The 57671-nt window shown below is 45.8% G+C and carries 49 protein-coding genes, 1 tRNA gene and 1 riboswitch (2 of these 51 cut by a window edge); of the genes, 21 read left to right on the top strand and 29 right to left on the bottom strand.

The window, feature by feature from the left end; translation table 11 throughout:
• The 4 genes from galK to fumC form a co-directional block, all read right to left on the bottom strand.
• Nucleotides 1-984, bottom strand: the 5' portion of a protein-coding gene (gene galK / locus ASG33_RS13605; RefSeq protein WP_056285835.1) for a galactokinase. It extends 195 nt beyond the left edge of the window; the window shows 984 of its 1179 coding nt (coding positions 1-984); the start codon lies at nt 982-984; its stop codon lies off the left edge, out of view.
• A gap of 19 nt (nt 985-1003) precedes the next feature.
• Nucleotides 1004-1942, bottom strand: coding sequence for a D-2-hydroxyacid dehydrogenase (locus ASG33_RS13600; protein ID WP_056285832.1), 939 nt, complete (start codon nt 1940-1942; stop codon nt 1004-1006).
• Between the two features lie 63 nt (nt 1943-2005).
• Nucleotides 2006-2542, bottom strand: a complete 537-nt coding sequence (locus tag ASG33_RS13595) for a hypothetical protein (RefSeq protein ID WP_056286557.1) — start codon at nt 2540-2542, stop codon at nt 2006-2008.
• A 68-nt stretch (nt 2543-2610) separates the two neighbouring features.
• A complete protein-coding gene (gene fumC / locus ASG33_RS13590) occupies nt 2611-4011 on the bottom strand; it encodes a class II fumarate hydratase (protein WP_056285829.1) in 1401 nt (466 codons plus the stop codon).
• Nucleotides 4012-4161: 150 nt separating this feature from the next.
• Between fumC and ASG33_RS13585 the strand changes: the two genes are divergently transcribed.
• The 9 genes from ASG33_RS13585 (at nt 4162) to ASG33_RS13550 (ending at nt 14299) form a co-directional block, all read left to right on the top strand.
• Entirely contained in the window at nt 4162-4896 is a 735-nt protein-coding gene (locus ASG33_RS13585; protein WP_056285825.1) for a 6-phosphogluconolactonase, read from the top strand.
• Nucleotides 4897-5049: 153 nt separating this feature from the next.
• A riboswitch (cobalamin riboswitch) is annotated at nt 5050-5289 on the top strand.
• Nucleotides 5290-5461: 172 nt separating this feature from the next.
• A complete protein-coding gene (metE, locus tag ASG33_RS13580; protein ID WP_056285822.1) occupies nt 5462-7774 on the top strand; it encodes a 5-methyltetrahydropteroyltriglutamate--homocysteine S-methyltransferase in 2313 nt (770 codons plus the stop codon).
• 158 nt (nt 7775-7932) lie between these two features.
• Nucleotides 7933-8319 carry an acyl-CoA thioesterase gene (locus tag ASG33_RS13575; protein ID WP_056285819.1) on the top strand — a complete coding sequence of 129 codons (387 nt, stop codon included), beginning with the start codon at nt 7933-7935 and terminating at the stop codon, nt 8317-8319.
• A 47-nt stretch (nt 8320-8366) separates the two neighbouring features.
• Nucleotides 8367-9506 (top strand): acyltransferase, encoded by a 1140-nt coding sequence (locus ASG33_RS13570; RefSeq protein WP_056285815.1) that lies wholly within the window; start codon nt 8367-8369, stop codon nt 9504-9506.
• Between the two features lie 123 nt (nt 9507-9629).
• Nucleotides 9630-10670, top strand: coding sequence for a hypothetical protein (locus tag ASG33_RS13565; protein WP_082489207.1), 1041 nt, complete (start codon nt 9630-9632; stop codon nt 10668-10670).
• A gap of 37 nt (nt 10671-10707) precedes the next feature.
• Nucleotides 10708-12570, top strand: coding sequence for a carbamoyltransferase (locus ASG33_RS13560; protein WP_056285810.1), 1863 nt, complete (start codon nt 10708-10710; stop codon nt 12568-12570).
• Between the two features lie 25 nt (nt 12571-12595).
• Nucleotides 12596-13717, top strand: a complete 1122-nt coding sequence (locus ASG33_RS13555; protein ID WP_056285806.1) for an SGNH/GDSL hydrolase family protein — start codon at nt 12596-12598, stop codon at nt 13715-13717.
• Between the two features lie 53 nt (nt 13718-13770).
• Complete coding sequence (locus ASG33_RS25950) at nt 13771-13920, top strand: DUF5989 family protein (RefSeq protein WP_169739265.1); 150 nt, start codon at nt 13771-13773, stop codon at nt 13918-13920.
• 7 nt (nt 13921-13927) lie between these two features.
• The gene (locus ASG33_RS13550) at nt 13928-14299 is read left to right on the top strand and encodes an SxtJ family membrane protein (protein WP_056285801.1); all 372 of its coding nucleotides are present in this window, start codon (nt 13928-13930) and stop codon (nt 14297-14299) included.
• 33 nt (nt 14300-14332) lie between these two features.
• Here ASG33_RS13550 and ASG33_RS13545 read toward each other — a convergent pair whose 3' ends face one another.
• From ASG33_RS13545 to ASG33_RS13530, 4 genes are all read right to left on the bottom strand, one after another.
• Nucleotides 14333-15217, bottom strand: coding sequence for a Ppx/GppA phosphatase family protein (locus ASG33_RS13545; RefSeq protein ID WP_056285796.1), 885 nt, complete (start codon nt 15215-15217; stop codon nt 14333-14335).
• A 91-nt stretch (nt 15218-15308) separates the two neighbouring features.
• The gene (locus ASG33_RS13540) at nt 15309-16676 is read right to left on the bottom strand and encodes a hypothetical protein (protein ID WP_056285792.1); all 1368 of its coding nucleotides are present in this window, start codon (nt 16674-16676) and stop codon (nt 15309-15311) included.
• Nucleotides 16666-17280 carry an RNA polymerase sigma factor gene (locus ASG33_RS13535; RefSeq protein WP_056285789.1) on the bottom strand — a complete coding sequence of 205 codons (615 nt, stop codon included), beginning with the start codon at nt 17278-17280 and terminating at the stop codon, nt 16666-16668. Before ASG33_RS13535 ends, ASG33_RS13540 begins: the two co-directional genes overlap by 11 nt.
• A gap of 315 nt (nt 17281-17595) precedes the next feature.
• A complete protein-coding gene (locus ASG33_RS13530) occupies nt 17596-18072 on the bottom strand; it encodes an Lrp/AsnC family transcriptional regulator (RefSeq protein ID WP_056285785.1) in 477 nt (158 codons plus the stop codon).
• Nucleotides 18073-18261: 189 nt separating this feature from the next.
• Between ASG33_RS13530 and metH the strand changes: the two genes are divergently transcribed.
• The 4 genes from metH (at nt 18262) to ASG33_RS13510 (ending at nt 25172) form a co-directional block, all read left to right on the top strand.
• Nucleotides 18262-22086 carry a methionine synthase gene (gene metH, locus ASG33_RS13525; protein WP_056285783.1) on the top strand — a complete coding sequence of 1275 codons (3825 nt, stop codon included), beginning with the start codon at nt 18262-18264 and terminating at the stop codon, nt 22084-22086.
• A gap of 197 nt (nt 22087-22283) precedes the next feature.
• Nucleotides 22284-22832, top strand: a complete 549-nt coding sequence (locus ASG33_RS13520) for a nuclear transport factor 2 family protein (RefSeq protein ID WP_056285780.1) — start codon at nt 22284-22286, stop codon at nt 22830-22832.
• Between the two features lie 95 nt (nt 22833-22927).
• Nucleotides 22928-24166: a NupC/NupG family nucleoside CNT transporter gene (locus ASG33_RS13515; protein ID WP_056285777.1), complete on the top strand. Its 1239-nt coding sequence runs from the start codon at nt 22928-22930 to the stop codon at nt 24164-24166.
• A gap of 85 nt (nt 24167-24251) precedes the next feature.
• The gene (locus ASG33_RS13510) at nt 24252-25172 is read left to right on the top strand and encodes a YihY/virulence factor BrkB family protein (protein ID WP_056285773.1); all 921 of its coding nucleotides are present in this window, start codon (nt 24252-24254) and stop codon (nt 25170-25172) included.
• A gap of 57 nt (nt 25173-25229) precedes the next feature.
• On the opposite strand, the gene sppA is transcribed toward ASG33_RS13510, so the two are convergent.
• Nucleotides 25230-26996 carry a signal peptide peptidase SppA gene (sppA, locus tag ASG33_RS13505; protein WP_056285769.1) on the bottom strand — a complete coding sequence of 589 codons (1767 nt, stop codon included), beginning with the start codon at nt 26994-26996 and terminating at the stop codon, nt 25230-25232.
• Nucleotides 26997-27196: 200 nt separating this feature from the next.
• Here sppA and ASG33_RS13500 point away from each other — a divergent pair, with 200 nt between their 5' ends.
• Both ASG33_RS13500 and ASG33_RS13495 read left to right on the top strand, forming a co-directional pair.
• Nucleotides 27197-27703, top strand: coding sequence for a histidine phosphatase family protein (locus ASG33_RS13500; RefSeq protein WP_056286553.1), 507 nt, complete (start codon nt 27197-27199; stop codon nt 27701-27703).
• Nucleotide 27704: 1 nt separating this feature from the next.
• Nucleotides 27705-27908 (top strand): hypothetical protein, encoded by a 204-nt coding sequence (locus ASG33_RS13495; RefSeq protein WP_056285765.1) that lies wholly within the window; start codon nt 27705-27707, stop codon nt 27906-27908.
• 3 nt (nt 27909-27911) lie between these two features.
• Here ASG33_RS13495 and xerD read toward each other — a convergent pair whose 3' ends face one another.
• On the bottom strand, nt 27912-28808 hold the full coding sequence (gene xerD / locus ASG33_RS13490) for a site-specific tyrosine recombinase XerD (RefSeq protein ID WP_056285763.1): 897 nt from the start codon (nt 28806-28808) through the stop codon (nt 27912-27914).
• A 31-nt stretch (nt 28809-28839) separates the two neighbouring features.
• On the opposite strand from xerD, the gene aroQ reads away from it, so the two are divergent.
• Nucleotides 28840-29259 carry a type II 3-dehydroquinate dehydratase gene (gene aroQ / locus ASG33_RS13485; RefSeq protein ID WP_056285759.1) on the top strand — a complete coding sequence of 140 codons (420 nt, stop codon included), beginning with the start codon at nt 28840-28842 and terminating at the stop codon, nt 29257-29259.
• Nucleotides 29260-29341: 82 nt separating this feature from the next.
• Here aroQ and ASG33_RS13480 read toward each other — a convergent pair whose 3' ends face one another.
• A complete protein-coding gene (locus ASG33_RS13480) occupies nt 29342-31831 on the bottom strand; it encodes a M14 family metallopeptidase (protein ID WP_056285757.1) in 2490 nt (829 codons plus the stop codon).
• A gap of 253 nt (nt 31832-32084) precedes the next feature.
• Between ASG33_RS13480 and ASG33_RS13475 the strand changes: the two genes are divergently transcribed.
• Nucleotides 32085-32156, top strand: a tRNA-Glu gene (locus tag ASG33_RS13475).
• A gap of 393 nt (nt 32157-32549) precedes the next feature.
• Nucleotides 32550-34781 (top strand): T9SS type A sorting domain-containing protein, encoded by a 2232-nt coding sequence (locus ASG33_RS13470; protein ID WP_056285753.1) that lies wholly within the window; start codon nt 32550-32552, stop codon nt 34779-34781.
• 80 nt (nt 34782-34861) lie between these two features.
• Here ASG33_RS13470 and ASG33_RS13465 read toward each other — a convergent pair whose 3' ends face one another.
• A complete protein-coding gene (locus ASG33_RS13465; RefSeq protein ID WP_229238640.1) occupies nt 34862-35989 on the bottom strand; it encodes an MBL fold metallo-hydrolase in 1128 nt (375 codons plus the stop codon).
• Nucleotides 35990-36083: 94 nt separating this feature from the next.
• On the opposite strand from ASG33_RS13465, the gene ASG33_RS13460 reads away from it, so the two are divergent.
• Together ASG33_RS13460 and ASG33_RS13455 are read left to right on the top strand one after the other, a co-directional pair.
• Entirely contained in the window at nt 36084-37958 is a 1875-nt protein-coding gene (locus ASG33_RS13460) for a CocE/NonD family hydrolase (protein ID WP_056285750.1), read from the top strand.
• Between the two features lie 19 nt (nt 37959-37977).
• Nucleotides 37978-38745: a ThuA domain-containing protein gene (locus ASG33_RS13455; protein WP_056285747.1), complete on the top strand. Its 768-nt coding sequence runs from the start codon at nt 37978-37980 to the stop codon at nt 38743-38745.
• Nucleotide 38746: 1 nt separating this feature from the next.
• Here the strand turns inward: ASG33_RS13455 and ASG33_RS13450 are convergent, their stop codons facing one another.
• Both ASG33_RS13450 and ASG33_RS13445 read right to left on the bottom strand, forming a co-directional pair.
• Nucleotides 38747-40252, bottom strand: coding sequence for a metallophosphoesterase family protein (locus ASG33_RS13450; RefSeq protein WP_310589199.1), 1506 nt, complete (start codon nt 40250-40252; stop codon nt 38747-38749).
• 7 nt (nt 40253-40259) lie between these two features.
• Nucleotides 40260-41039, bottom strand: coding sequence for a Fic family protein (locus ASG33_RS13445; RefSeq protein ID WP_056285744.1), 780 nt, complete (start codon nt 41037-41039; stop codon nt 40260-40262).
• 107 nt (nt 41040-41146) lie between these two features.
• On the opposite strand from ASG33_RS13445, the gene ASG33_RS13440 reads away from it, so the two are divergent.
• Complete coding sequence (locus ASG33_RS13440; protein WP_056285741.1) at nt 41147-43345, top strand: radical SAM protein; 2199 nt, start codon at nt 41147-41149, stop codon at nt 43343-43345.
• A gap of 9 nt (nt 43346-43354) precedes the next feature.
• Here ASG33_RS13440 and nagA read toward each other — a convergent pair whose 3' ends face one another.
• From nagA to ASG33_RS13365, 15 genes are all read right to left on the bottom strand, one after another.
• Entirely contained in the window at nt 43355-44464 is a 1110-nt protein-coding gene (nagA, locus tag ASG33_RS13435; RefSeq protein ID WP_056285740.1) for an N-acetylglucosamine-6-phosphate deacetylase, read from the bottom strand.
• Nucleotides 44465-44523: 59 nt separating this feature from the next.
• Nucleotides 44524-45069, bottom strand: coding sequence for a pentapeptide repeat-containing protein (locus tag ASG33_RS13430; RefSeq protein WP_229238639.1), 546 nt, complete (start codon nt 45067-45069; stop codon nt 44524-44526).
• A gap of 22 nt (nt 45070-45091) precedes the next feature.
• Nucleotides 45092-45388, bottom strand: coding sequence for a thioredoxin (trxA, locus tag ASG33_RS13425; protein ID WP_056285735.1), 297 nt, complete (start codon nt 45386-45388; stop codon nt 45092-45094).
• A gap of 70 nt (nt 45389-45458) precedes the next feature.
• On the bottom strand, nt 45459-46508 hold the full coding sequence (locus tag ASG33_RS13420) for an acyltransferase (RefSeq protein WP_056285732.1): 1050 nt from the start codon (nt 46506-46508) through the stop codon (nt 45459-45461).
• Nucleotides 46509-46565: 57 nt separating this feature from the next.
• The gene (locus tag ASG33_RS13415; RefSeq protein WP_056285730.1) at nt 46566-47900 is read right to left on the bottom strand and encodes a hypothetical protein; all 1335 of its coding nucleotides are present in this window, start codon (nt 47898-47900) and stop codon (nt 46566-46568) included.
• Entirely contained in the window at nt 47897-48784 is an 888-nt protein-coding gene (locus ASG33_RS13410; RefSeq protein ID WP_056285727.1) for a glycosyltransferase family 2 protein, read from the bottom strand. Before ASG33_RS13410 ends, ASG33_RS13415 begins: the two co-directional genes overlap by 4 nt.
• Nucleotides 48785-48793: 9 nt before the next feature.
• Nucleotides 48794-49747, bottom strand: a complete 954-nt coding sequence (locus ASG33_RS13405; protein WP_056285725.1) for a hypothetical protein — start codon at nt 49745-49747, stop codon at nt 48794-48796.
• 5 nt (nt 49748-49752) lie between these two features.
• Nucleotides 49753-50511, bottom strand: a complete 759-nt coding sequence (locus tag ASG33_RS13400) for a DUF5672 family protein (protein ID WP_056285722.1) — start codon at nt 50509-50511, stop codon at nt 49753-49755.
• A complete protein-coding gene (locus ASG33_RS13395) occupies nt 50511-51494 on the bottom strand; it encodes a glycosyltransferase (RefSeq protein WP_056285720.1) in 984 nt (327 codons plus the stop codon). Before ASG33_RS13395 ends, ASG33_RS13400 begins: the two co-directional genes overlap by 1 nt.
• Nucleotides 51491-52714 carry a glycosyltransferase family 4 protein gene (locus ASG33_RS13390; protein ID WP_056285716.1) on the bottom strand — a complete coding sequence of 408 codons (1224 nt, stop codon included), beginning with the start codon at nt 52712-52714 and terminating at the stop codon, nt 51491-51493. Before ASG33_RS13390 ends, ASG33_RS13395 begins: the two co-directional genes overlap by 4 nt.
• Nucleotides 52715-52777: 63 nt before the next feature.
• Nucleotides 52778-53434: an acetyltransferase gene (locus ASG33_RS13385; RefSeq protein ID WP_056285713.1), complete on the bottom strand. Its 657-nt coding sequence runs from the start codon at nt 53432-53434 to the stop codon at nt 52778-52780.
• A 1-nt stretch (nt 53435) separates the two neighbouring features.
• Nucleotides 53436-54134 (bottom strand): WbqC family protein, encoded by a 699-nt coding sequence (locus ASG33_RS13380; protein WP_056285710.1) that lies wholly within the window; start codon nt 54132-54134, stop codon nt 53436-53438.
• A 6-nt stretch (nt 54135-54140) separates the two neighbouring features.
• Nucleotides 54141-56189: a glycosyltransferase family 39 protein gene (locus ASG33_RS13375; protein ID WP_056285707.1), complete on the bottom strand. Its 2049-nt coding sequence runs from the start codon at nt 56187-56189 to the stop codon at nt 54141-54143.
• A gap of 4 nt (nt 56190-56193) precedes the next feature.
• Nucleotides 56194-57276: a DegT/DnrJ/EryC1/StrS aminotransferase family protein gene (locus tag ASG33_RS13370; protein ID WP_056285705.1), complete on the bottom strand. Its 1083-nt coding sequence runs from the start codon at nt 57274-57276 to the stop codon at nt 56194-56196.
• Nucleotides 57269-57671 carry the end of an ABC transporter ATP-binding protein gene (locus tag ASG33_RS13365; protein WP_056285702.1) on the bottom strand. The gene runs 857 nt beyond the window's last position, so 403 of the gene's 1260 nt are visible here — the last part of the coding sequence; its start codon lies off the right edge, out of view — the gene reads right to left on this strand; it ends in the stop codon at nt 57269-57271. The genes ASG33_RS13370 and ASG33_RS13365 overlap by 8 nt, the downstream gene beginning before the upstream one ends.

Here is a 57671-nt window from a genome sequence, read left to right as displayed (position 1 = left end):
CGCTTGCAGAACCAGGAAGTCCAGTTCGGGACAGCTTACCTCATACTCGTGTTGAAGACCATCGTGGGTTGCATACATTTTTTTGCCAAAATCAACCAGATTGCCTTGTACCAGCAGATCGCAGGCATCTTGAACGCGCTGGATTTCCTCGGTAATGAATTTGCACCGGCGGTATACCACATCACCCAGCTCGTCGCGGTGTGCTTCTACGAGCGAGGGAGTTGCGTCGCGTAAACTGCGAACTGCCGGATCATATTTTTGCAAAATGGAAACTCCTTTTTCGCATTCGAGGCGGCGGGTGTTGTACTCAGAGCTTGCGAGTGAATGCTTTACGCTGGTATCGCAAAGTACCAGCAGGTAGTCGTCCATTGGGAATGGAAAATATTCGTATTCCAGTGAGCGACAGTCGAGCCGAATCACCTGTTCCTGCTTTCCGAATGCAGATGCGAACTGGTCCATAATCCCGCATTGCACGCCCACATACTCATTCTCCGCCTTTTGCGACATTTTCACTACACTGAAACGGTCCAGTCCGAGGCTGAAAATTTCATTTAACCCAAAAAGGAGACAACATTCCAGTGCAGCAGAGGAGGACAATCCCGCGCCTACCGGAACATCGCCGCCAAATGCCGCCTGAAAGCCGCCTATTTTCAAGCCTTTTTTATGGATCTGCTCAATAATACCGATCTGGTAATGCGGCCAGGAAGCTGCTGGTTTGGAAAGATCGTCGAGGGAGAAAGAGTACGTTTCATCAAGATCTGCTGCATACAGGATCACCTGTTCATCTTCACGCGGACTGATTACGAAGTACACAGCCTTATCAACACTCGCGGGCAGTACAAACCCATTGTTATAGTCGGTATGTTCCCCGATCAGGTTAATTCGTCCCGGTGACCTGAAAACTCTTACCTCATTCCCGGTACCGAATTTTTGGAAATACTTATCCTTAACTGCTTCTGATATATTTGATTCCGAATCTGTCATTGTAGGTTTTTATTAAAAATCAATAACCTCTGAAAAGGTCAACTTCATTGGCCGGGCTTCCTCCGTTTTCTATTGCAAAAATGTTATTGAGGAATAAATCTACTTTGCCCATATGCTCATTCCTGTGGCCGCCGCCGGTATGTTGTGTCAGGATCACATTCGGCATTTTCCAGAGCGGGTTATCCGAGGGAAGTGGTTCCAGCTCGGTAACATCCAGCACCGCACCGTCCAGCTGTCCTGAATTCAGCACCTCCATCAGTGCTTTTTCATCTGTGGTACTGCCTCTTCCCACGCTTGCGTACACGCTCGTCTTTTTCATTTTGGAAAAAATCTCGGCATCTGCGAAATGGGTAGCTGTGCCAGGCAATGTATTGACTACCAAATCCGCATTCGGAAGTTCTTCCAGCAGTTCTTCGCGGCTGTGCAGGTCGGCGTCGGGGGAGGTGCGCGCCATCATGTGGGTCGTACAGCCAAGTCCTTTCAATATCGCATTTACTGCCTGCCCGATCGTGCCGGCGCCGAGTATGATCGTATTTTGGTTATAAAGCAATTTCAGGTCCGTACGCAGTTTTGATCCCACCCATTCCGATTTTTGTTTGAGCAGCGTGAGTGTATCTAGTCCCCTGTACAATGCAAGTATTCCTCCCACAATAGTTTCGGCGCACGGACGCGCAAACCAGTCGCCCATATTCGCCACTTTCACACCCTCCGGAAGAGGAATAGTACTGTATTGATCAAATCCTGCCGAATCGAGCTGCCAGAATTTCAGCTTCTCCGGTTTTTGGTTAAACCATTCTCCCGGCGGGTTACCCAGGATATATTCGGCCCCAAGAAAGTAACTCATTGCCTCGTCCTGGCTCGTACTATCTGTTCGGTATCGGATCGTGTGCTCAGGCAAAGTTTCGGTCAGCTTACTCCTTAGTGAAGCGTCCAGCGTAGCGTGGCAGTAAATAGTCATTTTATTTCGTGGTTTGAAAAGCAAGGTAAAATGATTTCTCTGAATTCTGGTCGGCAGGGCAAACTAGCCCTTCCCTTTCCTGTGGTCCAGGTCGGCTAAAATCTTGGCAGCCCTCGACTTGAATGCAGCACTTTCAAATGGAAGCCGCTCTTCGATTGCGAATTTCAGCTCCGTTCTCAGCTCGGGATAAATGCGGGAAAGGCGATGCGCGATTGTAAGCGAAAAAGCCCGCACCGCAATCGCCGACTGCCTGTCCTGAATAATCCGGAACGCAGTTTCAATGAGTTCCGCATGAAATTCTTCCGGGACGGGTACACATTCCAGAATGCGCGCACTGTTCCGCAGCACTGCATTATGTACATCAGTGCGTCCGAGCTGTTGCACGAGCGTTCCTGTAAAAGGTTGTACCAGCTCAGCGTTTTTACGTGCCGCAATGCTCAAACTGTGTGCAGCCCGTTGTACAAGCAGCGGATCTTCCGACAAAAAACACGCGAACAATTCGCGAAAAGTCTCCGGCGAAGACGCAGCATATTCTGCAATAACAACTGCTTGTTGTTTGCTTAACCGCTCGCCTGCCAGTAATTCAGCTTTGATTTCCATCTTATCTGAAAAGAAAGAATGCTCCGCTTGACGGCAGAGCATTCAAAAAAGGAAAAGAAAGTGGATTTCTATTTGTTGTCGCCCACCATATCCTCAGGTTTTACCCAGGCGTCAAACTCCTCAGGGGTAAGGTAACCCAGTGCAACAGCTGTTTCTTTAAGTGTTGAGCCGTTTTTATGTGCAGTTTGTGCAATTTCTGCTGCCTTGTAATATCCGATCTTGGTATTCAATGCGGTCACCAGCATCAATGAGTTATTGACGTGTTTTTTGATGTTTTCATGCAGCGGCTCGATACCTACTGCGCAGTTGTCATTGAAAGAAACACAGGCATCGCCGATCAGTCTGGCTGAATGCAGGAAGTTGTACGCCATTAAAGGTTTGAAAACATTCAGTTCAAAATGTCCGTTTGATCCGCCGATACCGATTGCCACATCATTACCCATTACCTGCGCAGCTACCATCGTGATCGCTTCGCATTGTGTCGGGTTTACTTTGCCCGGCATGATTGAGCTTCCCGGCTCGTTATCCGGAATATGGATTTCTCCGATTCCCGAGCGCGGGCCTGACGAAAGCATGCGGATATCGTTTCCAATTTTCATCAGACTTACCGCTACTGTTTTCAATGCGCCGTGTGCTTCCACAATCGCATCGTGTGCAGCCAGGGCTTCAAACTTGTTTTCGGCAGTTATAAATGGAAGACCAGTGAGCGTGGCAATGTGACGCGCCACATTCTCTGAATATCCTTCCGGTGTATTAATTCCCGTACCTACTGCTGTTCCGCCCAAGGCAAGTTCAGAAAGGTGGGCGAGTGAATTATAGATAGCACGAAGTCCGTGGTCGAGCTGGGAAGCATATCCGGAAAACTCCTGGCCGAGTGTCAGCGGGGTTGCATCCATAAAATGCGTACGACCGATTTTAACCACATTCCTGAAAGCTTCCGCTTTTGCTTTCAATGTATCCCGCAGCTTTGTAATGCCGGGAATGGTTACGTCCACGAGTATTTTATAGGCTGCAATGTGCATTGCAGTCGGGTAGGTATCATTTGAAGACTGTGATTTATTCACATCGTCATTCGGGTGAAGGAACTTGGTTTTATCAGCCAGCTCGCCGCCCTGCAACACGTGCCCGCGGTAAGCAATTACTTCATTGCAGTTCATATTGGACTGCGTACCCGAGCCGGTTTGCCACACTACGAGCGGGAACTGGTCGTCGAGCTGCTCGGTCAGGATTTCGTCGCAAACCTGTCCGATCAGATCGCTTTTTTCCTTTGGCAGCACGCCAGCCTCGTAGTTCGTAATCGCCGCGGCCTTTTTCAGGTATGCAAATGCCTTGATAATCTCTTTCGGCATTTTGTTGATATCCTGTGCAATCGGGAAGTTCTGGATTGAGCGTTGCGTTTGAGCACCCCAGTATACATGAGCGGGTACCTGCACTTCGCCCATGGTATCTTTTTCTATACGGTATTCCATTTTATTTTTTTAGTAGGATAAAAATGAATTGGATTGAAAGGTAAAGTTAGGTTCGGGCTTTTAGTTTTTGTTGTTTTTTGAAGGATAAATGTTAAGCTCTTTGAAAAGAATGGTTAGATTGGCGGCCTTCAAAAACGAATATAAGCTGCAATGGTACCCAAGATCAGTATCTATCCCGACTACAATGCAATGAGCCAGGCGGCTGCCGACCGTGTGATCGCACTCCTGACCAGAAAGCCCGATTCAGTCATCTGTTTGCCTTCGGGGAGCACGCCGCTCGGGATGTTCCGTGCATTGGCAGCAGCCAACCAGAAAGGAGAAGTTGACTTTTCTAAATGCATTTACATTGGCCTTGATGAGTGGATCGGTCTGGGTGCAGGTGACGAGGGTAGCTGCCGGGACCTGCTCGATAGAGATTTTCTGAAACCAATTGGTTTTCGTGAAAACCAGGTTGTGTTTTTTAATGGAAAAGCAATGGACCCGGAGGCTGAATGTACCAGGGTAAACAAGATAGTGGAAAGCTTCGGCGGACTCGACCTGATTGTTCTTGGAATAGGAATGAACGGGCATCTGGCATTGAATGAGCCGGGAACACCCTGGGATACCTATGCGCATATTTCCGAGCTTGACCCGCTGACTGCCGAGGTCGGACAGAAGTATTTCAACAAACCCACTCCGCTCACGGGGGGGATCACTGTTGGTATCAGGCATATTCTGGAAGCAGAAACAGCCATTCTGATTGGCTCAGGAGGTGCAAAAGCCCAGGTTATCGCACGTGCATTAGCTTTCCCGGTAACCGCCGACTTTCCCGCTACCGTTTTGCAAAACCACATGAATGCAGAGTTTATCCTGGATGAAGAGGCAGGAAGCGGATTGAAGCGATGAGCTTCAAAAAATCACTTTTGGAGCCATTTATTTTTGGGGTAAAAAGATAAAATATCCCTTGCTCGGAAGAAATTTTCCTCGTTTCACTTAAATAGCGGCGCATTTTTCCGGCGCGGTCTTTCCTTTCTAAATTTGACCAGTTCTTTGTGAACGCCCGTCAATCGGGGTAGTGGTTTTGCTTTTGGAACCCTCAGCCAAATACAGCAAACTAAAAAGGAACCGTGTGCAAATCACGGGCAGTCGTGCTACTGTAAATATCAGTTCCGGAATACAGGAACAAGTTTTTACCCAGGTGTCCCATTGTTGTAAATGTCCATTTAAAAGGCATGTGCGACGAGAAGGGCGGTGAAAATGATATAAGCCAGGAGACTTGCCGCTACTCTCAATGTCCATTCTCTCACGGTTGGAGGCTGGTCAGGCATTGATTTACCAGACATATTTCAAAGAGGAACCTGCGAGCAGACTTGGCGCTGCGGCCGGGCAATCTCACTTGTGTTACGTACCGGTTAAGGTCGGGACGGGGGTGTTTTCAAAGGGTTTTTATTAACTCTTAAACACAAATGCTATGTTATCACACAATCTCGGCTACCCGCGCATCGGAAGTCGGCGTGAACTGAAAAGGGCCAGCGAAAAGTTCTGGGCAGGTAAAATCGACCGCGACGAATTGCAGAAAGTCGCACGTAAAATCCGTCATGAAAACTGGAATACGCAGCGCGCGGCAGGTATCGCGCTAATTCCGTCCAATGATTTTTCATTGTACGATCAGGTACTCGACACTTCGCTGATGGTAGGTGCAGTGCCCGAACGTTACCACCAGCTGATCGATGGGAAGTCTAACAAGGAACTTGAACTTTACTACGCCATGGCGCGCGGATACCAGCGCGACAATCACGATATAAAGGCAATGGAAATGACGAAGTGGTTTGATACAAACTACCATTACCTCGTGCCGGAGTTTACCAAAAATCAACAGTTCAGAAGGTATTCCGACAAAGTGCTGCTGGAATTTGAAGACGCATTGCAAAAGGGAATTTTGACAAAACCAGTTTTGCTGGGCCCGGTTACCTACCTGTTGCTGGGGAAAGAAAAGGAGGAAGGCTTCGATAAAATTGATTTGATTGAAAATCTGCTGCCGGTTTACATTTCTGTTCTGGAAGAGCTCGCCGCAAGAGGCGTGGAATGGATACAGCTCGATGAGCCTGCATTGGTACTTGACCTGTCGGCAAAGCAACAGAAAGCTTTTGAATCAGCATATTCCGAAATCAGAAAGGCAGTTCCCGGATTGAAATTGCTGGTTGCGACCTACTTTGGCGAATTAGATGATAACGTAAATACCGCTGCCGGCTTGCCGGTAAATGCATTGCACATTGATCTGACAAGAGGCGCCGGATCCTTTACAGCTTTGCTGGCTCACAAAGACTTTGTAGATTCTGCACGCCTGCTTTCGCTGGGCGTTGTTGATGGGAGAAATATCTGGAAAAATGACTACTCCAAATCGCTGGCATTCATCGATCAGGCGGCTGAGGTACTCGGGAAAGACCGCCTGCTCATTGCGCCTTCCTCATCGCTGCTCCATAGCCCGTGCGACCTCGAACTGGAACAGGATGAAACGGTTCTAATCCCGGAGATCAAAAACTGGATGTCATTTGCAAAGCAAAAGTTGTCGGAAGTGACCGAAATCGCCCGACTGGCGGAGATAAATTGGAGTACTGATCCCGCATTCATTGCTAACCAGGAGACAATTGAAAGCCGCCGCAATGCCACTTTGATCCATAAGCAGGAAGTGAAGCGCCGCCTTTCGCAGGTAAATGAAAATGATTTTAACAGGCAAAGTAGCTTTTCGGAAAGGCAGCAGATACAACTGGAAAAATTGAAGCTGCCGATGTTTCCTTCAACAACGATTGGGTCATTCCCCCAAACTGACGAAGTACGTTTGCTACGTGCTAATCTGAAAAAGAATGCATTGACTCAGGAAGAGTACGAGAGCCGCATCCGGGAAGAAATCATTAGCTCGCTGCGCTGGCAGGAGGAACTTGGAATTGACGTGCTGGTACATGGCGAGTTTGAGCGGAATGATATGGTCGAATATTTTGGTGAGAGCCTGTCGGGTTTTGTTTTTACGCAAAATGGCTGGGTACAAAGCTACGGCAGCCGCTGTGTGAAACCGCCTGTTATATATGGTGATGTGGAGCGGCCGGAAGCTATGACAGTCAAATGGTCGGCATTCGCACAGGCTAACTCTGAAAAGCTGGTCAAAGGGATGCTTACAGGCCCGGTTACGATTTTGCAATGGTCGTTTGTCCGGGACGATCAGCCCCGGAAAGACACTGCATTTAAGATCGCGCTGGCTATTCGCGACGAGGTAGTTGATCTTGAAAAAGCGGGTATCAAAGTAATACAAATCGATGAACCTGCTATTCGGGAAGGACTTCCATTGAGGAAGGCTGATTGGTCGGGTTACCTCAAATGGGCGGTTGACGCATTCAGGCTCAGTGCTTCCGGAGTCGCTGACCAGACGCAGATCCACACGCATATGTGTTATTCAGAGTTCAATGATATCATCGATTCCATTGCGGCAATGGACGCGGATGTCATTACAATTGAAACTTCGCGGTCGCAAATGGAGCTGCTGGATGCATTTGCAAACTTCAATTACCCCAATGAAATCGGCCCTGGCGTGTACGATATCCACTCACCGCGCGTACCTACTGTTGACGAGATGGTGCTTTTACTTGAAAAGGCATTGAAAGTCATTCCAGCCAGAAACCTTTGGGTTAATCCGGACTGCGGCCTGAAAACCCGAAAATGGCCTGAGACGGAGGCTGCTTTGCGAAATATGATCCTGGCAGGTAACTTGCTGCGCGAAAGATACGGGTAGTTGGATATTGTCATTTGGGTCATTAATTGTCATTGATTGTCATTCTTTGTTATCAGAGACCAAGAAGGCAATCAATGACCACAAATGACGACAAATGACAATCAATAACAATCAACGACCAAACTCAACATCCCCCACTAACTTAAAACCAAGTACAATTGAACATCCAGGAAAAAATCAAAGCTTCGGAAACGCGCGTTTTTAAAACCGTTTTCCCAAATAATACAAATCACTACGACACACTTTTCGGAGGAACTGCATTGTCGATGATGGACGAAGTTGCATTCATCGCAGCCACCCGTTTTTCCAGACTCCGGTGCGTTACCGTATCGTCTGACCGCATTGATTTTACGCACCCGATCCCCGCTGGAACGATCATCGAGCTCGTTGGCAGAGTGGAGACTGTGGGCAATACCAGTATGAAGGTTCGGGTTGATATTTTTGTTGAAAAGATGTACGAGGAAGGCCGTGAAAAGGCAGTAACAGGCATTTTTACGTTCGTAGCACTCGATGAAGATCACAAGCCGGTCAAAATATTAAGCTGAATTTTTACCAATTAATCGCGTTCTTTGGTAGTTATATTTTGGCACACATGCAAAAACAGCAGGAGTACATTTCTCAACTTGATGGGCTGAGGGCATTTGCAGTTGCCCTAGTTGTCTTGTTTCACTGGTTTCCCGAGGGTGAGGGTATCAATGTAATTGCAAACGGTCCGGTGGGAGTTACATTGTTCTTTGTTTTAAGCGGTTTTCTGATCACGCGGATCCTGCTTGCGAGCCGGAATTACCTTGCTTCTCACGGGCTTGCTGCTACTTACAAGAATTTTATGCTGCGGCGTATGCTGCGCATTTTTCCGCTCTATTATCTCACATTACTGGTAATTTGGAGCATCCGGTACATTGATTTTTTTCCAAAAATCCCGAGTCAGCTTTACTATAATCCTGCTTACTACCTGCTTTACATTTCCAACTTCCTGATCGAGAAGCTCCACGATTGGTCTGACGTGCTTTCTCCATTCTGGTCGCTGGCGGTTGAAGAACAGTTTTATATATTCTGGCCTTTTGTAGTGTTGACAGTACCTCTGCGCTACATGCGGGGAACGTTGATCGCCACGGTTGTGCTGGGTATTGCCTCCCGGGCAATTCTGGGTTCTTTCGGATACAGCGAAGGAGTGTTGATGCCAACCTGTCTTGATGCATTTGGTTTGGGAGCTATCTGGGCTTATGTCAGCTATTTCGACAAATCAGTAGTTAAGTTCCTGAAAACCCTGAATGTACTGGCTGTAATTGGGCTCGGTGTATTTCTGTTTATCTGTTTTAATAACGACGAATCCTGGCTGAAAACGTTGTTTTTCAGAACTTCCATGTCGCTTTTCTGTCTGTACCTGGTTGCCAAAGCGAGTTATGGGAAAGGTTTTCCCTCTATCATTGGAAGTATCCTCGATAATGCATTTATGAGGCACATTGGTCGGGTGAGCTACGGACTTTACGTGTACCACATGCTGGTACCGACACTTGTCGTACCTTTTATCGTGAAGGTACTTAACCGCTACCTGCACATCACGCTGACTTTCTCAGAGAACTCCCTTAAACTGGTTAGCCTGGTTGTCCTCATTTTGCTGGCGACAGCTTCCTGGTACATCTTCGAGGCGCCATTTATCAAGCTCAAAAAGTACTTCCAGCTAAGTAGGGTGAAACCTTCTGCTACAACTATCAACGCAGCGGCAGAATAGCTCGGTATCGGTTCGTAAGCACTTACTTTCCTTTTGATAGTCCAAATAGGCCGACAAATAACTTGAGTTCTAGGTAGTCTTTTTGGGCTAGTACCTTGGGTCACTCAATTTATTTAGTCATCGATGTCCCGCCTTAGGTTGTTTAGTTTTGGCTTAATTTATTTCCTAGCTCTATTTCTAGTCGCAGAAGCAGCGTTGAGGATTGGGCTGATGTTTTATGGTTACGATTTCATCAAACCTTCTGATTATATCTATAAGTGCTTTTACAGTAACATTGAATCAATAGCAGAAAAAAAAATTCGTGCAGATGACGATATCACAGATATCTTAATCCTAGGTGGATCCGTCATTAGTCCCGGTTATCTAAATCTGGAACCTAGGCTAAATGCATTGCTTAACAAGCATTATAAAGGGACAAAAAAAGTAGCCATTTATAATGTTGCAGCCCCTGCCCATACTTCACTAGATAACTTACTTAAATATGATCTCCTGAGGAATCAGCACTTTGATCTGGTGATTTACTACGAGGCTATTAACGACCTCCATGCAGGTAACATCTCAGATAAGCTTTTCAGAGCAGATTACTCACACATCAAGTGGTACAGCGATATATATATTTTGCTTGCCCATCCCGAAATCGACATCTCTGTCATCCCTTATGTAGTTGATAAGGCTTTTCGGGCTATTAAAGATAAGATACAGCATAAAACCTATCTCGGGCAATATGGGTCTGACTTAACGGTTTCTGCCTCTGCGGGATCTTATAAATCCATCAATTCATACCATCAAAACCTTTCCCGCATTATCACTATTGCACATTCAAGGAAGGAGTCATTGCTTCTGATGAGTTATGCCTCCTGCTTCCCGTTGAATGTTACGCTCACGGGCAAGCAGAGCGATATGCAATATTTCGCAGGATGCAAATTTGCTACTCCGGTAACAATGTGGGGAAAGGCTGAATACGTAAAGGCAGGTATTGCGAAGCACAACAAAATCTTAAAAAATCAAGTCAAAAAACATGATTTAGCTTTCATGGATATGGAAAATGCGCTGCCGCAGGAACCTGCGCTTTTCTGTGATGTTTGCCATTTGAGCGAGGCAGGTGCGCAGCGGTTTGCAAAAGAGCTGGCTAGCTACATCATCAGTAAAAAGATCCTTGACTGAATAATTAACCTAACTATCAGCTTATTACACACACTTGATGAAGATTTTAGGCATTTCCGCTTTTTATCACGATTCTGCTGCCGCGTTGATCGACAATGGTGACATTGTAGCCGCGGCGCAGGAAGAACGGTTTACAAGAAAAAAGCACGATCCATCTTTTCCCTCCAATGCAGTCAGGTTTTGTCTTGAATATGCAGGATTGTCTGTGGATGAGCTGGATGCAGTTGCTTTTTACGATAAACCGTTATTGAAATTTGAGCGGTTGCTTGAAACCTATTATGCTTTTGCGCCAAACGGCTTGCGGTCTTTTCTGACGGCAATGCCCGTTTGGCTCAAAGAAAAGATGTTTTTGAAGAGGTTGATCAACGAGGAACTGGTTAAGCTGGGGTACAGCAAAAAGAAGAAGCTGAAACTCCTCTTTCCTGAACATCACCTGTCACATGCAGCCAGTGCATTTTATCCGTCGCCGTTTAAAAAAGCAGCCATTCTTACGATCGATGGCGTAGGGGAGTGGGCTACCGCTTCTATCTGCAGCGGGGAAGGAAAAGGTATCTCCATTCTCAGAGAAATGCGCTTTCCGCATTCACTCGGCCTGCTTTATTCTGCATTTACCTATTTTCTAGGTTTCAGGGTTAATTCCGGTGAGTACAAATTGATGGGACTGGCACCTTATGGAAACGCGGCCTCGTCAGATATACAGAGATATGAACGGCTCATCTTAAGTGAGTTAATTGATTTGAAAGAAGACGGTTCAATCTGGCTAAATCAGGAATACTTCGATTATGCTACTGGCTTGAAAATGGTCAATGAACCAAAATGGGAATTCCTGTTTGGAGTCAAGAAAAGGGACCCCGAGGATTCCCTGGAAGCACAGCATTGCAATCTGGGTCTGGCCATTCAGAACGTAACCGAGCAGATTGTTCTTAAAATGGCAGCCGAAGCGAAGCGGCTCACCGGCGCGGAATACCTGTGTCTCGCGGGTGGAGTAGCATTGAATTGTGTGTCAAACGGAAAGCTGCAAAAGTCGGGGATATTCAAGGATATCTTCATCCAGCCTGCGGCCGGAGATGCGGGCGGTGCTCTGGGTGCTGCACAAGCTGCTTACCACATCTATTTTGGTTGTGAACGAGATATTTCGGGGACCGGTGACGCATTGCAGGGTTCTTATCTGGGTCCTACATTTTCGGACCTGGAAGTTGAACTGACGGCGAAGAAATACAAAGCGGTCTACACTCATTTTCAAAAGTTCGAGGTGCTCACTGCCCAGGTAGCTGCTATTCTGGCAGAGGGCAATGTAGTGGGCTGGGTACAAGGAAGAATGGAGTTCGGGCCGCGCGCTCTGGGCGCGCGCAGCATTCTCGGCGACCCGAGGAATGCAGAAATGCAGAAGAAGCTCAATTTGAAAATCAAATACAGGGAGTCCTTTCGCCCGTTTGCACCTTCGGTACTTGCAGATGAATGCGCTGACTTCTTTGATTTTGATGGCATATCTCCCTATATGTTGCTGGTACATTCTGTTAAAGAGCGCCTGCGAAAGCCCGTGCCGGCAAACTACGGATCAATGGATCTTCGAGAGAAGCTATATTATCAAAGATCAGAACTCCCCTCGATTACGCACATTGATTATTCCGCAAGAATTCAAACTGTACATAAAACAACCAACCCGCGTTACTACGACCTGATTCAGGCATTTAAACAATTGACTGGCTGTCCGGTACTTGTAAATACCAGCTTTAACGTACGTGGAGAGCCCATTGTTTGTACTCCAAATGATGCTTACAGATGCTTTATGCGCACTGAGATGGACTATTTGGTGGTCGGTAATTATTTGTTTGACAAAAAACAGCAACCGGAATGGACTGAAAAGGACGGGTGGAAAGAAGAGTTTGTACTGGATTAACCCTCATGCAAAATGGCTCAAAATAATGGCATCTAAAATCTTTACCAGTGTTGTCCGCATCTTGTTCCTGGGATTGCTGTTTGTATTCCTTTTTTACCCCGACAAGTTTTCTATCAAATTTGATTACTCCGGTTATCCGCAAGCCGACAGCTGGTACGTGCGGCTGGCGAAACTCGCATGCTGGTTCCTGTTAATGGTCGAGATCATGCGTATTTTCTACTATGGCGTGGTTAAGCGGAATGCAAAGGAGCTAACTGCCCGTGTTGCTACAATTCTTACAACCCTTGTTCTGGTGTTGATTATTCTGGAAATGACATTTATGTACATTCCACAAAGTCATGAAGGAGTGCTTTCAAAAGCTTCACAGATCTGGTGGGAGAAATACTGGAAACCCGTAAACTCGCTGGGTTACCGTGATAACGAAATCAGGAATGAGAACGGCAAAAAGAAAATCCTTGTGATCGGAGATTCGTTTGCCGCTGGCCACGGCCTGAATAATGTGAATGAGCGCTTTTCGAATATCCTGGAAGCGAAACTCGGAACAGACAGGTATACGATCTATAACCTTGGAATGTCAGGCGCGGATACCCGCGACGAAGCAAAGCGTTTGTACGATTTTCCTGTCAAGCCTGACATTATCATTCTTCAATATTTCCCCAATGATATAGAAAAGGCTGGCCGCGATAAAGGTCTTTTGCTGACAGGAGCAGAGCCTTATGCAGATCTCAAAGGTCCAATGGCGACGATCATAAAGCGGTTTTATTTGCCCAATTTCATTTACTGGCAACTTCCGCATATCGGTGTAAGCACTTTTGAAAATTTTGTGCACGCAGCATATACGGATACCACAGTCCTGAGCACACACCTGAAAGACCTCTCAGCAATGCTTGCCTACCGTGATTCTACAAAAGCACAGATGTACGCAGTCTTCATACCATTCCTTTTTCAAGTAGATAAAAGCGCTGGTGAAACCAGAGCTGTGGTAGAATACCTGCAGTCAAAGAATGTAACAATCGTCGGCATTAACGACGGGATCAAAAAACTACCGGGGAAGGAAAGAGTGGTTGGTGAAAATGATGGTCACGCGAGTGCGGCGATCAACCAGCTCATTGCCGATAGGCTCTACGCAGCCATTAGCAAGCATTAACTGCTTTGGAAGCGACTGCAATACAGCATACATAAATTTAAAACGACAAACGAATGGATTTTCTGACTGATTTATTTGCATTTATGAAGGAGCGTAAAAAATGGTGGCTTGCTCCTGTAATCATTGTTTTGCTCCTGATTGGTATCCTGGTCGTAATCGGAGGAGGTTCAGCGGCAGCTCCATTTATTTATACCTTATTCTAACACTTCGATGACTGTACCTGATAAGTCGGAGCACGCAAAAGCACAGTTGGTAATTGTCACCGGCCTTATTCTGATCTTCTATTTTTTTAAACAACCAGCTATACTGGCTGCTGCGGCCATCGTCGGAATGGTAAGTTTACTTATTCCGCCTGCCGGTGAGATCATTGTAAAATGCTGGTTTAAAATCGCGGAGGTACTGGGAAAGATCAATGGCGCCATTTTGCTCACGGTAATCTTTTTCATAGTACTTATCCCCGTCGCTTTGATAGCGCGGATGAATAGAAAAGATGCATTGACGCTCAAACGAAGACAGTCCGGGTCTCTCTTCCATGAAAGAAACCACAAGTATGGCGCCAAGGATCTTGAAAATGTATGGTAATTGGGTTTTGGTTGTAAAAGAAAGAGCCTGGTTTCAGGCTTTTTTCTTTCTGCATGCTCTATCGTAAAGTAATTGCAGCATCCCGTCTTTCAGACCCACATCGGGTACGTGAATGATTTCCGCCCCTGCCCACTTCATTGCTGAGGTGTAAATATCTCCCGCAGGAACAATTACGTCGGCTCTGTCGGGATTGAGTTGCAGCTTGTTGATCCTTTCTTCTAGTGAAAACTGGGAAATGTACTCTTTCATTCTCTCAATTTCTTCCAGACTAGTGGAGCTTTCGGTAAGCTTAGAAGACAAATCAAAAAGCTTATTGATGTTACCACCCGTTCCAACTGCCTGAATAGGCTGGCTGTAGTCGACATGCTGGTTGATCCACTCTTTGATTTTCTGCCACGAATTCTTGGATTCTTTTCCTTCAAGAAGCCTCACAGAACCCAGTTTGAAGGATTTTGCAAAAGTCTTTACACGGTCTTTGTACAAGTTCAACTCCGTGCTGCCGCCGCCCACGTCAATGTGAATATACTGACCCTCACCCAGTGATTTGACAACGACATTATTAACAAGCTCAGCTTCACGTTGTCCGTCAATGATCTGAATGTGAATGCCGGTGCGGTTTACAATGCGGTCGCGGACTTCATATCCGTTTTCGGCCTCACGCATCGCAGATGTGGAGCACGCCATGAAATCATCTACTTCGTGCAGTTCCATGAGGAGCTGGTAAGCAAGCATCAATTTCATCATGCGGTCTTCACTCTGTTCCGTGATCCGGCCCTGAGTAAAAACGTCATGGCCTAAACGAAGCGGGAAACGTACATATTCAACCTTTTTGAAGCGGGAAACGCCGCCGTCATGCAGTACAGAGGAAATCTGCATGCGGGCACCATTGGATCCTATATCTATTGCAGCGAATTTCAAGGAAACGTATTATAGGGGAGTAAATAAAAGCCAAAAATAGAACTTTCACGAACACATTGTACGGGTGCCCGTGAAAGTTAAAGCTGTTTATCTACATTTTGCCGCCTATCTGATACAGAAGCTTCAACTTTACACCCGGTCCGGTAGTATGGCTCAGGGGAGTCAGAGGGGTAAAATAAGTGTAAACATAACCTTCGGCCTGTACTACAATCGGGTGCCAGGTTTTCTCAATTCCTACAGAGAAGTTGACCGAGCTGACAGCAGGTACTTTGGTCTTTTTATCAAATTCGTTTTTGAAGTACTCTTTGTTCGGCGCAATGCAATCGAATGAAACTTTTTCTTTGGACGAGACCGTCACATTGGTACCAACTCCGGCGTAGTAAGCCCAGTTGTCTTTCAGATTGTTCCGGAATGCGACTGTAAGCGGGATCTGGACAAGCGTCGGATTTACTTTAATGTTAAACACATCCAAAGCGAGCGGTACATCTCCCGGGTGCGATCGCTTGAAATCCTTACGTACTTTCTCCCTGAATATCTTTTCTGAAATAAACTCCATTGGTTTTACTTTCAGCCAGCTTATCCCTGCCGTGATCGAGAACTTCCTGGCCACCAGTACCTCGCCCACAACTGACTTCGCAGTTCCGTTTGCTTCCATTTGAATACCTCCCCCAAACCGGTAAGGTGCTTTAATGTCAAGCTTCGGGACTATATTATCCGCCTTCGCGGTCCTTTCCACTTTTTTGTCAGCAATGGTACTGACTTTTGCAATTTGAACATTGTTCCAGTTGATCGCTCTTTGTACCTGTCTGGTAGAGAGCCTGTTTGCCAAATCATAGTTCATCTTTCTTGAAAGCGCATTGCCACTATTTACATTCAGCGGGGACTTAGACGAGAGTACAGTGAAATATTCACGAGATACCGCGGCAGGTGGTACTTCGTCCGTACCGCTCATGCCGGAAGCTGCATATTGCCTCTCGCTGTTTGCAGAGCTCTCAGCAACTTCGGATTTTTTACGATGTGACAGGTAAGGTTCAGAAGTCCGGGTATTTGCATTAAAAGCGTAGGAATTCTCAGTGAAGCGAGCTGCATTTTCCCGCACAGCCACCTGGTAACTCTGCCTGTCTTGATCCGCATCTGCTTTTTGCACAATGTAAATGGTATCCGCTTTCGCAACCTGAGCGGGTTGTTGTTTGATCACTTCGATCTGCTCCTGCAGGTTTTTTACGTCTGCAAGCAGGCTGTCATTTTGTGATAGCTGGTTTACGTAAAGAAACGCCATTACCGCCGTTACCGAAGCTGCGGCGGCATATCCGATCCATGAACTATATTGTTGCCAAAAACTCGGCGGCGTGTGCGCATGCATGTAATTCTGCATTCTGGCCCAATCCGCTTCCTGAAAGTCTGGTTGGATACTCTCTAATTTCCGGCGTATAGTTGTTTCAAATTGATTAGTTTTCATTTCCTCTGAATGACTTTACGGCCCAATCGCTTGGAAAGAGATGTGGGTAATATTGTTTTATTAAATGCTGCAACCGGGCTCTTGCACGAACATAATGCGACCGGACTGTGGCCTCATTGATTTGCAGCAGATCTGCAATTTCCCTGTGATTGTAGCCATCGACTACATATAATAAAAAGACGTTTTTATAAACAGGCTTGATTTTCTGGATCAATGCAAGTATTTCTTCTGCTGTAATCTGCGAGATTACATCTTCTTCAAACTTCGGATAAGGCGCATCTTCCAATGCAATCATATCCTCGCTGTGCTTTTTATGTTTGCGATAATAACTGATCGCCGTATTCACCATGATAGTCCGCAACCAGGCTTTAAAGGGGTGGTTCGGATCATATTTTTGTAGATTATTAAAGACTTTCAGGAAGCCTTCATTCAAAACTTCCTCGGCTTCTTCTGTGGAGGCAGTGTAACGAAGGCAGATACTTTTAGAATAGCCGAAAAACTGTTTATAGAGATGCCGCTGCGCCTGGTTGTTACCCGCAATGCACGCAGCTACGACAGATTCGAAGTCGTTCTCATTAAAGGATATTTTTCTTCCAAATAGCAACGTCAGGGTATCAAGATTGTCAGGGATCGCATTCTTAATGTCAGTTACGTGGGTAGCTGAGCTTATGTTGCAAAAAATTACAAAAAAGTTAACGCTGTTTAAAATCAGGATTTTAGTCAGGAAAGTGACTGGTGGGAGATCAAAAGTGCCTTTCCGTGCAACAGTGGAGGAAATACCAGCGTAATCCCATTTAAAGCACCGGCTAACTGATGAAGCTGACGCCTCGGCGAGATGAAATTTTAACTTTTTATAACATTTGAAGACCTTTTGTTAGGGGTGAGTTGGAATACGGCCCGGGATCTTTCGGGGCCGTATTTATTTTTTGCTGGCGAGCATTTCCAGCGCCGAGGAATTCTTGATTTCGCCCATCACAAACAAGCTGTGCGTACTCCCAATGTTATCCAGGGAGCCAAGTTTCTGCATTAAAAATTGCTGATACTGCGACATATCGTCGACTACTACTTTTAATAAAAAATCGTAGTCGCCCGAAATGTTGAAGCATTCCATTACCTCGGGCATCGCCGTAACAGCCTTGACAAATCTTTCGCCCATATTCTTAGAATGTTCTTTGAGCGCGATATTGCAGAAAGCCATTAACTTTTTCCCGACTTTCTCACGGTCGACCAGCGCGACGTACTTCCGGATCACGCCTTCCTTCTCTAATCTTCTTACCCGTTCGTAAACCGGCGTGTAAGAAAGATTGAGCTTTTCGGATAATTCGCGTGTTTTCAGGGTCGCATCCTGTTGCAGCAAATGCAGGATTTTGGCATCTGTTTCGTCCAGATTATACATAGATAGAATATCTTTATTCACTTCAACTAACCTTCGAATATAGATAAATAGTGTATCGAATGTCAAATAGGTAGATGTTTAGTCTAATATTTTTTGTTTTATTGAATAAAAAATCTATTGACTTAAATTTGTCTCTTGTAAAGTCTGCTTCCGGCGGATTAATCATGAACTCATCAAAATATTACATAAATGATAGCAACTGAAAAGGCGGATATTCGCGAGATTCTTAAAAACCGCATTCTTGTATTGGATGGAGCTATGGGTACGATGATCCAGCGGTACAAGTTGGAGGATCACGATTACCGCGGCGACCGTTTTGCCGATTGGCCGCAGGATGTGAAAGGAAACAATGATTTACTTTCCCTGACTCGACCAGATATCATCAAAGAAATTCACGCCGCTTATTTTGAAGCAGGCGCAGATATCGCCGAAACCAATACTTTCTCCGGTACTGCCATCGCGATGGCAGATTACGGAATGGAAGAGCTGGTTTACGAACTGAACTACGAATCGGCACGGCTGGCGCGGGAAGTAGCCGACGAGTTCACCGAGCGTGAGCCTGATAAGCCAAGATTTGTGGCCGGTTCAATGGGCCCTACCAACCGGACAGCCTCTCTTTCGCCCGATGTAAACAATCCAGGTTACCGTGCAATCAGCTTTGATCAGCTGGTTGAGGCTTATTATGAGCAGATTAAAGGGTTGACTGATGGTGGTTGTGACTTGTTGCTTGTAGAAACCATCTTCGATACATTAAATGCAAAGGCAGCGCTTTTCGCAATTGACCAGTTTTTTGTTGATGCAAAAAATGGCAAGGTAGAGCGGCTTGATTCCTGGAAGAATGTACCTGGCGAATCGTTACCGGTCATGATCTCAGGAACAATTACCGACGCATCGGGCCGCACGCTTTCCGGGCAAACTACGGAAGCTTTTCTGACTTCGGTTTCGCATTTACCATTACTTTCTGTTGGCCTGAACTGTGCATTGGGTGCTGATTTAATGCGTCCCTATGTTCAGATCCTGGCGAAGGAATCTCCATTTTATACATCGGCTCACCCGAACGCCGGCTTGCCGAATGAAATGGGTGAGTATGACGAATCGCCGGAGCAAATGGGTGAGGTAATCGACGGGTTTTTGAAGGATAACCTGATCAATATCATCGGAGGCTGCTGCGGAACTACGCCCGATCACATCAGGGTGATTGCAGATCTTGCCAGGAAACATGCACCGCGTTCATTGCCGGCAGCTGAAACAGTCATGAAGCTATCGGGTCTTGAGCCGGTTAAGATCAATAAGCTGACGAATTTTGTAAACATTGGCGAGCGTTGCAACGTAACGGGATCGAAGAAGTTTGCAAGGTTGATTCGTGAAGGCAAATATGATGAAGCTTTGTCCATTGCACGCGAACAGGTGGAAAGTGGCGCGCAGATAATTGACGTCAATCTCGACGAAGGTATGATCGACGGGGTAGAGGCAATGAAGACTTTTGTGAACCTGATTGCCTCAGAACCGGATATTTCCAAAGTGCCACTGATGATCGATTCCTCAAAATGGGAGGTGATCGAATCGGGACTGAAATGTGTGCAAGGTAAGTCCATCGTAAACTCGATCTCGCTGAAAGAAGGAGAGGAGAAGTTTAAAGAATCGGCCCGGACTGTGCTGCGGTATGGTGCGGCAACAGTGGTAATGGCGTTCGATGAACAAGGTCAGGCCGATAATTTTGAACGTCGCTGCGAAATTTGTTCAAGAGCTTACAGGATCCTGGTCGATGAAGTTGGCTTCCCTGCTGAGGATATCATTTTTGACCCAAATATCCTGACCGTTGCTACGGGAATGGAGGAGCATAACAATTATGCGGTCGACTTTATCAATGCAGTTCGCTGGATCAAGGAAAACCTGCCACATGCAAAAGTTTCAGGCGGGGTGTCCAATGTATCTTTCAGTTTCCGCGGAAATGAGCCTGTGCGCGAAGCGATCCATACTGCATTCCTGTACCACGCGATCAAGGCTGGTCTGGATATGGGTATTGTAAATGCAGGCCAGATTGGTATCTACGATGAAATTCCGAAGGATGTTCTGGAGCTGGTGGAAGATGTACTGCTCAACCGTCGCCCGGATGCAACTGAGCGGCTGGTAACTTATGCCGAAACAGTTAAGGATAAAGGAAAATCGCAAAGCGGCCCGGATTTGAGCTGGCGACAGTTGCCGATTAAGGAGCGGATATCCCACGCACTGGTAAAAGGGATCTCTGATTATATAGATGAAGATATTGAAGAATGCCGCCATCTGTTCAGCCGACCTTTGGAAGTGATTGAGGGACCTCTGATGGACGGAATGAGCATTGTGGGAGATCTTTTCGGAGAGGGAAAAATGTTTTTGCCGCAGGTTGTAAAGTCTGCGCGGGTGATGAAAAAGGCGGTGGCTTATTTGCAGCCTTTTATTGAAGCCGAAAAGAGCGAAGGAGGAAGTTCAGCGGGCAAAATCCTGCTGGCGACAGTAAAGGGAGATGTGCACGATATCGGTAAGAACATCGTAGGAGTAGTGCTCGGTTGTAACAACTACGAAATCATCGATCTGGGGGTAATGGTGCCGACAGACAAAATCCTCGCGGCGGCGGAAGAACATAATGTAGATATTATCGGATTGTCGGGACTGATTACACCTTCGCTGGATGAAATGGTAGGTGTAGCAAAAGAAATGGAGAGAAGAAAGCTGAAAACTCCTCTTCTGATCGGCGGAGCGACTACTTCACGCATTCACACAGCTGTAAAAATTGATCCAAATTATTCCGGCCCGGTTATTCACGTACTGGATGCTTCGCGTTCGGTTCCGGTCGCGGGCAAATTGATCCAGAGCGAGAAAAGCCAGGCAGATGTACTCGCAGATATTAAAGCGGAATATGCCAAATTACGCGATGATCATGCCAAAAGAGGTGGTGAAAAAGCGCATATCAGCATTGAAAAAGCGCGTGAGAATAAAGCGAAGATCAATTGGAGTGAATTCACAGCAACGAAACCGCAGTTCTTAGGAACACGCGTTTTCGATGATTACGATCTGGCGGATATTGCAAAATACATTGACTGGACACCATTCTTCCAAACCTGGCAGCTGCACGGGAAATATCCCAAGATATTTGAAGACAAGGTGGTAGGGCAGGAAGCAATGAAATTGTACGAAGATGCTGCAGTGTTACTGGGCGAAATCATTCGTGATAAAACGCTCAAAGCAAAAGCAGTGGTCGGCTTCTGGCCGGCAAACTCCATTCAGGACGATATCGTGCTGCATAGCTTCGAGGAAGAGACACGGGAGGTTCCGTGTGAGCGGCACGGTTCGCACAATCACATTGAGTACAGAATTAGCCAGCACGCGGAAGAAAATCTGAATGCAGGAGAGCTGGTGGCAGATACCGCGGCGGTTTTGCATCATTTACGCCAGCAAAGTCAGAAAGCTTCCAATCTGCCAAACTATTGTCTGTCAGATTTCGTAGCGCCATTGGAAAGCGGCCACCAGGATTATATCGGAGGGTTTGCAGTGACTGCTGGAATCGGCATTGAGCCGCTGATTGAGAAATATGAAAAAGACCACGACGACTACAACAGTATCATGATCAAAGCGCTTGCGGACAGACTGGTGGAAGCGCTTGCGGAGCTGATGCATGAAAAGGTGAGAAAGGAACTGTGGGGTTATGATAAAAGTGAAAGCCTTTCCAATGAAGAGCTGATCAAAGAAGCGTATAGAGGTATCCGTCCCGCGCCGGGCTATCCTGCCTGTCCCGATCATACCGAGAAAAGAATGCTCTTTGACCTGTTGAAAGCAGAGGAAATCGGCATTGAGCTGACAGAAAGTTTCGCAATGTATCCTGCAAGCAGTGTAAGCGGCTGGTATTTTTCACACCCCGAAAGCAGGTATTTCCCGGTAGGAAAAATATTTAAAGATCAGGTTGAAGATTATGCCCGCAGAAAGGAGATGTCTGTGGAGGAAACGGAAAAATGGCTGTCTCCTGTTTTGGGATATTAATCTGTTAAGCTTCAAGCATTTTTCAAAGGGATGTGGATTTATTCACGTCCCTTTTTTATTTGGGAATAATATACTTTTTCAACGCTATACGCGTATTTAAATGGAGCATCGAGCAATAAACAGGTATTTATACTCTATTTTCTCAATATTTTACAGTAGATATTTGTCTAATTGAAGTAGTAAATAGTTTATTAGCCATGAAAAGAAATATCTCAGTCTTCATTCTTCTGATTCTGCTTGCATCTTCATTTAAATACAGAACCAAGGCAAGAGAAAACAGTCAGCCATTTTTGCCTGATCGTTTAAGGAATATGGTTCCCGCGAAACCTGCGGAGCAGAATACATTTGAAGCTGCGGTAACTAAAATGCAGCAGGCAAATCTTGAAATGGAAAGAGGTAATCCCGAACTTTTTAAATCATTGTGGCTCCAAAGTGATGATGTAACATTTTTCGGCGACAACAGAAATGCTGAACTCAAAGGTTGGAATGCAATATCAGCCAACCTCGACTCAGCCAAAAAGCCGGTTTCTGCTGATGTCAATTATACATTCGAAAAGATTGCCAGCGACGAAGGTGATTTGCAGGCTTACTTAATACAAAAAGAACATTACAAACCTGCGGATGGAAAGTCCAGGGATTTGCAGGTGACTGTCGTCTTCCGGAAAGAAAATGGTGAATGGAAAATCGTTCACCGCCACGCAGACAGCATCTTACCCGGCAAGAAATCAGACGAAATTGCTAAATAATTGCGCTGAGTCCTGATATTTAATTCGGCGTAGCACATACCGATATTTTGTTGTTATTTTTGCACCTTTGGCTAAAAAGTGACGACACAATATTTATGGAAAGATTTACAGGACTGCTCGGTATTGTGCTGATCCTCGGCATTGCATTCGCAATGTCAAACAACAGAAAAGCAATTAATTACCGTACCGTTGGCGTGGGTCTTGCGTTGCAGTTCGGTTTGGCAGTCTTCATTCTCCGAACGGATATTGGCCAGGCAGTCTTTCAGTGGCTGGGTGAAAAAGTACAGAAGCTCCTTTCGTTTTCAGACAAGGGAGCTGATTTTGTTTTTAGCACACTGGTAAGGCCCGATCTTATGCAGCGCGCATTCGGTCCCGGTAACGACTTCGTTTTCTTCTTCAAGATTATCCCTACCATCATTTTTGTTGCTGTTCTCGTGAATATGCTCTATCACCTCGGGATCATGCAACGATTGGTATCTTTCATCGCAAGAGGTGTTTACTGGCTGATGGGCGTGAGCGGGGTGGAAGCACTTTCCAATGTAGCAAGTACATTCGTTGGACAGGTTGAGGCGCAAATTATGATCAAGCCTTACCTGAAAAATATGACCAATTCGGAGTTAATGGCTTCGATGACGGGTAGCTTTGCCTGCATTGCAGGGGGAGTTATGGCGGTTTACATCTCTTTGGGAGTACCCGCGCCTTATCTGATCGCGGCTAGTTTGATGGCGGCGCCCGGCGCATTGGTCATTTCCAAAATCGTCTTTCCCGAAACACTGCAGTCTGATTCAAAAGGTGCTGTGAAACTGGAAATCCAGAAAACGCACGCGAATTTGCTGGATGCAATTGCAGGCGGCGCAAGTGAAGGCTTGAAAGTAGGGTTCAATGTAATTGCGATGCTGATCGGCTTTATCGCATTGGTTGCATTACTGGATTATCTGCTCGGCTACATAGGCGGACTTTTCTCGTTTCCGCAACTCAGTTTCAACTTCGTTTTAGGGAAAGTATTCTCGGTTTTTGCGTGGGCAATGGGAGTGCCTGCGAAAGACATTGAAACAGCAGGCTCTTTGATGGGTACCAAAATGGTGATCAATGAATTTGTAGCATATCTTGACCTGGTTAAGGTAAAAGATACCCTTGACCAGAAAACCATCGTCATCACCAGTTTTGCATTGTGCGGCTTTGCAAATTTCAGCTCCATTGCCATTCAGGTAGGAGGAATTGGAGAGCTGGCCCCCACGCGGCGCGCTGATCTTGCGCGGCTGGGCTTCAAAGCATTGATATGCGGTACACTGGCTTCTTACATGTCTGCTACATTGGCCGGCTTGTTGTTATGATTTGGTAAAATCCGGTTCCTGATTTTCATGTTGGCACAGATATTTCTGACCTGTTTTCAAATTAACAGCACAGAAACGCTACTCCATGAAAAATATCAAACTGTATTTCTCTATCATCAAGGAAAGCTTTAACGAGTTTATGAACGATAGCGGGCTCAAATTGAGCGCAGCGCTTTCGTACTATACCATATTTTCACTGGCACCGATGCTGCTTGTGATCATATCGGTTTTCAGTATCTTTTTTGGTAAAGATGCCATTCAAGGTGAGCTTTTTGGTCAGATCAGCGGACTGGTAGGCGCGAGTGCTGCCCAGCAGTTACAGGAAATCCTGAAAAATGCAGAGCTCTCCAACAAATCGGGAATGGCGGCGGGGATCGGGATTGTCACGCTGCTGATCGGTGCGACCGGGGTTTTTGCTGAAATGCAGGACTCCATTAATTATATCTGGTCCATCAAATCCAAGCCTAAGAAAGGGTGGCTGCAATACCTTAAAAACCGCCTGATATCATTTTCGATGATACTTACCCTGGGTTTTTTGCTTGTGGTATCACTGGGAGCAAGCGCGTTGGTGGATGTATTAAGCAACCGTCTCGAAAGCTATTTTTCGGAAGCTTCCGTAGTGCTCTTCTACATTGTTAACCTTGCATTGGTACTTACCATTATTACATCCCTGTTTACAGTGATCTTCAAGATTCTTCCGGACGGAGAATTGAGATGGAAAGAATGCATGGTAGGAGCAGGATTTACTGCTATTCTCTTTCTGATCGGTAAATTCGTGATCAGCTTTTACCTGGGTAAGTCGGATCTTGGGGCAGCTTATGGTACCTCAGCTTCCATTGTAATCCTGCTCACCTGGATTTATTATTCGTCCATCATCCTCTATTTCGGAGCTGAATTTACCAAGGTATACGCCCGGCTGGATGGAGTAGGCATTACGCCGAATCACCACGCGGTATTGATTGTGAGGCAAGAACTTGATGAAGATACAGGAAAGGTAGTTTCCTGAAAGGCATAAAAAAGGTGCCTCTTGCATTTGCAGGAGGCACCTTTTTTACTTTGTAATCTATTTGATAACCATTTCAAATGGCATTCTGGCCTGCATTCCGCCCATGTTCATCAGCTTCTTGTACATCTTCACGTAAGGTGCCAATTCACCCAGGTTTTTTGCAGTTACTTTCTCTTCTTCGTCTCCTATCATCTTATTGAAAAACTCATCAAGAGGTTTTTTCTTTTCGGGATAATAACGCACGCGGTAATCTCCTTCTGATAGCTTCGCCGCTTTCGCCGCTATTTTGACTGCATCATCGACGCCGCCAAGTACGTCAACCAAACCGTTTTGCTTTGCTTCCACACCCGACCAAACCCTTCCCTGAGCGAGGCTCTTCAATTTTTCGACCGACATTCTGCGGCCCTGGGCCGCTTTTCTTGTGAAAGTTTCGTAACCCTCATTTACACTTTTCTGAATCATCGATTTTTCAAATTCAGTCATTTCGCGCGTTGCAGTAGGCCAGTCAGCGTGCGGGCTTGTACCTACGCCGTCGAAAGTGATACCCAGCTTGTTGTTCATGAAATCGGTTACATTAAATACAAGCCCGAAGATCCCGATTGAGCCGGTGATGGTATTAGGTTGGGCAACGATCGTATCACAGCCCATCGCCATATAATATCCACCCGAAGCTGCTACATCAGACATGGAAGCTATTACTGGCTTTTTCTTGGCAGTAAGCTGAATTTCACGCCACATAATATCGGAAGCAAGCGCACTGCCGCCCGGAGAATTGATCCTGATCACAACCGCTTTGATCTTGTCGTTTTCGCGGATTTCTTTCAGCTCTTTTACAAACTTGTCAGATCCGATATTATCATCACCGCCGTCGCCGCTGGTAATTTCACCCTCAGCTACCAACACACCTATGCGTTTGTTGAAATCGCCTTCTTTCACTTTGGCGGGGCCTTTCAGGTATTTGCTTACGCCCACATAGGAGATATTCTTCTTCTCTTCAACTTTCAGCTCCTTTTTGAGGTAGGATTCCAGCTCGTCCTGGTAACCCAGGTTTGTAATGAATTTGTTGTTCAAAGCGGCTTTTGGATTTTCTACACCAAGTGAGTCAGCCAGGTTTTGCAATTGCGGAACGGGGATTCCCCGCGATGCCGAAATATTTTTAAGGAAGTTGCCGTTAATGGCGGTAATAAGCTCGGAAGACTGCTTTTTGCTCGCTTCGCTCATATCCGAGCGCGTAAACATTTCAATGGCGCTCTTGAATTCACCTACCCTGAAAACCAGCGGTTTTACGTCCAGCTTGTCAAATGTGCCTTTGAAAAAGCTGTATTCCACCGAAAGTCCATTCCATTCAATGCCGCCTACTGGGTTCAGGTAGATCTTATCAGCTACCGAAGCGAGGTAGTATCCTTTTTCGGAGTAGGATTCAGCATAGGTAACGATGAATTTCTTTGATTTTTTAAATTCCGTCAGCTGGTGCCTGATTTCCTCCAATGTAGCCCAGCCTGCTTCCGGGCTGTCTGTTTTCAAATATATTCCTTTGATTTTATCGTCAGCCTGAGCGTTTTTCAAAGCTTCCAGAATGTCTTTCAAACCCACTACATCATTGTTACCACTGAACATTCCGCCAAAATCAGAAAAAGGATTATCAACACCCACTTCCTGGATCGGCTGGTTCAAATCAAGTTTAAGGACTGATTTATCATTGATAACAACTTCTTCATCAGACGAAAACATGGAGCCTATGCCGACCAGAATTGCGAAAGACAAGAAGAAAAAGAGGATGATGCCCACGAATGTGGCGAGCACGTACTTAAAGAACTGCAGCATTTTATATTAACGGTATGAAGTTTTCATTTTAAAGATACGTAAGGAACAAAAATATGTAGTAATTGTGCGGCGATGCGGGAGAAATATTGTCAAAAGGTCGAACGCTATTTTAAGTGGTTTATAAGCTCTGGTAAAACTTTTAAGCGCACCCCACAAGTATTACAAACCCCGATTCAGTATTTTTGAAAAAAACAATGGAGATGAAAAAGACCCTCATTTTAGTCCGTCACGCCACTGCCGAGGACCAAACTTTCAGAACACGCGATTTTGACCGCAACCTGAATAATAAAGGGCTCGCAGAAGCTGAGTTAATGGGAAAATGGCTGGCCGATTCGAATGTAAGGCCGGACATTTTCATTTCGAGCCCGGCTTCAAGGGCATTTAAAACAGCGGAGATTTTTGCAAAACAGCTGGGGGTTAATGTAGCTTCCATTAATTCACGCGCCGATATCTACGATGGCGGACCAAGAGCATATCTTACTTCGGTGAATGCGGTTTCTGAGGATTTTTCAACACTTATCCTTTTCGGCCATAATCCGGACATAACCTATTTTGCCGAATACCTTTCTGGTTCAAATATCGGCTCGATGAAGAAATCAGGGATTGCTTTTATAGAGTTTAAAGAGCAGAAATGGGAGGAGATATCAGCCAAAACGGGCGATTTGATTTTGTATAAAACACCAAAACAGGTCGGGGGAATTGAGTAAAATGGAAAAATCTAACAGGAACCGGCGCATTTTCATCATCGTATTTATAGCATTCGTAGCACTCTTTGCCTACATATCCTATGATATGTCGAGCCGCACTACAGCTCCCTGGAACAAGCCCAAGCAACTGAACCGCGCATTACCCGGGGCAGCTCCTGACGCGGATTCCCTCAAACTGGATTCGCTCATGCAGGAAGTCGAGTAACAATCAGCCCCTGGGATGGAATTCCTTTACGATCTGTTTGAGATAATCCCTGTCCAAATGCGTGTAAATTTCGGTGGTGGTAATGGACTCGTGGCCGAGCATTTCCTGCACCGCCCGCAAGCTCGCGCCTCCTTCGATCAAATGCGTAGCAAAAGAATGGCGAAAAGTATGCGGACTTACATTCTTCTGAATACCGGCTTTTTCGGCAATGTCTTTGATCATTAAAAAGATCATCACCCGCGAGAGCTGTCCGCCTCTCCGGTTCAGGAAAACAATGTCGCCGCTATCCTTATCAGGCGCAATTTCATTCCGGACGTGTTCGAGGTAAATCTGCGTGTACTTAATTGCCTCTTTCCCAATAGGTACCAGTCTCACTTTGTCGCCTTTGCCTAAAATCCGAAGAAAGCCGATATCGAAGTAACAATGGGTAAGCAGCAAGCTTGTAAGTTCTGATACCCGTAACCCGGAGCTGTACAGTACTTCAATAATCGCGCGGTTTCGGGTACCTTCCGGAGTTGAATGGTCGATCGCGCCGAGCATGGATTCTATCTCTTCGTAGGAAAGCACATCGGGCAATTTGCGTGGAAGGCGCGGGGATTCCAGCAGCTCCGTCGGATCGTCGGCTATCTCATTTTCGAGCACCAGATATTTAAAAAAAGCTTTGATACCCGACAGCATCCTGGCTTGCGAATGCGCCGCAAGGCCAAGTTCGGCGAGGTATTTCAAAAATGCGGTCAGGTGTGCCTCCTCTATTTTTCCGGGAGCAAGGTTGATCCCTGCCAGGGTAACAAACTCTTCCAGCTTCTCCACATCACGGACGTAAGCCTCCACCGAATTACCCGATAGCGCGCGTTCCAGCCGCAGGTAGTTTTTGAAATGTTTAATGTAGCTTTGCCACATAGCAAGAAGAAAATTTAATCTGCACGAATCAATGAAAAAGATATTGATCCTGAATGGTCCCAATCTAAATCTTTTGGGCAAACGTGAACCTACAATTTACGGCAGCCAGTCATTTGAGGATTATTTTGAAACACTAAAAGGTACATTCCCTGGCGTAGAACTGCATTACTTCCAATCCAATCACGAAGGCGCGCTCATTGATAAAATACACGAAGTAGGTTTTACATTCGATGGTATCATTATCAACGCAGGCGGGCTGACGCATACTTCCATTGCATTGGCAGACGCATTATCATCAGTGAGAACCCCGGCCATCGAGGTTCATATTTCCAACATTCACGCAAGAGAATCCTTCCGTCACCACAGCTACCTCACATCAAGATGCAAAGGAATGATCTGCGGGCTGGGACTGAGGGGTTATGAGTTGGCGGTGAGGTGGTTTGATTTCTAATGATTGAATGATTGAATGAGTGAATGAGTGAATAAGTGGATAAGTGGATTTCAAATTAATTCACTCATTCACTCATTCAAAATTACCTGAAAACCGCATTGCTGAAAAGGATCTTTCCATTGTAGAGCATGGCGCGGAAAACGGGATCGTCCATCATGTAGATAACCTGGCCGCGTCCCATTTCCTGTGCACCCAGGATCAATGTGTTTTTAAGCTTGCCGCTCATTTTATTACCTACAAAACCCGCTTTATAGCTCGTTTCTGTCAGGTATCCTACATTCCAGCCGTCTTTCAGATACTCACGCTCGTAAGCATCCCTTACGAGAGTAGTGTATTCTTTTGAGCAACCAAATGAGAGTGGGTGAGTTTCGTCCATCGTGAGCTGGAACATGCTGCCAGGCGACGAATCGCTCGCATCCTCACGCTCCTGATCGCCGTACTTTTTAAAGAAGTCTGCGTCTTTTTTCTTTTCTGAAAACTTCTTGCTGAGATTGAATCCAGGCTTGTTCAGGAAAGCATCCGTGGAGCCTTCCATTGCGATCAGTTTTCCGCCATTTTTTATCCAGCTTTGCAGGGCTTCCAGCTGCTTTTCGCCAAGGATATCCCCATATCTTCCATCCGGCAAAATCAGAACGTCAATTTCACTCCATGGAAGCGAAGAGAGCCTGGTTGCATTGACAATGGTGACCGGATATTTGATCTGCTGCTCAAAATAATGCCACACTGCACCGAACGACGTGGCTGAAATACCTTCGCCGCTTACCGCCACAACTTTCGGCGCGTTAATGGAAGCAACATGGTCATCGCCAAAATCCGCCCCTGAGGTTACCATACCTGTTTTGACAGGAGTAAGCTTTACAAAGTGCTTTGTTGCCAGCGAGGTCACGATTTTATCAAAATCAGCCCGCTCATTTCCTTTTTTTGTAATGATCAATGTGCCTGCCTCAAATGACTGCTTTTCAATTTCGAAGGGAATATTAGAGGTTTTTACCATAAAGCCGTTTTTGAGCAGCTCAGCCAGGAAAACAGCATCGCCGAATTCTGACCATTTAGCTACATAAGCATATACAGGAAAACCCGGGATCGCATTCTCTGTTTTTTCGGGCTGATAGGTTGCCGGAACGAGCTTTTCTTTCAGTCCGTAAGCTTTCAATCCAAAAATATATGACAAGCCCCAGCTCGTAACATCATAGGTAACCGAATCTTCCAGTACCGGCTTAGGTTCGAAAAGTACCCGGAGCAGGTTCGATTTCGGCTGAAATGCGCTGATCAGCAAATCATTATTTTCAATCTTAACAGACTCGTCAACAGAACTGCTCAGCTCCGTTCCTTTTACGGAGGCAGACTTTCCGGCAATCCCATAAGAGATACCCTGCTTGCTTAGCCAGTTGCCGAAATACCTGATGCGCTCTTCGTGTCCCTTTGTTTTTATTACGTAAGTCTTGAAGTTGCCCGCGGGTGCTTTTGCCGCATTATCGTGGTATTTGATAAACTCGTTAACGATCTTCTCTTTTTGTGACAAAACAGCTTCAAGCGTGGCCAGCGTGGTTGCATAGTGATGCGAAATGCGGCTTTTGAGTGTCAGCGTATCGTGCTCTTCCTTGCGTTCGATGCCGAGGCCGGCTCTACCGCCACCACCTTGCTCGTAAGTCACGCCCACAGCGCCATTAACGGTCGGCCAGGTATCTCCGTAGCTCGGATAGAAGAGATCGTAGTTGTATTTGGTAAAATAGGCCCAGTTGTTTTTGTCAAAATATTTGCGGCAGTACTCACCGATCAGGTCGTTAAACTGTCGTTGCCACGCTGTAATGTCTTTGTGAAAGGGTTTTGCAGCAGGAGGGAAGTAGTAGCTCCTCGAAGGACCCATTTCGTGGAAGTCGGCATGAAAATGCGGCATCCATTGATTGTACAGCGCAATCCGCTCCTGCGTTTCTTTCTGTGTTTGCCAAGCCCAGTCGCGGTTCAGATCGAAGAGGTAGTGATTAAACCTGCCGCCGGGCCAGGGTTCGTCGTGCTCCAATGCGAATGGGGTTACATCCGGAACTGCATTCTGGACCCGGTTATACCATTGCGAGTAGCGCTCGTATCCGTCGGGATTAATGCAGGGATCCACCATGATGACAAGGTTTTTCAGAAAATCCTTCGTCAATGCATTGTCCTTGTTGAGCAGCTCATAAATTACCTGCATGCTGGTGTTGGCAGAAACCGATTCGTTTCCGTGCACATTATAGCTCAGCCACACGATCGGCGGAACGCTCGCATCGGGCTTGCCTTCCAGCAGACCAATGCTTTTAAGATGATTTTGCCGGATCGATTCCAGCTTGCTCATATTTTCCGGTGACGAGATAAATGCAATCATCAGCGGCCTTCCCTCATTGGTTGAACCGTACTGCACCAGTTTCATCCGGTCCTGGTTCTGGGATTGGAGCAAAGTGAAGTACTGGGTGATCTGGCTATGAAAAGCAAACTTGGAACCAAGCTGAAATCCGAGGTGCTGTTCGGGTGTTGTATTTTGGGCAAAGACGGGGATTGCAGAAAAGGCAAGAAGAAGAACGCGGATATATTTTATCATAGGAGCAATTAGAAGAAATGCATAGACCCAAATTTAGAAAGTTACCCGTTTGGAATGTTAATCGCAGTTGAATAAAAAAAAGTTTACGGCAGAACGCGCTGATAATGAATTGATAAAAAAATAAGTGAATTTTATTTGCGTACAGAAGTTGCTTTTTAGAAATCGAGCCTGCATCTTTGCACCACGTTTTCGGAAAAGGGAAGCGGAAAAGTGAAAGAAAGTGCAAAAAAGCGCGCGAAGTAGGAGACCAGTCGGCCCATTCGTCTAGCGGTTAGGACACGACCCTTTCACGGTTGAAACAGGGGTTCGATTCCCCTATGGGTCACAAACCGTGCGAAGTAAAGCACTTTCAATCATTACAAAAACCGTCTTGTTTCAAGGCGGTTTTTTTGTTTTCTACCATTGCCCGCTTTGTCGGAACTTCGATCTCTCCTGATCGCGCCAGCCAGCCTCCTCCACATTCCCTCCCATTTTACCTTTCGTACATTGCTGTAATCCCCTGGATAATTATTCAGGAGATTCTTTTGGAGTTTTATCTTCTTTCCTTTCGCGATGCTGCGCGCCCCATCAAATGTAGCTGGGCAAGATTCAATTTTATTCTACATATTTGGGAAATACTTATATTGTATTGTAGTATATTTGACTCAAACAGCTGAATAACTTTCCAATAATTTCACAAATAACTCACATTATTATTGCTCACTAATTTTTACACTCTATGAATTTTTTATTGAAATTGGCCCTTGCGGGTGGATTTATCAGTCCATTGGCAGCGGCTCCGCATAGTGCGACGGGAGAGCTGGTCACAAGCACAGAAGCGGTTATCGTGACAAGCACGGAGGAGAAAAACAAAGAAACTATCAAGAAGGATTTGATAGAACTCGCTGGCCAGGCGTCCTACACAATCAGAAATCCTTATGCAGAGGCGGTAGACAAACCGTTCACTATCGAAGCAAAAACAATGGATCAAATGCCCGCTCCATTGGCAACCAAAGTAACCTGCGGAACACGGAACGGTCAGCCGGTTGTGTGGACTGACGGTGAATACCTTGGTCAAACAAACGATGGCAAGCAAGCATACACCAAGATCGTTGAAAACCGCATTTACTTCAACTGGGGTGGTACCGTGGCCGACAACATCTTTGTTCTGTTTTACCTGGATCTCGGCAAGTTCCCTAACACTACCGATAATGACGCGCTGATCAAACAATGCGTAAACCCGGTCGATCCGAGTACAGCTGCGAATAATTTGCTGGGAAAAACAAATGATGGAAAAATTACCTGCAACGGCCTTGTCATGGAAAACGGCGAGCTGCTGGGTACGTTTGTAGACAATGGTGCATATACTTACCAGTACACGAAGTACGTAGATGGTCGCCTGCGTGTGATGATCAAGCAAGGTGCAGATGATACTCGTACTGACAACTATTCAATGGGACTGCTGCCTGAGACAATCAATGGCACAAAAGGATATTTGAGCGATAAATGGAGAGGCAGGCTGACACTCGAAATGGTGAATGGCTGCTACTGGCCAATTGTACCTAAGTCTGCGACTCCGCTTGTTGAAAATAACTGTCCGGCAAACCCCACTGTCTCGGGTATTTCGGCTATCCAGCAAACCTCATTGCGCTTTACGTTTACAGGTAATGGTATCAGCGCTCTGAAGTGGCGGATTAAGTCAGGTAACTCGGTTCTCCGGGATGGTACTACACCTGATCTGGGAAGTAACAAAACAGTAAATCTTAGCTACGGTTCGTTAAACCCTGGTAACTACACGCTGGAAATAGAAGGTGCAAGCTGTACTTCCGGTACTGCTTCACGTCAGTTCACCATTCAGGAGCCTGTTGTTGTTATCCCTGATTGCCAGGGCGGCCCTTCTGTAACCACATTGAGAAATTTGTCTTCAACTGGCCTTACAGTTGATTTTGCCGGCACGAACCTGCGCAATTTCTCGTGGCGGATCCTCGAAGGTGCTTCTTCGGTTGCAAATGGCAGTACTGGTGTGCTTAACTCAAATACAGCAAATATTTCATACAACTATCTGCAAAATGGAACCTACACCTTCGAAATGAAGGCGCTGGATTGCAAAGCTGCATCTGTTGCTACTAAAAACTTTACGCTGTCAGGAGATACTCGGCCCACTTGCAAAAGAGGTCCTACTTTGCAGACACTGCTGAGTTCAGATGAAAGAAGTTTATCGTTCCTGTTTGACGGAGACGAAGTTTATTCGATCAACTGGAAAATTATGGCGGGCAACAATGCAATTCGTCAGAGCAGCGTATCGCCTCAGAACAACCACCCGGTAATTCAGTATGATCAGCTTCAAAACGGATCGTATACAGTTATGATAGAAGGCGGCAGCTGCAAATCAGATGTGTCAAGCGCGAGTTTCACCATCGGGCCGCTACCTATTTATGTAGCCAATTTTGTTGGAGAAACTGTTGAAGAAGGTGTTAAGCTTTCGTGGGAAGTTGTTTCAGAGCAGGATGGAAAAGAATTCGAAGTAATGCGTTATGATTCTGAAATGAAAAATGCGGAAGTGCTGGGGAAAGTTTCTCTTTCAGATCAGCGCACTGGCTGGTACCATTTTGTAGATCAGAGCCCGCTGCTGGGTATCAATTACTATCAGCTGAAACAGATCGATGTTGACGGTACCTTCACGAAAAGCAAGATTGTTTCTGTGAACCCGGGTATAATCAGAGGAACTGTAGTTGCTCCAAACCCTGCACAAGATTATGTTGACCTTCAATTTTCTTCACGCACGTCCGGAAAGTCAGAAGTTGTGATTTACAATGCTGCGGGAGTGGCAATCGGAAAATCACCCATTCAGATCTCGGAAGGAAAGAATGTACATCGTGTTAATATAAAGAGACTTGTTAATGGAAGCTATTTCATGAAGATCTCCCACAATGGAGAGTTGTCAAGTCTGCGCTTCACGAAAATGGATTGATTTAGTTGAGAGTAATGCAAAAATCCGCTCTGTATAGAGCGGATTTTTTTATGTCCTGACAGTATGCAACCAACTCCGGATTACCGGGATTGTATTTCATCTTCCTTCCACCATTGCCGCCAGGTTTGATCTCCGTCGAGGTTCACTTTTTGACCGATCAGGGGAGTTACCAATGGTATATTTTGTTTACCTGCTTCGGCCACTGCTCTTTGAATGGGCTCATTCCAGTCATGCAGTGCAAGTGAAAACTTAGCCCAATGTACAGGCATTAACTTTTTTGCATTCAATTCTTTGGCAGCAAGTACAGTTTCTTCCGGCATCATGTGAATGTATTTCCATGCTTCATTGTATTGGCCGCATTCAAGTAAAGCTAGGTCGAAGCCGCCAAATTTCTCACCGATCTTCTTGAAATGATGGTCATAACCCGAATCTCCTCCAATGAAGATCTTATGTTTTGGAGTTTGCAAAACCATTGAAACCCACAATGCTGTGTTCCTGCTGAATTCCCGGCCTGAAAAATGGCGCGCAGGCGTAATGTGTATATTGAAGCCGTCGCCCAGCACAGCTGTCTCGTTCCAGTCTTTCTCGATGATCTTAGCAGGCTCATACCCCCAGTATTCAAAATGCTCTCCTGTTCCTAGTCCGGTAACTACCTGTTTTACTTTCGATTTCAGCTTCAAAATCGTCTCATAATCCAGGTGATCATAATGGTCGTGGGAAATGAGCAGGTAGTCAATTTCGGGCAGGTCAGCGACCGAATAAATGTCCGTGCCTTTGAAAGAGGGAGTTGTAAAGGTAACAGGCGAAGCGTGCCCGCTCAGCACAGGGTCGACCAGGAATTTCTTGCCGTCGATCTGCATGAAGTAGGAGGAATGCCCGAACCAGACCAGGATATTCTCTGCCGGATCGAGGTGCAGTAAATCCGTTTTCTGCGAGGGAATTGGCGCTGGCGGTACGTTGAGCTGACTTTTTCCAAAGAAAAAATTGACCATTACCTTCAAGTAGCTCGCACCTTCGGCAAGCGCGGGCGTATTGCTTTCATTCTGGAACTGTCCGTCGCGATAATTTGGTGATTGTTTGATCCTTTCCAGTCGCGCACCGGTAGGCTTTCTTCCAAACTGAGGTTGTTTCATAAACATAAATACACCCAATACCAGCAATGCCAGCAGCACAATAAATATCATCACAAATCTTTTAAGTCGTTTCATTCAGGTTTTACCAGGAAGGTAGAAAGATTTGAGTGCGTCAACCACTTTCTTACGTATTTTTGGTTAGCACATTCGTACTCCATAATTATCCCTTATGAAAATAAGTTTCCTCAGCAGCTTTTTGCTTTTATGTTCGTTAGCTGCATTGGCTCAAAATGCAGTTCTTCCCGATACAGGTTGGGTTAGGAATAACTATATCAAGACGGAACAGTACATTACCATGCGGGACGGTATTAAGCTTTTTACCGCGATATATACGCCCAAAGATTCTTCTCAGACTTACCCGATCTTAATGCAGCGCACACCCTATTCGGTGCGGCCGTATGGTGTCAACAGTTACAGAAGGAGCCTGGGACCGAATGCGTATCTGATGCGCGATAAATACATTTTTGTTTATCAGGATGCGCGAGGCAGATATAAAAGCGAGGGGACATTTCGTGAAATGACGCCGGCAATCGACAATAAGAAGAGCAACAAAGATGTAGATGAGTCGAGCGACACTTATGATACCATTGAGTGGCTTTTAAAACATACCAAAAACAACGGGAAAGTAGGGCAGAGCGGGATTTCTTTTCCGGGTTACTATTCGTCGGCTGCCTTGCCCGACGCCCATCCTGCGTTGGTGGCAGTATCGCCTCAGGCACCTATGTCCGATGAATTTATCGGCGACGACTGCTACCACAATGGCGCTTTCTTTCTGATGGATAACTTTGGTTTTTACAGCGGTTTCGACGGGAAGAAAAGCGCTGACGGGCAGAATTACGACAGCCATTTTCAGGTTAGTTTCAACGATGCTTACCAGTACTTTCTGGATTTTGGTCCATTGAAAAAAACGAATGCAGCACCTTACTTCGCAGATCCCAACAGCATCTGGCGGCAAACAACCGCACACCCGGTTTACGATGAGTTCTGGCAGTCCAGAAATATCAAAAACCATTTGAAAAACATCAAACCGGCAGTTTTGGTAGTAGGTGGCTGGTTTGATGCAGAAGATTTATATGGTGCATTAAAAACGTATGCGGCCATTGAAAAACAAAGTCCGGGCAATAACAACAGGCTCGTAATGGGGCCTTGGACACATGGCGGCTGGGCTGCGCCGCAATGGAAATCCTTTGCGCAGTATCAGTTCGGAGGTGATGTAAATAAATATTTTCAGGAGGATATCGAAACCAGGTTCTTCAATTTCTATCTGAAAGGAAAAGGAAGTTTCGATCTGCCGGAAGTGACGGTTTTTGAAACCGGGACTAATCAATGGAAGAATTACGATGTTTGGCCACCCAAAAACAGCCAGCCGACGCCTTACTTTTTTGATGAGAAGGGAAAATTGTCAGTTTCAAAGCCAGCCGCTGCAAAGAGTGCAAGTGAATACGAGAGTGACCCGGCCAAGCCAGTATCGTACACGAATGTAATCGGTCGCGGCAGGAACAATGAATACATGGCCGAAGATCAGCGGTTTGCCGGACGCAGACCGGATGTACTTAGCTTTCAGTCGGACTCGCTGACGGAAGATCTGACATTGACCGGAGAGATCGTAGCCAATCTGATGGTTTCAATGACGGGCTCTGATGCAGATTTTATCGTCAAGGTCATTGATGTTTGGCCTGCAAATACCACGGTTCCGGCGACGAAAGAAGGCGAAAGGCCCGTTCAAATGGGCGGGTACCAGCAGATGGTCCGGGCGGAAGTGCTAAGAGGAAAGTTTCGTAACAGCTTTTCAAAACCAGAGCCTTTTACGAAGGATAAGATTGAGAAAGTAACCGTGAAGCTGAATGAAGTAGCACATACTTTCAAAAAGGGCCACCGCGTGATGGTACAGGTTCAAAGCAGCTGGTTTCCATTGGTTGACCGCAACCCGCAGAAATTCATGAACATCTTTGAAGCCGCAGAAGCGGATTTTCAAAAATCGAGAATTACAATTCACCACGATTCAAGAAACAGCAGCCACGTTATCCTGCCTGTGTTGAAATAAAGACCTTCGGCCACATTACATGAAAAAATTACCCGGAAGTATTGCCGCTGCCTGGCTGCTCCATTTGCTGCTAAGCTGCACTGCATTGGCACAAAGTCCTGCTTTCAAGGTGCTTGCAATGGCCGAACCGGGCGGGCATCATATCGAGTATTCCAAAAGAGCAAGAATCTGGCTCGACTCACTGGCTTCAAAAAACAACTTTTCGGTCGTTTATATTGATAAAACTGATCCGATTAATGAAGGTTACCTCAGTCAGTTCCAGCTGATAATACAGCTGGATTACGTTCCTTATGCCTGGAAGCCAGAAGCTGCTGCTGCATTTGAGAAGTACATTCAGGAAGGAAAAGGCGGGTGGATCGGATTCCATCATGCCACCTTGCTAGGGGAGTTCGATGGGTACAAGATGTGGCCCTGGTTCTCCGGGTTTATGGGCGGTATCCGGTACAAGAATTACATTTCCACTTTCGCGGCAGCAACAGTGCAGGTTGAGCAACGTCATCACCCGATAATGAAGGGAGTACCTGTCTCTTTTTTGGTTGAGAAAGAAGAATGGTATACCTATGATAAGAGTCCCCGGCCCAATGTGGAGGTACTGGCGAGCGTCGACGAGTCAAGCTATTCTCCCGATTCGCGCATTAAAATGGGAGATCACCCGGTGATCTGGTCGAATCCGAAAGTAAAGGCCCGGAATGTATACATTTTCATGGGACATTCTCCGGTCTTGTTTGAAAGCGAGGCGTACAAGCGACTTTTCATCAATGCGATTTTCTGGGCAGCCGGGCGGTGACCTAGTTTATGCCTTTTCTTTTCTTATAGTCAAGGTACCGCTGGTTATATTCCTTCAATTCAGCCTCTTTGAAGCTTTTTTCATAGCGTTCAGGCAAGTTAAGCCGCTCTTTCATCTGTAATGTGTTCGAAAGCTCGGTCAGGATATTCGTACCGCGATCGTCCTTTTCCAGGTCAAATGCGTCATATAAATCTCCATTGACTGTATAAGCTTTATAGGAAAGCTTGTTTTTGTCTATCGTGATCGCCTGATAAAGCTGCGTATTGGAAGCTGCCCTGTCCATCCAGTCCTGCAAACCGATATCGTACATTTTCGGTCCGCTTACCGACACTACATAAATAGGTCCGTCGGGCTTTTTCCGGCTTTGACCCACAGGCATATTGATACCGCGCCCATAAGTATGATCGTGTCCCTGCAAAACAATGTCGACTTTGTGTTTCCGGTACAAAGGCTCCATTTTATCGCGCCATTCGTCATTGTCGCGGCCTTGCTTGGTGGAGTAAATGGGGTGATGGTGAACAACTACCGTCCATCGTTGCGGATTATTGCTTACTACTTTTTCAAACCATTCTGCCTGCTCGTCACGCGACTTTTTGCCCGAAGTAGCTTCTTCGGAATTCAGGAAAATGAAGCGGCTTCCCTGGTAATCGATGTAATAGGCCGTTTCTTTCAAATCTTCGGGTCCATTCTCGGGTAATGCAAACTGTGGCCGCCAGTGTTTGGAAACCCTTTCTTTCAGTCCGTCTCTGTAATATTCATGGTTACCCGGAACAGCCAGATTGGGCACCATTCCATTGATCCAGCCGCCCGCTTCAAACCACTCACCCCATTCATAATCGTTATTGGACCTGTTGATCAAATCCCCTGCGTGGATCATGAAGTTGGCTTTCGGCAGCGTAGTAAAAGCGCCGCGTACCGCCCGCGACCACAAACTTCTGACATCATTTTGCGCATCTCCGAAGTACAGGAATGAAATAGGCTGGGCCTGGTCGGAAGCAGTAGTGAAGTGAAACCACTCACTCCAGTTCTTACCGTCTCCCACACGGTAAACGTACTGGGTAGCAGGTTTCAGGTTGGTAAAATTGACTTCGTGGTACAATGCAGCGTGCTCTTCAAAAATGACCGGCTGCGTTAATGCCTTAACAATTGTGGCCTTATCTTGAAAATCCGGCGAAGGATCGGCTTCATGAATGGCTGCAACAGCTTCTTTGATTGTCGTATCTGTACGCCAGTTGACCGCCTGGGAAACCGCAGGACTTCCTTTATAACCCAGAATGATCCGGTCCGGAAATGCAGTCGGATGATAAACTTTATTCTGAGCGAATGTATTGGAAGCAGAAATTAGCAGCAGCAGGAACGTAGCTTGAATTTGGGTCAAAAAGCGGTAATGCATCATAGTCGGTTGTTTCACTACAATGATACCATTTTGCGTAGGGATAGGACTATTGAGGCGGGTTGATTTTATGGTTTGGTAATGTTGCTGGTAATCCTGCAGTAGTTGCTGCAAGCGCATATTAGTCGGCAGGTTTCAGTGAAGCAGGTAACATCAAAAGGAATGGCATTGCAGCTTCAAAATTCAGCTTTTCATAGAAGATACCCAGCTTGTTAAGGTTTTTATAGTACTCTCTCACGTGCTGGTAATAGTATTTTTCAGACTGCACATACCATGCATTAGAACCTAGCTTTGCCGCTAAAAACCACTTTTCCAGTAGCCTTCCCGCTCTTCCGTTTGCATCATTAAACGGGTGAATACAAACGAATTGCAGGTGAATCCAGGAGGCATAATAAAATACCTCTTCCAGCGAGAGTTCCCTTGCAAGCAAACTGGTTATATCATCCCAAAGCTGCTGCATTTCGGTTTGTACTATGTGAAACGGCGCGGCTTCAAACTGAATCTTTCCCGATTGATGTTCAAGTACAAGCATTTCATTCCGGCGATAAACTCCCCGCCACTTTTCCGGGAGTAAATGCTGTGAAATAATCGTATGTGCATTCAGAAAATTTTCAGAGGTAAGATGGTTTTCCTTCGCAAACAAATAGGCTTTAAAAAGATCATTTGGCTTTTCGGTCAGCTCCGGAAGGTATTCTATATTCTGTAACTTATGTTTCAGGTAACTGTCAACTTCCATTGTCTCACCTTCTATCTTAGACGAGGAAATAACTGCTACCGACGTGTAGAATGTAAAGCTATTGGGAGAAAGGCTGGCATTCTGAATTTCGTCAAACGCAAGTGACAAGTCGAAATCAATCAGTTGGAGGTATTTTTCTAAAAACTGTTCTGGTAGGACTTTCATACCCGGTGTTGCCGACGAATGTAAATGTTTTAAAAAGGAACAATAATAGGTAATTCCTGTTCTTTTCAATGGTAACCTTAACTTTGTATTAAAAAGAAACTGCCGCTTTGCAACAGAAAACGCTCTTCATCACACCGCCTTTTACTCAGCTCAATACACCTTATCCGGCTACGGCTTATCTGAAAGGGTTTTTGAATACGCTGGGGCGGGAATCTTATCAGGCTGATCTGGGCATTGATGTGATTTTGGAGCTGTTTTCTTCGAAAGGACTCCGACAGCTTTTTCAGCAGCTCGACGATTCAGATGCGGAGCTGACTGAAAACAGCTTTCGTATTTACTCGCTCCGCGATGAATATATCAGCACGATAGATCCTGTTATCCGCTTCCTGAAAAATAATAATCCGACGCTTGCCCACAGCATTTGCGACAGAAGTTACCTGCCCGAAGCCAGTCGCTTTCAGCAGTTGGAAGATATGGACTGGGCTTTTGGTACAATGGGCATTCACGATAAAGCCCGGCATCTCGCAACGTTATATCTTGAAGATCTTGGTGACCTGATCCAGGAAGCAATTGACCCGCATTTTGGTTTCAGCAGATATGCCGAGCATTTAGGCAGATCAGCGACAAGCTTCGATGAAATGGAAGAAGCACTGGAACAACCTGATACCTTGCTCTCGCAGATCTTAAAAGACGTTTTGGCGCGTAAAATGCAGCAGTACCAGCCTGACCTGGTGTGCATTTCAGTGCCTTTTCCAGGTAACCTGTATGGCGGCTTTAAATGCGGGCAGTATTTGAAAGAGCATTATCCTGCTGTTAAAATCGCAATGGGCGGCGGTTTTCCTAATACGGAATTACGCACATTGAGAGAGCCACGCGTTTTCAATTACATTGATTTTGTGTGTCTCGATGACGGAGAGGCGCCACTTCTTTCACTGCTCGACTATATTGATGGAAACAGGGCAATCGGAGAAATGAAGCGCGTTTACTCGCGTGTGAATGGAGCGGTAGTGTACCACAATGGCGCGAAGGAGCGTGATGTGGCGCAGCGGGATACGGGAACTCCGGATTACAGCGACCTGCCGCTTCATGATTATCTGTCGGTAATCGAGATAGTAAATCCAATGCACCGCCTTTGGAGCGACGGTCGCTGGAACAAGCTTACGCTGGCCCATGGATGTTACTGGGGCAAATGCTCGTTTTGCGACATTTCCCTGGATTATATCCGTCGATACGAACCTATGACGGCTGCTCTATTGTGTGATAGGATTGAAGAAATCATTGCGCAAACCAATCAAAATGGATTCCACTTCGTCGACGAGGCCGCTCCACCTGCATTGCTGCGCGACCTGGCGCTGGAAATAATCAGGAGAAAGCTGACGGTGGTTTGGTGGACCAACATCCGGTTTGAAAAGAATTTTACACACGATCTTTGTCTGCTGTTGAAAGCTTCCGGCTGCATTGCAATTTCCGGCGGGCTGGAAGTGGCTTCTGACCGTCTGCTGGAAAAAATGAAAAAGGGTGTGACAGTAGCTCAGGTTGCGCGCGTAGCTGATGCATTTACGCAGGCCGGGATCATGGTACATGCTTATTTAATGTACGGTTTCCCGACACAAACCGCACAAGAGACAATTGATTCCCTGGAAATGGTCAGGCAGCTGTTTCAGGCTGGCATTGTGCAGTCCGGGTTTTGGCACCGCTTTGCGATGACGGCGCACAGTCCCGTCGGACTGCATCCCGAAGAATTTGATGTCATGCGAATCGGGCCTGAAAACGGGCATTTTGCCAATAATGACCTCGAACACCACGATCCGCTTGGGGCTGATCACGAACGTTTTTCAGAAGGATTAAGGAAGTCGCTTTTTAATTACCTGCACGGGGTTTGTCTGGATTTTCCACATTCACGCTGGTTTGATTTCAAGGTGCCTGTTACCTCGATACCACCTAACTATATTGCAAAGAGCATCAGCGCGCTTCCGGAGTCGGCAGCCCGGCCCAATGCGGTTATTGTTTGGTTGGGAAGCTTACCTGAAATGGCTGTTTTTGAAGAAAAGCGAGGCAATCGCGTTGTCGAACTTGCTGAGCTGGTATTTTATAATAAGAAGAAGGAATGGGCAGTTGAAGCCGATGTTCCTGTTGCTGACTGGCTGGTTGAGATTTTTCCTAAGTTGCTGATCAGTAATTCCGAACCAATGCTTTTCGAGCAATTCGCCCGACAATATGAAGCAGCAGGTTTAGGGGATTTTGATCAATTCAGAAAAACCAAAACCTGGCTGGACTTGAAGAATGGCGGTATGTTGGTTTTATAGTAAGTGCTTTCAGTACTTTAAAACCTGAAAATCCGAGAGGTCATCATTGAATGTGGTAAAAACAGCGGGGTAGCCTATCTCAATTTTGCCTATCTGATCAGCTAAACCCAGTGCCTGTGCGGGCCGGATCGTAGCCATTTCAATCGCTTCCTGCAAAGGTATTCCCACGATCTGAACTGCATTCCTTACTGCATCTGCCAGGGAAATGGTAGCACCTGCCAGATTTCCATCCGAATTGGTGTACCGCCCATTTTTCAGGTAAGCATCAAATTCGCCCCATTTAAACTCGGTCACTTTCTCGCCGAGAAACAATGCATCTGAGATCAGGAATAATTTATCTTTCTTGATTTTATAAGCAACACTAGCCGCGCCGAAATCGCAATGCACACCATCAATAATCAAGGGAGCATACACGGATTCTGTATCAAATGTAGCACCCACAAGTCCGGGCGAGCGGTGGCCAAATGCGGACATTGCATTGTACAAATGCGTTACCAGCTGAATTCCCTGTCCAAAAGCCTTCACCGCTTCATCATAAGTTGCGTTCGAATGGCCGGCGGAAACAATTATCCCCGAGTCAAGGAGCATCCGGATCTGGTCTTCCGTAAACATTTCCGGCGCAATCGTGATCAACCGGATTATACCTTTTCCAACAGCAATAATCTCCTCCAATTCCGCATTCGTCGGTTTTCTGACGAACTCCGTGAGGTGGGCGCCGCGCTTTATCGGGTTCAGAAAAGGGCCTTCCAGGTGCATTCCGAGTACTCCAGAACCTGGATTCTTTTCCATATAGCTCCGCGTTGCTTCAATTCCTTTCAGAATGTTCGTGTGCGGAGAAGTTATCAATGTCGGAAGAACGTAAGCTGTTCCCGTATTTACACTGGCAGTATAGATATCGTCAATGGTTTCCTCGTCGGCACGTTCCGTGAAGTAAAACCGCTCGCCTCCATTGATGTGACTATCGAAAAGGCCGGCGGCCAAATTTGGTATGCGCGTTACACCAGGATCTGGCTGGGCGTATTCCATGCTTGCTATTTTGCCTTCTACAATCTGGATGAGCTGGTCTTTTACAACTTCTGAACCTGTGAATACCTGGCTGGCGAACAATTGAACGGACATAATGCGGAATCGTAATTTGATTTTGTCAAGAAACGAAAAATGAGAATCGCTTCAAAATACTACTTGATAATGATGTCAAAACGGGTAAGCAAGCCGGCTAGATCCGAGGACAAAAATTTTGCCTTTTTAACATTATTGGAAGTAGGGTCAATCGTAAAATTCTTGCTGGTAGTGAAGTCAAGACCGGCCAGATTGGTATTATCGAACACGGCGTCCCAGAAATCACAATCGTGCAACTTGCATTTGGAAAGATCAGCCTGCGTGAAATCCGCACCGTGTATCTTGCATTTACTGAAAGTCGTCTTATTCAGCTTCTTCCGCTCAAAAATGGCATAGTCAAGAATGCATTCTTCAAACCTGGCAGCAAAGGCGAAGTCTTTCGTTTCTGAAAAGTTAACCCCGAGCAATTTGCAGTTGATAAACTGAATGTCAGAGACTTTGCAGTTTTTAAGAAGCGCATTGCTCAGGTTGCAATTCTTGAAAATACAATCTATAAAATCAATTCCCGACAGATCGGAAAACGTGCAGTTATTGAACGTAATTTGCTCATAAGCAGATTCCGAAGGTTTTCTGTCGGTGAAATCTGCATTGTTAATGGATTCCAAATGCTTTGTCTCAGGTGAAAGGTCAGATATATTTTTTGATGATCGATTTCAGCTGGGCAGCCTGTACCACACCCGATTGTCTCCACATCGGTTTACCATTTTTAAACACGATCAATGTAGGTACACCCTGGATTTTGTAAGCGCTGGCAGCAGCCTTATTCTTATCTACATCTACTTTGATAATCGTTGTTGAATCTCCTAAATCAGCCTTTAACTCGTCGAGAATTGGCTTCATCATTTTACAAGGTCCGCACCATTCAGCTGAAAAATCTACCAATACTGGTTTGTTTCCATTGATGAGTTCTGAGAAAGTCGCCATGATTTCTTTTGTTTTGAAGTGTTTGGTTTGACAGTTCAAGAACGGGCGTGCTGCTTCGTTCTCTGCTTATCTAACTCCATTTGTCCCGTAAAAATTTCCCAAAACGCATTTCAATCCATTCGTAGGTAAAATGCGAATAGGCAATGGTGAGGGAAATAGATGTGACCAGCGAAACGGCGATCATCAGGCTCGTAGGCTCGGATTTGAGGAACCTGAAAAGTACCACATTGACTAAAATCAGCACCAGCGCGTGATTGAGGTAAATGGAGTAGGATATCTTGCCCAAATATTGAAAAGGAGCGCTGGAAAGAAGCCGCGTAACTATTCCGTCGGAGCTGGCAAAGATGATAATGCCGGCTGAAAACAGCACTGGGAATGCCAATTTCCAAAGGTTAAGATCCAGGTGGTGAACTGCATACATAGCAGCCAGCAGGACGATCAGGAAAGGAATTTCAAGGATTGTAAGCTTGAATGTTTTTTTACTTAAAATCAAATGCGTGAAAATGCCGAAGCAAAAGCACAGCAAACCCCGTACAAATCCGTAATCGTAAGCAAGCAGGTATTCTCCTCTTGACACGATGAATAATGCAGAAAGTAGCGAGAGGAGCGCAAAAGCAAAGTATTTGAATTTTGGCAAAAACAGGATCACAAGCCCGAACACCACATAAGAGATCATTTCGGCCGATATTGACCAGGAAGGATAATTATTGCTAATCCACGCACCAAACACCGGCGTGGATCCCATGAAAGTAAGTGCGTCGAATGCAGTGTAAAAGTAGTAGGAGAGCCCCAGGCTGGCCACATTCTTCATCGGGCTTTGTTCTCCAACCAGATTCGCAATAACAAATACGATCTCCGTGAAGAACAAAAGCGGGTAAAGTCGGATGAATCGTTTTTTCAAAAACTGAAAGAAGTCGCTTCCGGTACGAATCCGGTCTACGTAGTTCAATGCAATCACGAAGCCGCTTAGAACGAAGAAGAAATCGACGAACAGACTTGCGTTGATTACAAAAAAGTTGTTGTAAAGGTCAGCGTCCTTGAACGCGTTGTGATGGTGGGCGATGACAAGTACCGAAAATATTCCCCTAAGTCCATCCAGTTGTTCAACTCTGCCTTTCATGAGAATAATTTTGACCTGCCGAAATGCCTGTAAGCTGGTGGTCGGGAAAATGTAAAATTAGGTGGTAGTGACAGTTGTAAGTTTGGTTGCAACCGGCCGCTGGTGGTAGCTGTCAAGATAACGTATGCCCAGGAACCGGATCATCACGGCGTAAGGGAACCAGAATGCGATATCGTAGGGCCTTCCGCCGGTAACAAGCAGTACCATCATAGACAGGAAAAAGAAAGCCAGAAATGTGCTCAGTGCGTTGGTTGCCCTCCGTATTTCGCGAATAGCAAAAAGGAACAGGAAAAAGTTGAAGCTAGCGAAAAACAAGAACCCGAAAATGCCCTGATCCACCCAGGCTTCCAGAATAGGTACGTCAAGATAGTCGCTCTTGTATCCTCGTCCGAGGAAAACGTCCCAGGAGAACAAAGTTTCGAGGAATTCTCCGAAACCGCTAACCCTACCCATAGCGGAATAATCCACATCTGCTTCTTCCGAGAGCCGCACGCCGGTAGATGTAAAAATCACATCCAGAATCCTGTCCTGAAATACATCCCAATAGCCAAGCAGCAGGTTCAGGATATCGCCGTACCGGTTCAGGAAATAGTTGATCCCGACCAGGATGATGGCGATAAAGATGAAGTTGCGGAATTTGAATGCATTTCCAACTGCGGTAACAATGTCGGACGCCTTGAACCGGAACAGGAAATAGGCCGATGCCGCGATACCAAGTCCAAGGTAACTCGACTTGGCGAGTGACAGGATTACAACTCCCAATCCGAACAGAATGGAGAAGAAGAGGAAAATTCTGGTAATCAGATCTTTGGTGTTGCCGAGCATCACAAACGCGCTGAGCAGGCAAATTATGCCATTTCTTGCAGTGATGTGCGGGTTACCTCCGGGCTGTGCGCCTTCGTTGGCGAAGTTTACCGCGGCGCGCATTCCGGGTGTCCAGTTTGGATCGGTGATAAGCGAGTAAACGAGCGTGATATTTGTGAAAAATGACATCAGAAAGACCACCAGAATCAGGGTGTCTTTGATATCATTGGGGATATGCAGCAGCAGAATAATGAACCCGAATGTAAAAACGAAGTTCCCGATATCGGCTACCGCTTTTCCTACATAATTCAGGAAAAAGAAGTAATAGAGCGCCATTAACAGAAACCCGAGGCCCAGGTTAAGCAGGATCACATTCGGCTTGTAGAGTCGCTTGAACAATGTCGGCGGAACCATCAGCACCAGTGCAAGCGAAAAGAAGATCGCTGTAAAAACGCTGCTGGCGGGTCCGATACCCAATGTATCCCTAATAAAAAATATCAAAGGAAATCCGTTGAACATCATTGCGATGCCCAGGGAATACCTGAGATAGTTAAAATTATTAGCTACATTAAGTAAGCTCCAATTCATCTGGAAAATCTGTAACGAATGTATTTGAAATCCGACCGGAGAACGAAATAAGCAATTTTACGAACCCGGCACCAAAGATACTTGATTTTGTTGAGCGCAGCCGAACTGTTCCTAGAAATGTACAATTCCTGAACCCGCTTGTGTTCCTCAGCTCCCACGTGTGCGATGGTCGACGATTTGGCATCTTCATGCACGCGCAACGCGCCACCCAGCCCGTCGATCTTCCGTGTAGTGGTTTGAGAATGAGAAGTATACCTGGTTACAAACTCGTAGTCGAATGCAAAACGGTAGCTTTCGTCAAATAACCCGTACTGTTCAACGAGCCTGCGCTTGAAGAACAATGACTGATTGTGTATTTGCATTCCTTCCAAAATCTGGGAATCAAAGCTGTATGAAGTTGTTTTTAAAATTTCAGTTACCTCATCGTCAGTTGAAATCATGAATAAATCGCCGTACAGAATATCAGCATTATAGCTGGTGGCCGCTTTTCCAAAACGCTCGAAAGTGCCCGGGAAATATACGTCGTCTGAATTTTGGAAGCTGATGTAATCGCCGGTAGCTCTTCTTAATGCTTTATTGATCGCGTCAACCTGGCCTTTATCTTTTTCTGAAACCCACCACGTCAGGTATTTTTCATACTTTTTGATCACCTCCACGCTTGCATCTGTGGAGCCGCCGTCGACGATAATGTATTCAAGGTTTGGATAGTTTTGGTTAAGTACGCTCAGTATCGTACGTTCCAAAAATGCAGCCTGATTATAAGAAGGCGTAATAATGGTCAGCTTGGGGAAATTCGAAGCCGCCGTAGCCAGCATAGCCCGATTTACCTTTAAGCCTGACAGGAATTTACGCAGTTCCAGCGTGTATTGTTCCAGAGAATGCATAGTTCCTGATTAAAACTGATCGATATAAGTGGTGATTGTCTTCAATTTGCCAGCCAGGTTATTCCTGACAATCCTGTATTTTTTGATGTCAGCGACTTTGCCCGGAATGGGAGCATTGCCCGTCGGTACCAGATGCTTGTAGCCTGCAAGACTCTTTTCATAGTAACCCAGCAGGTTCTTGAATAGATTGTTTTTATTGATCAAACCATAATGATTCGACCAGATCGGGTCAAAAATAGTTAGCCCGGCAAAGTCAACGGAAATAAGCGGCTGGTTATCTACCAGATACTTGCCCGCACTTAGGGACAGGTCTTTGTTCAGAACCGCCTGTAATCCGAAATGCCAGCCTGAATGCCTGATGATTTTAGTCTTTGGGAGCAACACCGGTATATAGTTGAGCCAGAGCTGGTCCATATTCATCCCGTTGCAAAGATCGTAAGTGGCTCTGTCCAGGGTGCGGTTTGCCCACCAGGTTAGCGTATCACGTACTTTTTCATTGTTTCTCAAAGTCCAGCTTCCTGAATGGAACATCCCGATATTCAAAATCCTCTTATCGTCAAGATAGGAAGACGGCGTTAGTGGTTTGAGAATGTTGGGAGTCAGAAAAATGTCATTTTCGTTGTCCAGGATCGTTTCAGTCGACTGGAACAAAACCACAGTGGGAGCAAGGAAAGTAAGTGTCTGGCAGTTTGCATTTTCTTTCAGGATAAACTGTGCAACCCACGGGCGGCAGGCGGCCAATAGCTCGAAATCAAAATACCTCGAAACCATTTTATCCCAATCCTGGATCGCAACTTCGGTGATATTGATTACCCTGATGTTAGCAGGTAACTCAGGCAAAGCGGCATTGTCAACCCAGCAAAGATAGAAAACAGAACCCGGCTGAAACTTCTGCACTGAATCCGCCAGGGTAAGCGCGTGCGGCAAAGTTGTTCTGTTACAAATTGTATATGTGATATTCATGAATTTTAATCGGCTTCCGGCATTGTTTGAAAATAAGGCAATTCCTGGATATTGGACCGGGATATGCCTGTCAATGCAAATGGTAATGCATTTCCGTCTTTATGGTTAAATGCATTTTGTACAAAATGGTTGCGGACAACATCGGTTGGCTTGCGCAAATGAGGCCAGAACCTGTTTGCCTCCAACTCCCAGAATACAGAATCCGCATTCGCCAGGGTTTCGTCGTGACGGTACTGATAAGCTTCTTTTCGCTTGCTTTTCAGCACTTTTGTCATCCGTTCTATGCGACAAAGGTAAAGTCCATTATCCGCATAACCTTTTCCGAATAGTATTTTCTCCTCTGCGTTCAATCCTGACAGCCTTTTTACGACATTGTCCGGCACCGACTGCTGGCTACCAAAGTAAGGGCCCGCTTTGATGTAATCGTAGCCTTGCTTGCACCAGTAATAGAGCTCGTCCCTTACTATCCAGCTATTCAGCTCGTGGATCAGCAGGAAATCACACCAGTTGAACCGGTCATAAAAATCCTCTAATAAGAACAGCGAAGCCAGCTTATTGCGGGATTCAAAATATGTTTTCGGGAAATAAATAACGTCTATTTCCTCATTATGCTCTTTTACGATCGACAGATCGGCGCCCTCATACGTAATGAAAATAAGCGGGTACTTTTCCAGCTTTTCCAACGTGTTATGCAGGATCTTCTCTTCCGTTGGATTGATCGCAGGATTCAGGATAGGGACGACAACCGATACAAGTTCTTTCATCAGAATGTTTCCAGCTGATCAATAACATAATTGATCGGCATCTTTAAATATTTGCGCACACGCTGATAGCGACGAACCGGAGCAGGCTTTATATACGCACATTCAAATTTGCGGTAATAAGCATTCCCGTTGGCTATCAGGCTGTCGCGGTATAATGCAAACAATTCTGTAAGATCCGGCCGCGCACTTAGTTCGAAACGGTCCTGGTACTTGGAAAGAATATCCGGCTTTGCGGGATCGTAGCCGCTGTAATGGAAGAAAATCAAAGGATTATTTTCATTGACAAAAAAGGTATTGTCCCTCTTCGTAAACACCCTTTCATGCAAATTCCAGTAAGCCGCATTATAGCCGGCATTTCTTTCAATGTGGGTCTGTGGAACGAACAAGGGAAGGAAATTCATCCAGTTCTGATCTACAAAAAGCCCGTTGCAAAGATCGATCAGACATTCATACCTGAGCTTTTCCTCCCACCACTTTATGAACTCAGAATTAATTTCACTGCGCCGGAATGCGACAAAGCCAAGGTTGTAAATCCCCGTGTTCAGGTGGTGCAGCTCGTTGGGCGTCAGCCGATCCTCAATCGGAGAATTCAAATGCGGGGTAAGTACTGCGTCGCTTTTTTGCAGAGAATTCAGTAATTCAGTAAGCGGCTGAAAAACAATAATATCCGGATCGAAGTAGATTACATTCTTCGCCTCTGGATAATGTTTAAAAAAATAGGTGAAGTAAAATGGCTTTACCGCGGTATTCAGCTCTGTAATGTTGTATCTATCAGCCATTTCCTGAAAATCCCTGATCTCGATCTTGTCAATTTCGATCATCGGGAATGCGGGAGCATACGAATCGTCGAAGGATACACCCTGCAACAAATCAACCAGTCCGATGAAGAACCTGACGTCGGGATTGGTAGCACGAAGGGAATCCCCTAAGGTCCTGGCCTGCGCTAAATAGTTGATTGAACAAATGGTAAAGGCAATGGTCATTGATTGTGCTGTTCCGAAACCTGTAAAGGTAGATACTTTTGAATAATGGCTTCGATGCTGCCGACACTTTTCTCGGTATTGTGCCTTTCCAATACCTTCTGGCGGCCTTTTCTGCCCAATGTTTCCCTTAATGCTGGATCAAGTACCAGCTGGATAATCGCATCGGAAGCCGCTGAAATATCCATATAAGGTACCACGAAGCCAGCGTCACTCTCGATCAGCTCGGGTGCGCCACCTGCATCTTCGAAACATACAACAGGTATTTCCTGCAATGCAGCTTCCAGTACCACCAGGGGATATGGATCTTCTCTCGAACTGAGCAGCAGTACATCAAACCTGTTGATATAATCCAGCGCAAATGGAGTAGGGGGGACCAGGATAATCCTGTCGCTCAGCCCCATCAGGCGGATATCGCTTTCTATCAGCTCATAAATTTCGTGCTGGGGTCCGGCTCCGATCCACACAAAGTAAACCGGCAGCGGCGTTGTTTTATGAATTACCCGCTTTGCAATCCAGTTGAAAATATCATTTCCCTTCCGCCATTCCGCATTGCCGCAGCCACCGATCACAATCGCATCGCTGGGTATCTTGTAGGTTTTTTCAAGAATATCATGCTGCAACGTTCGGAGCTTCTGATCAATGTGCTCGTGGTCGATCAGCGTAAATGTACTTACGTGCGCGGCGGGGAAGTTGTATTTTTTGACGTAGTAATTTGCTACTGCATTGGATACCGCTATCAGGTGATCCGTTTTGCGAAGCAGGAAGTTCAGGTGCTTTTCGTGAGAGTACATTTTCACCGACATTGCCAGTTCATGTACAAACAGTACAAGCGGAACGTGGTGCAGGAAAGTCAGGAAGTCGTGGTAAACGCCTGAATTGGCAATGGAATTAACGAAAACAAGGCCGATATTCTGTGCTTCCAGCTCGGTAATCAGGCGTTCGTTGCCTTTTTGCGTGGAGCGTTCCTCGTAATATTTATACAGGTGTACCTTTTTGAGAAGCTTTCCGGTAAACGGATGCGGCGCAACTTTATAGTTCTGATAAAGCCGGGTAATTGTCACGACCTCTTCAAACTCTTTTTCAAGCTCTCCGCCACTGCAAAGCAGCAAATGCATCGGAACCCCGCGTTCCTTTAAAAGCCTCAATAACTGCAAAAGCAGCAGCTGGCTCCCGGCGCGGTTTGCGTCATGACTGACGAATAAAATTTTCTTTTGCTCCATTAACAAGAATCGCTTTCTCAGACTTCAGATATCCCAAACTATACCCGCACAGATATCAATGTATCAGTAAGCTTCGTGACTCAGTTTTCCAGGCACTTTCTTGGCTGGATTTCCCACGTAAATTCCCCATTCTTCGGTTTCCTTCGTTATTGCCGAAGCCATGCCGACCAATGTTCCCTGCGCGATGGTAGTATAATCGCGGATCGTGCTGTTTACACCGAAAAATGAATATGATTCTACCACACAATGTCCCGACAGGACAACGTGGGAGGTGAAAAATACGTGATCTTTAATTTGTCCGTGGTGACCAATATGATTGCCGCTCCACATCACCACATTATTGCCGATTGTGGTGAAAGGCTGGATCGTATTGTCTTCCAGAATGAAGCAATTTTCCCCAATTTCATTGCCGAAAATGGTTGCTTTGGAACTGATGTAGGAGATAAACTGGTAACCTTTCGCCTTCGCTTCGTTATAAATCGCTTCCCGGTTCCGGTTCATATTCCGGCCCGTCATCGGCGCGAAGAATGAATATTCAGCAGGTGAAAAGATAGTTTCCACATCTTCAAATGCGACAACAGGCAAACCCTTAAAAGTATCCTGCTCTATGTATTGCCGGTTGACCGTGAAAGCAACTATCTCATGCTCAGAATCGTGGGTCAAATAGTAATGTGCCAGCTCAGCTGTATCGAGTACTCCAAAAATAATGATCTTAGCCATTCTATATTAATTCGTATGCTTTCAGTTGCGCCCTGATTTCTTCGGGATTATTAAACATCAGGATATCAATTATTGATAACCAAGGTACGAAAGCATTTTTAAATTGGATGTAAGGGCTTGGAAGACTTTTAATGAAGTCGAGCTTTATACCTTCCCCTTCAAATTTACTTTTATCGTACAATTCCATGCCACCAATCGGATTGATATAATGTCTGGCGCCTTCTTGTTTGCAAATGTCCAGAATTCTATCCTGTCCTTTCAGGTGTGTATTGTTATAGATTGTTGAAGAAGGAATGATTTCGGTGTCAACTTCCATGTATGCGCAGGTTCTCTGGAGCGCGTGCAGGGTCAGTTCATAGATTGTTCTGACATCTAAATTTACAATTTCTTCTGTCAGATCAAAAGCCTTTTGATAATAGGGGGCTTTCTGATAGGATTGTTGTATCGTTTTCAGCAGTTTCTTCTGCCAGGCTTCTGTTTTCAGGAGCTCTACTTCATTGATGAGCTTGTTTTGACTGGCATCTTTCAACGGGATGGTAAAAAGGTGCGGTTTTCCCGAGACCAGAATGTTGTTCCTGTTGATCCAGCCTTTGTTGATGAAGTTGACATCGTCATAGATGATGAACTTGTCAACCGCATTGATCAGCTGAAAATACCCTATATATGGAAATATATAAGGCTGCATGATAGCAATAGTCATTGGACACTATTTGAGTTTGCGAAGGTAATAATCCTGACCTTTCACATCCAGGTTCGTCATCGTGGTATCAGAGCCGAGCCTGATATCTGTTGGCAGCGCTTTGATTTTGCTGGTGTCGTTGATTACACTTTTTGCATAAAAAAGGTAGTCGGCTTCTTTGGGGATAGGTTTCAACCCTTGTTCAAAAGGATTGATCGTGATGAGCTTTCTTGTTAGTTTCTCGCCGTATAATGGATACTCAAAGTCGTCATTGATCGTAGCCAGGGCGACTGTTGCATTTTGTGGCACAATTGAATCAAAGGCTTTATATGCTTTCGTGATATCGGGCCGCGCGATTGTCTGGAACTCAATGCGATCCGTAGTAAGTGCCGACTCGTGCCCGTAAGCAGGTAAAGGCAGGCAGCGCACATTGAGGTATACCGCCATAACCGCGGAAATGCAAGCCAGGACAACAATGGTAAGAATGTAGCCTTTCCAGATATTTCTTCTTGGCTTGATGATGGACAAACGGTGGTTTGAGAAAAGCAGCAGCAAAAACAAAACGCCAAATACGCCAGTCTCAATAAAATACCGGCCTTTGAATGGATCGTAAGGTGCAGAATAGGATAGTGTTGCAAAATGCAGACAGAATGCGACTGCCAGAAACCAGTGAACGCGCGATCTGAAAACCCTGACAAGTACCAGCAAAATGAGCGGCAAAATCAATGCAAAACCAAATACGCCCCAGTAGGGATTTGCATTGTAGTTGGCAAAACGCCGCTGCATTAAAAATGGCACAATTGAGAAGTCGGTTTCTTCGTCCAGCCGCATGTGCAGTTTGTCTTCCAGCGTGGCGATGGGTTTTCTTATTGTTGTATTCAAATTATAACCCCATTGCGCATTCCTTATCCCGTCAAGATTGAAGAAATCGTACGCATACCTGACCACGTTACGACTACCCTGCTCAAACAGGTTAGACAATGGGCCGGCACGTTCCACAGACTGGTGTCTCAGGGAAGTCGGCGGACCAATAGGGTGACCGAAAACCATGATGTTTTTGATATAGCCTGTCGGAAAGGTATAAACCAGCAGTGCAATAGCAATGGAACAGGCAAGCCGGATAAAACGGGTAAAGAATGTTTTGAAATTCGGTGCTATGAAAACTGCATAAAGCATCACTACGAAGACAGGCGGCAGCAGCAATGCAAACGTAACTTTATGACCAAAAACAATACCGAAAACCATTCCTGAAAGATACAGGTACTTGTTTTGCCGCGTTCCGTAGTAGGTAAACAGGTAATAGAGCAGGCAGCTCAGGTAAGCTGTCATCACGATATCTGTTTCGGTAGTTACTGCCTGCATCAGGAAATCCAGGAACATGCTGTAAGCCAACGCACAGAAGAAACTGGCGGATAAATTCCGTCCAATGCGCTGTGCAATCCCGAAAATAGCGACCAGCGTAATGTAGTAAGAGGCGTGGTGGATCAGTTTGAAAGCGTTTTCGAAATTCCCACTGATCAGGTAACTATAAATCTGAATAGCGGTAACGCTTTTAGGATAGGTATCCATATTCCAGTTGGTACCCCCAAAATGCGCCATTGTTCCGTGTTGAATGTACCTGACTGCGCGGTTCAGGTGACCTGTCATGCTATCCCATTCATTTGGGACTGTAAAGAGTACCAGGATCAGGTTGGTTATGCCAACAACTGCCAGCGTTCCAAACATGATGATGAAAACCGTTTTCAGATACGGCGAGAGCTCCCTTGTCCAGAGCTTGAAGGTAGTAAGGCGGCTCGACAGGATTTCACGTACGGAATATCCCGGCTGCGCTGTGCCCAACCTGGCCCACAGCAGGTACTGCAGCAGTAAAATGATGAAGTTACCCGATATCCAGGCGTAAATATTGGCTGTGAGATCAAGTGCCGAAAGCAGGAATCCATTAGGGATTACCGTGCCTACAAACAGTACAAAGCAGGTAATGATCCACTCTGAAAGTGATGGTTGAGCAACCCTTTTTGCAACAAAACCAACACCGTATAAAAAGAGGAAAAAGGTAAGCCAGTAAAAAAGTACCATGCGGTTATGGTGATAAATGACCGTTAATGATCCCGGATATCCGCTCTATATCAGAGTAAGGGAGACCAACATACAACGGCAAACTTAACACTCTTAATGCTATATCTTCAGAAACCGGGCAGGCAAATTGCCTTGGCATGAAAGAAAGCGTGTTCAATGAAGGATAAAAATAGCGGCGCGGAATGATTTCCTGCTCGCGCAACGCATCCATTACCTTGAACATCACTGCTTCCGAAGGGAAGACGACAGGGTAGTATGCGTAGTTATATCCAATGTCTTTATTAATAACCGGTTTGTAAAGTACGTCCCAGTTCAACAAACTGTCATAAGCATCAAAAACCTCCTTACGCGCCTGGATAATTTCAGGGACATGCGGCAGATTTACCAGGCCCATCGCAGCATGGAATTCTGAATTTTTGCCGTTGATACCGGCATATAAATAAAGGTCATCGCCTTGGTGGCCAAATGCACGAAGCAAGTGCAGCTTACTGTCAAGCTCGGGATGATTGGATATCAATGCGCCTCCTTCAATCGAATGAAAAACCTTCGTCGCGTGGAAACTGCATGTACTTATATCGCCGAATGCAAGGAGCGACTTCCCTTTGTAAGTTACCCCGAATGCGTGTGCTGCATCGTAAATAACTTTGAGATTATGTTTTTTGGCAATTACCTCGATTGCTTCTACGTCGCATGGATTTCCATAAACGTGCGTAGCCAGGATCGCCGAAGTAGCCGGGGTGATCGACGCTTCTATGAGCGACGGATCTATGTTAAAGGTTTGTGCATCGATATCGACAAATACCGGCGTACAATTTTCCCACAAAATAGCATTGGAAGTAGCGCAATAGGAGAAAGGGGTAGTGATAATCTCACCTTTCAGTTCAAGCGCCTTAATCGCAATCTGAAGAACGATGGTCCCGTTCCCGCAAAAGTAAAGGTGATCAACGTTGAGATACTCCTTTAATTCTTTTTCAAGCGTTTGAAGTTTCGGGCCGTTATTGGTGATGTAACCGCTTTCCCAGATTTCCCTGACGTGCTTAATGTACTCTTCCTGGTCGGGCAGGAAAGTTTTAGTGACGTTAATCATTCACTACATGTTCAGTTTGGCGAATGGAAAAATTAAGTTGAGGGCGAATATATCCGGGCCATTTGCCATACCAGGTAACATTTTCACGATAGTCCTCGATATCAAATACCAGTGCCTCTTCCATGTTATAAAGCACGGTGCTGGTATCTTTTACAATCATCATTGAAACAACATAAGAACCGTCGTTCAGGAAGTTGCCAGGCAGCTCGCAAGTTGCACTCACTAAACCCTTGGCGAAACTTTCGGACTGCGTTCCTACATTAAAGATGCATTCACCGGTGAAGGTGTATAAATGCATGCTGAGGTTCAGGTTTGCGCCTTCCTCCATATTCCAGAATTCAAACTGGAAATTGATTGGGGTGCGGACGTCAATATGGGTTAGATCGTCCTGGTAT

It is taken from the genome of Dyadobacter sp. Leaf189, from assembly GCF_001424405.1.
GTDB lineage: Bacteria > Bacteroidota > Bacteroidia > Cytophagales > Spirosomataceae > Dyadobacter.
Note: the sequence above shows the minus strand (reverse complement) of the source record. Positions and strands in the feature narration are given on the sequence as shown.

Excerpts from the sequence above, each read along its gene's own strand:
- ASG33_RS13600 (WP_056285832.1), bottom strand. The coding sequence starts at position 1,942 with ATGACTATTTACTGCCACGCTACGCTGGACGCTTCACTAAGGAGTAAG.
- ASG33_RS13595 (WP_056286557.1), bottom strand. The coding sequence starts at position 2,542 with ATGGAAATCAAAGCTGAATTACTGGCAGGCGAGCGGTTAAGCAAACAA.
- fumC (WP_056285829.1), bottom strand. The coding sequence starts at position 4,011 with ATGGAATACCGTATAGAAAAAGATACCATGGGCGAAGTGCAGGTACCC.
- ASG33_RS13585 (WP_056285825.1), top strand. The coding sequence starts at position 4,162 with ATGGTACCCAAGATCAGTATCTATCCCGACTACAATGCAATGAGCCAG.
- metE (WP_056285822.1), top strand. The coding sequence starts at position 5,462 with ATGTTATCACACAATCTCGGCTACCCGCGCATCGGAAGTCGGCGTGAA.
- ASG33_RS13570 (WP_056285815.1), top strand. The coding sequence starts at position 8,367 with ATGCAAAAACAGCAGGAGTACATTTCTCAACTTGATGGGCTGAGGGCA.
- ASG33_RS13565 (WP_082489207.1), top strand. The coding sequence starts at position 9,630 with ATGTCCCGCCTTAGGTTGTTTAGTTTTGGCTTAATTTATTTCCTAGCT.
- ASG33_RS13560 (WP_056285810.1), top strand. The coding sequence starts at position 10,708 with ATGAAGATTTTAGGCATTTCCGCTTTTTATCACGATTCTGCTGCCGCG.
- ASG33_RS13555 (WP_056285806.1), top strand. The coding sequence starts at position 12,596 with ATGGCATCTAAAATCTTTACCAGTGTTGTCCGCATCTTGTTCCTGGGA.
- ASG33_RS25950 (WP_169739265.1), top strand. The coding sequence starts at position 13,771 with ATGGATTTTCTGACTGATTTATTTGCATTTATGAAGGAGCGTAAAAAA.
- ASG33_RS13550 (WP_056285801.1), top strand. The coding sequence starts at position 13,928 with ATGACTGTACCTGATAAGTCGGAGCACGCAAAAGCACAGTTGGTAATT.
- ASG33_RS13540 (WP_056285792.1), bottom strand. The coding sequence starts at position 16,676 with ATGAAAACTAATCAATTTGAAACAACTATACGCCGGAAATTAGAGAGT.
- ASG33_RS13530 (WP_056285785.1), bottom strand. The coding sequence starts at position 18,072 with ATGTATAATCTGGACGAAACAGATGCCAAAATCCTGCATTTGCTGCAA.
- metH (WP_056285783.1), top strand. The coding sequence starts at position 18,262 with ATGATAGCAACTGAAAAGGCGGATATTCGCGAGATTCTTAAAAACCGC.
- ASG33_RS13520 (WP_056285780.1), top strand. The coding sequence starts at position 22,284 with ATGAAAAGAAATATCTCAGTCTTCATTCTTCTGATTCTGCTTGCATCT.
- ASG33_RS13515 (WP_056285777.1), top strand. The coding sequence starts at position 22,928 with ATGGAAAGATTTACAGGACTGCTCGGTATTGTGCTGATCCTCGGCATT.
- ASG33_RS13510 (WP_056285773.1), top strand. The coding sequence starts at position 24,252 with ATGAAAAATATCAAACTGTATTTCTCTATCATCAAGGAAAGCTTTAAC.
- sppA (WP_056285769.1), bottom strand. The coding sequence starts at position 26,996 with ATGCTGCAGTTCTTTAAGTACGTGCTCGCCACATTCGTGGGCATCATC.
- ASG33_RS13500 (WP_056286553.1), top strand. The coding sequence starts at position 27,197 with ATGAAAAAGACCCTCATTTTAGTCCGTCACGCCACTGCCGAGGACCAA.
- ASG33_RS13495 (WP_056285765.1), top strand. The coding sequence starts at position 27,705 with ATGGAAAAATCTAACAGGAACCGGCGCATTTTCATCATCGTATTTATA.
- xerD (WP_056285763.1), bottom strand. The coding sequence starts at position 28,808 with ATGTGGCAAAGCTACATTAAACATTTCAAAAACTACCTGCGGCTGGAA.
- aroQ (WP_056285759.1), top strand. The coding sequence starts at position 28,840 with ATGAAAAAGATATTGATCCTGAATGGTCCCAATCTAAATCTTTTGGGC.
- ASG33_RS13480 (WP_056285757.1), bottom strand. The coding sequence starts at position 31,831 with ATGATAAAATATATCCGCGTTCTTCTTCTTGCCTTTTCTGCAATCCCC.
- ASG33_RS13470 (WP_056285753.1), top strand. The coding sequence starts at position 32,550 with ATGAATTTTTTATTGAAATTGGCCCTTGCGGGTGGATTTATCAGTCCA.
- ASG33_RS13465 (WP_229238640.1), bottom strand. The coding sequence starts at position 35,989 with ATGAAACGACTTAAAAGATTTGTGATGATATTTATTGTGCTGCTGGCA.
- ASG33_RS13460 (WP_056285750.1), top strand. The coding sequence starts at position 36,084 with ATGAAAATAAGTTTCCTCAGCAGCTTTTTGCTTTTATGTTCGTTAGCT.
- ASG33_RS13455 (WP_056285747.1), top strand. The coding sequence starts at position 37,978 with ATGAAAAAATTACCCGGAAGTATTGCCGCTGCCTGGCTGCTCCATTTG.
- ASG33_RS13445 (WP_056285744.1), bottom strand. The coding sequence starts at position 41,039 with ATGAAAGTCCTACCAGAACAGTTTTTAGAAAAATACCTCCAACTGATT.
- nagA (WP_056285740.1), bottom strand. The coding sequence starts at position 44,464 with ATGTCCGTTCAATTGTTCGCCAGCCAGGTATTCACAGGTTCAGAAGTT.
- trxA (WP_056285735.1), bottom strand. The coding sequence starts at position 45,388 with ATGGCGACTTTCTCAGAACTCATCAATGGAAACAAACCAGTATTGGTA.
- ASG33_RS13420 (WP_056285732.1), bottom strand. The coding sequence starts at position 46,508 with ATGAAAGGCAGAGTTGAACAACTGGATGGACTTAGGGGAATATTTTCG.
- ASG33_RS13415 (WP_056285730.1), bottom strand. The coding sequence starts at position 47,900 with ATGAATTGGAGCTTACTTAATGTAGCTAATAATTTTAACTATCTCAGG.
- ASG33_RS13410 (WP_056285727.1), bottom strand. The coding sequence starts at position 48,784 with ATGCATTCTCTGGAACAATACACGCTGGAACTGCGTAAATTCCTGTCA.
- ASG33_RS13405 (WP_056285725.1), bottom strand. The coding sequence starts at position 49,747 with ATGAATATCACATATACAATTTGTAACAGAACAACTTTGCCGCACGCG.
- ASG33_RS13400 (WP_056285722.1), bottom strand. The coding sequence starts at position 50,511 with ATGAAAGAACTTGTATCGGTTGTCGTCCCTATCCTGAATCCTGCGATC.
- ASG33_RS13395 (WP_056285720.1), bottom strand. The coding sequence starts at position 51,494 with ATGACCATTGCCTTTACCATTTGTTCAATCAACTATTTAGCGCAGGCC.
- ASG33_RS13390 (WP_056285716.1), bottom strand. The coding sequence starts at position 52,714 with ATGGAGCAAAAGAAAATTTTATTCGTCAGTCATGACGCAAACCGCGCC.
- ASG33_RS13385 (WP_056285713.1), bottom strand. The coding sequence starts at position 53,434 with ATGGCTAAGATCATTATTTTTGGAGTACTCGATACAGCTGAGCTGGCA.
- ASG33_RS13380 (WP_056285710.1), bottom strand. The coding sequence starts at position 54,134 with ATGACTATTGCTATCATGCAGCCTTATATATTTCCATATATAGGGTAT.
- ASG33_RS13375 (WP_056285707.1), bottom strand. The coding sequence starts at position 56,189 with ATGGTACTTTTTTACTGGCTTACCTTTTTCCTCTTTTTATACGGTGTT.
- ASG33_RS13370 (WP_056285705.1), bottom strand. The coding sequence starts at position 57,276 with ATGATTAACGTCACTAAAACTTTCCTGCCCGACCAGGAAGAGTACATT.